This is a genomic window from Laspinema palackyanum D2c (genome assembly GCF_025370875.1).
In the GTDB taxonomy this organism is placed as follows: domain Bacteria; phylum Cyanobacteriota; class Cyanobacteriia; order Cyanobacteriales; family Laspinemataceae; genus Laspinema; species Laspinema palackyanum.
Genome location: NZ_JAMXFD010000013.1, coordinates 1 through 57,671 on the forward strand (window position 1 = coordinate 1; position 57,671 = coordinate 57,671).

38 protein-coding genes (1 of these 38 running past the window's edge) are annotated in these 57,671 nt (G+C 48.0%); 22 read left to right on the forward strand and 16 right to left on the reverse strand.

From position 1 onward, the window contains the following. Positions 1-65: 65 nt before the first annotated feature. Positions 66-422 (reverse strand): helix-turn-helix domain-containing protein, encoded by a 357-nt coding sequence (locus NG795_RS15815; protein ID WP_367289619.1) that lies wholly within the window; start codon positions 420-422, stop codon positions 66-68. Between the two features lie 735 nt (positions 423-1,157). Between NG795_RS15815 and NG795_RS15820 the strand changes: the two genes are divergently transcribed. Continuing rightward, positions 1,158-2,171 (forward strand): hypothetical protein, encoded by a 1,014-nt coding sequence (locus NG795_RS15820; RefSeq protein WP_367289620.1) that lies wholly within the window; start codon positions 1,158-1,160, stop codon positions 2,169-2,171. Between the two features lie 222 nt (positions 2,172-2,393). Beyond that, a complete protein-coding gene (locus tag NG795_RS15825; RefSeq protein WP_367289621.1) occupies positions 2,394-2,717 on the forward strand; it encodes a hypothetical protein in 324 nt (107 codons plus the stop codon). A 128-nt stretch (positions 2,718-2,845) separates the two neighbouring features. Here the strand turns inward: NG795_RS15825 and NG795_RS15830 are convergent, their stop codons facing one another. The 3 genes from NG795_RS15830 to NG795_RS15840 form a co-directional block, all read right to left on the reverse strand. Next, a complete protein-coding gene (locus NG795_RS15830; protein WP_367289622.1) occupies positions 2,846-3,031 on the reverse strand; it encodes a hypothetical protein in 186 nt (61 codons plus the stop codon). A gap of 56 nt (positions 3,032-3,087) precedes the next feature. Further along, positions 3,088-3,375, reverse strand: a complete 288-nt coding sequence (locus NG795_RS15835) for a hypothetical protein (RefSeq protein WP_367289623.1) — start codon at positions 3,373-3,375, stop codon at positions 3,088-3,090. A gap of 169 nt (positions 3,376-3,544) precedes the next feature. Next, positions 3,545-3,937, reverse strand: a complete 393-nt coding sequence (locus tag NG795_RS15840) for a DUF1622 domain-containing protein (protein ID WP_367289624.1) — start codon at positions 3,935-3,937, stop codon at positions 3,545-3,547. Between the two features lie 505 nt (positions 3,938-4,442). On the opposite strand from NG795_RS15840, the gene NG795_RS15845 reads away from it, so the two are divergent. The 6 genes from NG795_RS15845 (at position 4,443) to NG795_RS15870 (ending at position 22,201) form a co-directional block, all read left to right on the forward strand. Further along, complete coding sequence (locus NG795_RS15845) at positions 4,443-4,691, forward strand: peptidoglycan-binding domain-containing protein (RefSeq protein WP_367289625.1); 249 nt, start codon at positions 4,443-4,445, stop codon at positions 4,689-4,691. A 360-nt stretch (positions 4,692-5,051) separates the two neighbouring features. Beyond that, positions 5,052-6,338 carry an ABC transporter substrate-binding protein gene (locus NG795_RS15850; protein ID WP_367289626.1) on the forward strand — a complete coding sequence of 429 codons (1,287 nt, stop codon included), beginning with the start codon at positions 5,052-5,054 and terminating at the stop codon, positions 6,336-6,338. A gap of 101 nt (positions 6,339-6,439) precedes the next feature. Then, positions 6,440-7,348 carry a carbohydrate ABC transporter permease gene (locus tag NG795_RS15855; RefSeq protein ID WP_367289627.1) on the forward strand — a complete coding sequence of 303 codons (909 nt, stop codon included), beginning with the start codon at positions 6,440-6,442 and terminating at the stop codon, positions 7,346-7,348. Between the two features lie 88 nt (positions 7,349-7,436). Then, positions 7,437-8,360 carry a carbohydrate ABC transporter permease gene (locus NG795_RS15860; RefSeq protein ID WP_367289628.1) on the forward strand — a complete coding sequence of 308 codons (924 nt, stop codon included), beginning with the start codon at positions 7,437-7,439 and terminating at the stop codon, positions 8,358-8,360. Positions 8,361-8,533: 173 nt separating this feature from the next. Next, the gene (locus tag NG795_RS15865; protein ID WP_367289629.1) at positions 8,534-9,709 is read left to right on the forward strand and encodes an ABC transporter ATP-binding protein; all 1,176 of its coding nucleotides are present in this window, start codon (positions 8,534-8,536) and stop codon (positions 9,707-9,709) included. A 753-nt stretch (positions 9,710-10,462) separates the two neighbouring features. Further along, the gene (locus NG795_RS15870; RefSeq protein WP_367289630.1) at positions 10,463-22,201 is read left to right on the forward strand and encodes an Ig-like domain-containing protein; all 11,739 of its coding nucleotides are present in this window, start codon (positions 10,463-10,465) and stop codon (positions 22,199-22,201) included. A gap of 89 nt (positions 22,202-22,290) precedes the next feature. Here the strand turns inward: NG795_RS15870 and NG795_RS15875 are convergent, their stop codons facing one another. From NG795_RS15875 to NG795_RS15900, 6 genes are all read right to left on the reverse strand, one after another. Continuing rightward, positions 22,291-24,744: a GH116 family glycosyl hydrolase gene (locus tag NG795_RS15875; RefSeq protein ID WP_367289631.1), complete on the reverse strand. Its 2,454-nt coding sequence runs from the start codon at positions 24,742-24,744 to the stop codon at positions 22,291-22,293. 650 nt (positions 24,745-25,394) lie between these two features. After that, positions 25,395-25,721 (reverse strand): hypothetical protein, encoded by a 327-nt coding sequence (locus NG795_RS15880; RefSeq protein ID WP_367289632.1) that lies wholly within the window; start codon positions 25,719-25,721, stop codon positions 25,395-25,397. Beyond that, entirely contained in the window at positions 25,722-26,318 is a 597-nt protein-coding gene (locus NG795_RS15885) for an AAA family ATPase (protein WP_367289633.1), read from the reverse strand. It lies immediately after the preceding gene. A gap of 62 nt (positions 26,319-26,380) precedes the next feature. Next, entirely contained in the window at positions 26,381-26,785 is a 405-nt protein-coding gene (locus tag NG795_RS15890) for an AAA family ATPase (protein WP_367289634.1), read from the reverse strand. Positions 26,786-27,014: 229 nt separating this feature from the next. Continuing rightward, a complete protein-coding gene (locus NG795_RS15895; RefSeq protein WP_367289635.1) occupies positions 27,015-27,806 on the reverse strand; it encodes a hypothetical protein in 792 nt (263 codons plus the stop codon). A gap of 230 nt (positions 27,807-28,036) precedes the next feature. Beyond that, positions 28,037-29,257 (reverse strand): DUF3747 domain-containing protein, encoded by a 1,221-nt coding sequence (locus NG795_RS15900; RefSeq protein ID WP_367289636.1) that lies wholly within the window; start codon positions 29,255-29,257, stop codon positions 28,037-28,039. Positions 29,258-30,871: 1,614 nt separating this feature from the next. On the opposite strand from NG795_RS15900, the gene infC reads away from it, so the two are divergent. From infC to NG795_RS15920, 4 genes are all read left to right on the forward strand, one after another. Beyond that, on the forward strand, positions 30,872-31,405 hold the full coding sequence (gene infC, locus NG795_RS15905) for a translation initiation factor IF-3 (protein ID WP_261201822.1): 534 nt from the start codon (positions 30,872-30,874) through the stop codon (positions 31,403-31,405). Between the two features lie 859 nt (positions 31,406-32,264). Further along, entirely contained in the window at positions 32,265-35,309 is a 3,045-nt protein-coding gene (locus NG795_RS15910; protein WP_367289637.1) for an MFS transporter, read from the forward strand. A gap of 100 nt (positions 35,310-35,409) precedes the next feature. Continuing rightward, the gene (locus NG795_RS15915; protein WP_015146734.1) at positions 35,410-35,898 is read left to right on the forward strand and encodes a Crp/Fnr family transcriptional regulator; all 489 of its coding nucleotides are present in this window, start codon (positions 35,410-35,412) and stop codon (positions 35,896-35,898) included. Positions 35,899-36,050: 152 nt separating this feature from the next. Next, entirely contained in the window at positions 36,051-36,806 is a 756-nt protein-coding gene (locus tag NG795_RS15920; protein ID WP_367289638.1) for an SH3 domain-containing protein, read from the forward strand. Positions 36,807-36,808: 2 nt separating this feature from the next. On the opposite strand, the gene NG795_RS15925 is transcribed toward NG795_RS15920, so the two are convergent. After that, entirely contained in the window at positions 36,809-37,546 is a 738-nt protein-coding gene (locus NG795_RS15925; protein WP_367289639.1) for a M15 family metallopeptidase, read from the reverse strand. A gap of 212 nt (positions 37,547-37,758) precedes the next feature. Here NG795_RS15925 and NG795_RS15930 point away from each other — a divergent pair, with 212 nt between their 5' ends. Further along, positions 37,759-37,905 (forward strand): hypothetical protein, encoded by a 147-nt coding sequence (locus tag NG795_RS15930; RefSeq protein WP_367289640.1) that lies wholly within the window; start codon positions 37,759-37,761, stop codon positions 37,903-37,905. Between the two features lie 134 nt (positions 37,906-38,039). Then, positions 38,040-40,856 carry a WD40 repeat domain-containing protein gene (locus NG795_RS15935; RefSeq protein ID WP_367289641.1) on the forward strand — a complete coding sequence of 939 codons (2,817 nt, stop codon included), beginning with the start codon at positions 38,040-38,042 and terminating at the stop codon, positions 40,854-40,856. Between the two features lie 642 nt (positions 40,857-41,498). Here NG795_RS15935 and NG795_RS15940 read toward each other — a convergent pair. From NG795_RS15940 to NG795_RS15950, 3 genes are all read right to left on the reverse strand, one after another. After that, positions 41,499-42,569: an endo-1,4-beta-xylanase gene (locus NG795_RS15940; RefSeq protein ID WP_367289642.1), complete on the reverse strand. Its 1,071-nt coding sequence runs from the start codon at positions 42,567-42,569 to the stop codon at positions 41,499-41,501. A 126-nt stretch (positions 42,570-42,695) separates the two neighbouring features. Then, the gene (gene purB / locus NG795_RS15945) at positions 42,696-43,991 is read right to left on the reverse strand and encodes an adenylosuccinate lyase (RefSeq protein WP_367289643.1); all 1,296 of its coding nucleotides are present in this window, start codon (positions 43,989-43,991) and stop codon (positions 42,696-42,698) included. A 243-nt stretch (positions 43,992-44,234) separates the two neighbouring features. Next, complete coding sequence (locus NG795_RS15950) at positions 44,235-44,441, reverse strand: hypothetical protein (RefSeq protein ID WP_367289644.1); 207 nt, start codon at positions 44,439-44,441, stop codon at positions 44,235-44,237. A 179-nt stretch (positions 44,442-44,620) separates the two neighbouring features. Here NG795_RS15950 and NG795_RS15955 point away from each other — a divergent pair, with 179 nt between their 5' ends. After that, a complete protein-coding gene (locus tag NG795_RS15955; protein ID WP_367289645.1) occupies positions 44,621-44,812 on the forward strand; it encodes a hypothetical protein in 192 nt (63 codons plus the stop codon). Here the strand turns inward: NG795_RS15955 and NG795_RS15960 are convergent. Next, positions 44,809-45,219, reverse strand: coding sequence for a DUF3887 domain-containing protein (locus tag NG795_RS15960; RefSeq protein WP_367289646.1), 411 nt, complete (start codon positions 45,217-45,219; stop codon positions 44,809-44,811). The genes NG795_RS15955 and NG795_RS15960 overlap by 4 nt on opposite strands. A 38-nt stretch (positions 45,220-45,257) precedes the next feature. Further along, on the reverse strand, positions 45,258-46,787 hold the full coding sequence (locus tag NG795_RS15965; protein WP_367289647.1) for a YifB family Mg chelatase-like AAA ATPase: 1,530 nt from the start codon (positions 46,785-46,787) through the stop codon (positions 45,258-45,260). Positions 46,788-47,486: 699 nt separating this feature from the next. Between NG795_RS15965 and NG795_RS15970 the strand changes: the two genes are divergently transcribed. The 7 genes from NG795_RS15970 to NG795_RS16000 all read left to right on the forward strand — a co-directional run. After that, positions 47,487-49,040 carry an RNA polymerase sigma factor gene (locus NG795_RS15970; protein ID WP_367289648.1) on the forward strand — a complete coding sequence of 518 codons (1,554 nt, stop codon included), beginning with the start codon at positions 47,487-47,489 and terminating at the stop codon, positions 49,038-49,040. 432 nt (positions 49,041-49,472) lie between these two features. After that, positions 49,473-51,692, forward strand: coding sequence for a transporter substrate-binding domain-containing protein (locus NG795_RS15975; RefSeq protein WP_367289649.1), 2,220 nt, complete (start codon positions 49,473-49,475; stop codon positions 51,690-51,692). Positions 51,693-51,784: 92 nt separating this feature from the next. Beyond that, entirely contained in the window at positions 51,785-52,687 is a 903-nt protein-coding gene (locus NG795_RS15980; protein WP_367289650.1) for an RNA polymerase sigma factor, read from the forward strand. After that, positions 52,627-54,456, forward strand: a complete 1,830-nt coding sequence (locus NG795_RS15985) for a tetratricopeptide repeat protein (RefSeq protein ID WP_367289651.1) — start codon at positions 52,627-52,629, stop codon at positions 54,454-54,456. The genes NG795_RS15980 and NG795_RS15985 overlap by 61 nt, the downstream gene beginning before the upstream one ends. A gap of 528 nt (positions 54,457-54,984) precedes the next feature. Continuing rightward, entirely contained in the window at positions 54,985-55,275 is a 291-nt protein-coding gene (locus NG795_RS15990) for a beta/gamma crystallin-related protein (RefSeq protein ID WP_367289652.1), read from the forward strand. A gap of 348 nt (positions 55,276-55,623) precedes the next feature. Next, positions 55,624-57,291 (forward strand): ABC transporter ATP-binding protein, encoded by a 1,668-nt coding sequence (locus NG795_RS15995; protein WP_367289653.1) that lies wholly within the window; start codon positions 55,624-55,626, stop codon positions 57,289-57,291. Between the two features lie 43 nt (positions 57,292-57,334). After that, on the forward strand, positions 57,335-57,671 hold the beginning of the coding sequence (locus NG795_RS16000; RefSeq protein WP_367289654.1) for a class I SAM-dependent methyltransferase. It continues 524 nt past the right edge of the window; the window shows 337 of its 861 coding nt (coding positions 1-337); it begins with the start codon at positions 57,335-57,337; its stop codon lies off the right edge, out of view.

The window sequence follows — 57,671 nt, forward strand, 5'->3', positions numbered from 1 at the left end:
GCTCTGAATTTTCGCCGAGGTCTAAATGCTCTATCCCTTGTACAGCAAGTGGTTTAGCTATCTTGTCACCCTCTCAGGAGAAAAACTTGATGCAGCAGGGCGATCGCCAGATGAAATTTCTCCTCCGGGGTCAGAGACTGTAAATCACCCCCAGAGCCCGAGGGAGCCTCCACCACAGCGGGTAGAGTCCAGGACTGGTAAAACGAATCAATCGCCTGACCATAAACCGCCGCTAGTGCCGGTAATTCCCGTTCCGCATCAACCTTGCGCTTACCATTTTCAATACAGGAGAGCGCCTGTTGACTCATCGTGACACCATAGCAGTTTTTAAGCTGTTCGATAACCTGTTCCTGGGTTAAACCCAGCCGTTGCCGGGTGGCACGCAGTCGATGACCGAGGGAAAACTCCATGTAATTTATCAAAAATTCTTGTATCTACACGAATAATATATATTTTTCTCAGAGAAAATTCAAGGGTTTTCAAAAATATTAGAAAATCAAATTGACTTAGGATATTGTGATAAAACTGGAGGGGTTAATACAGCAAGCAGAGGACCACTATCCCACCCAGCCCCTAACAGAGGGTACAGTTTATGACAGACATCAGAAAAATGGGTGTTTACCAGAATAAATGATAAATTTTGTAACGAGACGTTGAAAACTCCGCTTAAATACTCAATAATTAGATTGACTTCTAATAATTAGGTAAAGTTGGGAGGCAAGACAGAGAATGGAGAGACTCCCAAAAGCGGGGTTTTTGAAAGCCGATCGGGATACCAGCGTTTTATAGCTGGGTTCACGGCTAACTGAGGCGATCGGCTGTTTATCATTCTTTCGGAGGCGGAAATCTAGGAAAAATCTGTACTGTGCGCCCATAAACCCCGGTATAGCCAGATTAAGCGTGTATTCTGACACGGAATTTTATACAAGGAAGAGAATTCAACCAAACCAACGGAATAATGCAAGTTATTCCCGTAGTCAAAGTAGCGGGATAGTGAGTATGGCAGGAATTTGACAATAAATCTAAGCCTTCTACCCAGGCTACAGTATAAAGCCTGCGTTTGCCCTTGGCGATCGGCTTTGCTATACCTATTGGCTTGAAATCTTGCTCCCTTTATCTATCGCCCATGCATTCAGTGACTCAATCAATCAACTATCATGAACAAAACCACTCGACGAATTGTAGCAGTCTTTACCCTGATTGTAGCATTTACGATTGAACTAGGAACATTTTTTACTCCGGCGGCATTAGCCCAGTCTGAAGCCTTTAAAATGCCGCAGTTATCAACGGAGGTAGCTCTTCAAGTACCTGTCCCTCAACCCGTTGATTTAATAGCGCTGTCAATGCTAGAGCGATTTCCCAATGAAGATGAAATTAAGCATTTTATTTCCGAAGGAGTCAACTCTAGCCGAAATGTATTGGATAGTTCGCGTAATTTTTTCAAGAAAAACTTGCCGACTCGGGAACAAATGCTTCAAGATTTGGATGAAATATTGGAAAAACAGCAAGTAGTCCAAGACTTTGTGTCTTCTCAAAAAAACAATCTAAAAAGCCATCTCAGCAAAGAACAATTAGCCGCCGATCTTCAAGGTTTGGTTGCTGACGCTTCCAAATATGGGGATGGCTTACAGAAGATTACCAAAAAGGCGCTGCAAAGTAAGTACGGCGAAAGCTATAAAGTAATGTCCCTAATTTTACAAAACTTTACTTCTACAGCCCTCAATTCTAAAGCTCGTAATCAGGCCAAAATTTTCTTGGATGCTACTCCTGAAAAAATCTGTAAAGCATATCAAGACATGAGCACAGGAATAGATGGATCAAGTTGGTCTGCAATCGAAGAAGGTGCTGGAACTACAGTGCTATTATTCCAGACTATTACATCCGCCTCGGCAGCAGGTGCAGGAAATTTAGCAGGCTATGCCGGTATAGCTTCTGCGGTTTCACAACTTGGTTTAGGTGGGTTAACAACAACTCTAGCCAGTGTGCTAGGCAGTAGCGCTACGGGTGCAGCCGCAACAGCCGTCGTTACATCTGCGGTAGGTGGACCATTAGTTATGGCGGGCTTGTTGGCAGGTGGCACAGCTGCCACCACCTATGGTACTTACAAAGTGGGTGTTTTTGTTGCTGAAAAACTGGGAGAATGGGCTGCAACAACTTGTGCTACAAATTAGGGGCATAAAAATCGTATAAGCTATCTCTGATGTTTGATGGAGTGAGTTTTCAGGGTTTTTATTCAGCTTTGTTTGAGCTTTTAACTTGGCTAATTTTGCCGAATGAAAGCATTCTTGGGCAAAGTTAGAAGTTCAAATTGAACAGCAACTTATCACTTAAAACCCTGAATAACTCTTTTCGGAATGACAATTCTTAATTATGAAAGAAAAGGAGCAATGAACATGGATTCAACGCAATTTTACCCTGTAATCGAGCAAATATTAAATTATGTTCACGAGAGGGGAGCAGAAAATATCAATTACCTAACAGACATATTAACTGTCGTTAAAGCATTTGTTATGTCAGTTTCCTCATTGGCAACCATCGTAGCTAACTGGTCTACTTTAATGGAACTTTGGACCCAGGTAATAGCGTTAGCGACTTCGGGGGCGGGACTCACTGAAATATCCACTGTAGTTGCACAGTTCGCTACCCTTACGGGAATATCAATTCAAGCGATTATTGACTTTCTTCAAGTAATAATCGTCTTTTTTGTGTTTATCTAATAAGCGGTTTGGCATTTTAATTGGGTGTTCTGAGCGAGCAAGATGGAATGCCTGGAACACCCTGTGTGTGGCCCGACATTCCTCACTCTGCCATCCGCAAGCCTTCTGAGTAAAGAGGCGATCGCCTCCTATATTTCTTGCGGGATACCACTCACTTCACCTTTCCTGGCTTCTCGAATTTCCCACATCCGATTTTGATATTTTAAGGCGATTTCTGTTGCCAGTTCGCTGGTTGTTCGGGCCTTTTGTTCGGCGAGTTTTGTCATTTCCAACAGTTCAAGCAGGGTTTTTTCATCATCGGGTAGCTCTTTCATCGTAGTCCCTCTAAGCGATTGAGAATTTGTTCAACTTCTATTTTAGTTTCTATAACTCAACCTAGCAAGCTTCCCAAATCTTCCCCCGCTTCCTCAATGATTTCTGGGGGGACATCGGCTGGAGAAATCGCCTCAACCGTAGTCTGGGTCTGACGTTGAGAGGTTTGTACGAACACTATGACGGCGTTGAGATACGCAAAATACTGAATCAGTATAGCATTATTGACAAACTGAGACAATAAAGCTCTGACTACAGTTAATCCCTGAGTTGCTGCTTGGTCAGTGTTCTCTAATTCTTGGGTTATTCGTTCAACAATTGATTCAATTTTCTCAGGAATTGCCATATAAACTGCATTTCAGAATTGTCTCGTATTTAGTCAGCATATCATAAGTGCTGAGTCCCATTGCGCCACTCGCTTAATTCTCCTGACGCCGATCAATCGCTGATCGCCTCCTGAAATTGCTGCCATCCGCAATCCTTCTGAGTGAAGAGGCGATCGCCTGGGACCCGGTTTAGGCTTGAACAGGACTGCTGACTTGTGAGACTTCTGGGGTAGCTTTGGCGATCGCCTGCAATAATAAATAGTTTAAAACCGTTCTCACTGCAATAATCGCGACTAACCGGGCGATATCATCCCACTGACTGGAAATCATGGTTTTTAAAATCGTTGCGCCAATCAGGAAACTTAACCCCAAAGAAAAGGAATATCCCATCACTAATCGGCTGCGTTGAAATGCCTCCATTGTATGAGGTTTAAACAGAGCATCTTTGACGAAAATTATTAAGGCTCGGGTGACCCCTAAGCCAATCACTAATATTGCTAAAAGTTGACATAAACTGGTTAAAATGATATTTCCCGATATAACTAAAGTTGTAATCCCTGTTTCAATTCCGTGCAAATTCATCGTTGTTTGTTAATAATTTTTGCTGATTATTTACCCTGGCTCGATGTTCATCGGACGCGGGATTTTCCAGGGCCTAACTCATTAAGAGAGAGGACCTGCTAAGTCTATGTTAATACATAACGGGAAGTCATTTCCCATCGATCCCCAGGAAATCCGACCGGCGATCGCCCCAGGGTCGAACATTGGAAGTCCGGTGGAAACCCCTGATTTCCCGTGGTTTCGGACATTCCGGTTTAGATAAAGACCCCAAGAAGCCCGATTAATGGCCCTAATTGGTGACGAATCAGTAAAAACTTTGGGTAAAAACCCCGTTGGTCTTGCCCTGACTGTAGCGACGTCCAAGGATTTCATCGCTAAAATATATCCTGGGATAGTGGGAGACCCGCCACAGACGGGGCTAAACTGGCTCTGAATCGGTAGAGTACCGAGTTTTGTACTCAATCATACCCAAAGGACAACCTGGGGGTATTTTATCAAATTTTTAGAAAAAGTTGGAGGCAGAATCATGTTAGATCAACGCATATTAGAACGGGGCAGTCAAGGGGAAGAGGTTAAAGAAATTCAACAAATTTTATTAAATATGGGATACGATTTAGGCGAGGGGGGAGTTGATGGAACATTTGGGCCTGAAACCGAAGCAGCAGTTAAAAATTTTCAAGGAGATATCAATCTGCAATATCCTGAAGCGACGGTAATTATGGATGGAAAGGTTGATAGCCAAACTTGGTTTTTCTTGAAAAAAAGCCGTTCCTAACTCTAAGACTGCTCACTCTCAAGCCCCGGTCAAAAATCGTTGAACCGGCATTTTTTCAGCGGGATAATAGAGGGGAAGGCGAAAGAGTCTGAACTTCGAGGAGATACCCAGGCAGTCAGCGATCGCCTCCAGTCAGACTCACTCTGTCCGTTCTCACGCCTGCTGAATTGAATCGGAAAGCGTCTCACCCCGAAGTGAGCCAAACCCTGCTTTAAAAAAATTCAAGTTTTGATGAAGTTTAGTTAAGAAACTTAAAATTATTTGTTTTTTCTTCCCTAAACCCACAAAAAGATCCACTTTGTAGTGAAGATAGAGGTAAAACGGGAACCAATGATGTTTGGGAATCACAATCAACCCGCCATGAAATTTAAACGTTTATATCGAATGCTTGCTTTTACCGTATTCCTCCTCAGCATCGCTGTTGGATGTGTCAGGAATGCCAGGGACCCCGGAACCCTGGAAGTCTGGGCGCACGCCGGTCAAGATGCAGAACGAATCACCCTGCAAGAACAAGTCACTCGGTTTAATGCCGCTCATGATGAGGTCACCGTCAGGCTCACATTTCTACCGGAAGGTTCCTATAATGCCCAAATCCAAGCGGCAGCCATCTCACGGGATTTGCCCGATGTTCTCGAATTTGATGGGCCATTTATCTATAATTATGTCTGGCAGCAAAACCTCCGACCCATTGATGATTTGATGTCTTCAGAAGTTCGCATGGATCTGTTGCCGTCGATTCTGATCCAGGGAACCTATAACGATCGCCTCTATTCCGTCGGTACTTTTGATTCCGGACTGGGAATTTACGGACGACGCAGTGTGCTAGAAGGCGCTGGAATTCGCATCCCGCAAGGGAACGCGGACGCTTGGACCGCAGAGGAATTTAATCGCGCATTAGCTACGTTAGCGGAAAATGACCCGGACGGACAAGTGCTGGACCTTAAGCTAAACTATTCCGGAGAGTGGTTTACTTATGCCTTTATGCCACTGTTATATTCTGCGGGCGGTGCAACCATTGATCGCACAAATTACCAAACTGCTTCCGGTGTCATGGATAGTCCTGAATCCGTAGCAGCAATGGAACAGGTGCAGTCTTGGATGCAAAATGGCTACGTTGATCCCAATGTGGATGACGCCGCTTTTACCACCGGACGGGTGGCGCTTTCTTGGGTGGGGCACTGGGTCTATCCGAGTTATACAGAAGCTTTTGGAGATGATTTAGTCGTGTTGCCTCTGCCGAATTTAGGCAATGGATCGAAAACCGCCCAGGGTTCATGGAATTGGGGAATCACAGAAAGAAGTCAAAACCCCCAAGCGGCAATGGCATTTTTAGAGTTTTTGTTACAGCCGGATGAAGTGCTGGCTATGTCTAATGCGAATGGGGCCGTCCCTGCCACCCAAAGTGCGATCGCCCAATCTCCCTTATACCGCGAAGGCGGTCCGTTGCGCTTATTTTCTTCACAATTGTTGAACAACAAAACCGTTCCCCGTCCCCAAACTCCCGGTTATCCGGTGATTACTTCAGCCTTTCAAGAAGCCTTTAATAACATTCGCAATGGTCTGGAAGTGCAACAAGCTTTAGAACGGGCTGCTACAGAAATTGACCTAGACATTCGGGATAATGAAGGGTATACTAACGTGAGTTAGCCCATCCAAAAACGTCCCACCGTTTCCAAAAACCTCTTTGAGAGGTGACCAGAAATTGCGGATATTTCAGTGATTTTCCAGATAAATTTCAATTTAAACTTATGGCAAATCAAACAACATTAACCGCTCCAAATGATACGCGCAGCGCCCTAGGAATGGCAGCCCCTGCGTTGATTGGATTATTCCTCTTTGTGGCCTTGCCTTTTACCTTAGCGGCAATTTTGTCTTTTACGAATTTAAGACTCGGTTCGCCGTTACCTACCCGGTTTATTGGGTTAGAACAATATGCGCGAATTTTTAGCGAACCCTCGTTTCGTCGCGCCTTACTCAATAATGCCATTTTTGCCCTGGTAGTCGTGCCATTGCAAACGGCGATCGCCCTCGGATTAGCCATTTTACTCAACCGTCCCCTGCGCGGCATGGCTATCTTTCGCACCTTGTTTTTCATGCCGGTAGTTTTTCCAATGGCGTTGGTTTCCGTGATATGGATTTTGATTTATGCCCCCGGTGCCAATGGCATGATGAATTCATTTCTGGATTTTATCACCTTTGGATTATGGGAACCGCGAGATTTTCTCCGTGACCCCTATCTAGCACTTCCGGCGATTATGCTGCTTTCCATGTGGCAGGGAGTGGGATTTCAAATGGTGATTCTCTTAGCCGGTTTACAGTCAGTTCCCAGTGATTTATATGAAGCTGCCGCCATTGATGGCAGTAATAAATGGAACCAGTTTCTGCACGTCACCTTACCCCAACTGCGAAATACCTTAATTTTCGTCATGTTGGTGACTTCAATTCTGTCATTTCGCCTTTATGACCAAATCGAAATCATGACCAATGGCGGACCTTTGGATGCCACCACGACGGTGATGTATGAAGCAGTAACCGCTGCATATCAACAGCAAAAAATGGCAAAAGGGGCGGCCATGACGGTGGTCTTTTTCCTAGTCGTCTTGATGATTACCCTCATCCAACGGACCTTGATTAAAGAAGAACGGGCAATGGATTAAATGGTTTAATTTAGCCACAATAAGGCTAAAAATGAGCCGTTTCAAGTAATTTTCAACCTTCTCAATAAACGTTACGGAATCTACATTCATGAAACAAGTTCAGGAAATTTCCCAGGAAGCATCAACCGGAGGAAGTCGCGGTTCTGCGATGACTCATGATGAATTAATGACCCACCGCAAAAACCAGCAGCGGGTTAGTATGATTGGCAGCTATGTAGTCTTGACAATTTTGGCCTTGCTATTTATTGCGCCAATTTTATTTATGATTGTCGGGAGTTTTAAGCCGGATAATCTGGTGTTAATCGAGGCGGGTTCATTAAAAGCGTTTGTCCCCGAAAATCCCTCTTTGCAAAACTATCAGGATGTATTTAACCGAGTTAATTTTACCCAGTTTTTCTGGAACTCAATTTTTATTACTGGGGCGATCGTCCTGTTCGGACTTCTGGTCAATTCAATGGCAGCTTATGCCTTTTCTCGATTGCAGTGGCGGGGACGAGATATTATTTTTCCGGTGATTATCGCCTTAATGATTATCCCCTTTGAAGCCATTGCTGTTCCCCTGTTCTTTCAAATGACTTGGTTGGGATTACGCAATACTTACACCGCCCAAATCATTCCGTTTATAGCCAATGCCTTTTCCATCTATTTATTTTACACCTTTTTTATCGTCTTGCCCAAGGAATTGGAAGAAGCAGCCAGAGTAGATGGGGCGGGTCCAATCCGGACTTTTTTTGAAATTATCGTTCCGGTTTCTAAACCCGTGTTTGCATCGGTCGCAATTCTCACCTTTTTAACCCAATGGGGTTCGTTTTTGTGGCCGACAATGATTGCAGTGGGGGAAAAAGTTCGTCCCTTGCCGGTTGCGATCGCTCAATTTCAAACCTTACCTCCAATCCAATGGGGAGATATTATGGCCTTTGGCGTGATGATGGTTGCACCGATGTTAGTGATTTTCTTAATCTTCCAAAAATGGTTTGTTCAGGGGGTTGCTTCTTCGGGTATTAAGGGGTAAAACAACGGCGGGGGTTTTAACCCCCGCCTAACAGATCAAGTCGGTTAAAACCGACTAAAAATACCACTAAAAATACCACAGCATCAGACTTGTAGTCGTCTTTAGACGACTTTAGCTATGAGGCGGGGGTTTTAACCCCCGCCGGTTGTTCAAACTATTCAAAAATTAAAACAATGGCAAGAGTAGAATTTGACCACATTTACAAAGTTTATGCCAATGGCTTCACCGCCATGAAAGACCTCTGTTTAACCATTGAAGATGGCGAATTCATGGTCTTTGTTGGACCTTCCGGTTGTGGCAAATCGACCGCCCTGCGGATGTTGGCGGGGTTGGAAGATATTAGTGCGGGTAAATTAATCATCGGTCAGGATGTGGTGAATAATAAAAGCCCCCAGGACCGGAATATTGCAATGGTCTTTCAAAATTATGCCCTGTATCCGCACATGACGGTGCGGCAGAATATGGAATTTCCCCTCCGCATGATGAAAGTTGCCAAAGGGGAACGACAACAGCGAGTCATGGAAGCGGCTGAAAAACTGGGATTGACTCATTTGCTAGATAATAAACCCAAACAAATGTCAGGGGGACAACGGCAACGAGTGGCAATGGGACGGGCAATTGTGCGCGACCCGGCAGTGTTTTTAATGGATGAACCGCTATCAAATTTGGATGCAAAAATGCGGGTACAAATTCGCACAGAAATTGCTGATTTGCAGCGCAAGATGGGAACGACGACAGTGTATGTGACCCATGACCAAGTGGAGGCGATGACAATGGGCGATCGCGTGGCAGTGATGCGCTTGGGGGAACTCCAGCAAGTGGCACCGCCTCAAGAGTTATACGATCGCCCCAAGAATGTATTTGTCGCCGGATTTATGGGGTCTCCGGCGATGAATATCTTTCATAGTGAGTTCCGCAAAACCGAAAGCGGTCAGTTTGCTATCACTTACGGAACTCAGCAATTGGCGATCGCCCCGGAAACCTGCGATCGCTACCGCGAAATTGACCGCTATCTCAACAAACCCATTTTTGCCGGATTGCGTCCCGAAGCCTTTTTACTCGCAGATAGCAATACTCCAGCTAATCACAAAATTGAAGTAGAAGTCACCACCATTGAATCCCTAGGTCATGAAACCATTATCTATTTCAATTCTCCCATTGCCAAAATTGAAATCCAAGATAAAGATGACCTAGCCAAAGTGCTAGAAAAACCAACAGGAGAGAGTCAATCCATTGCGATCGCCCGAGTCGGTTCCGCCCAAAAACTGCACCATGCTGACCGCCTCTCCCTCGCCGTCGATACCCGCCAACTCTACCTCTTCGATCGCCACGGCAACGCCATTCAATAGGTATATTTTCTATAACAAGGACAGGGTAGAGCCTTGTCCTTGTTCAATTGATGAACCTTCTAGTTTTAGCCACATTTCCCCAACGGCACTCCTCTGTTCTTTCCTCACTTTTAACCCTCTCTCCTAGCGCTATCCCCCCATTAGCCGATTTTTTCTCCGTTATTCTACTGAACTCTTGGGTTACCCTTCATTGAATCTTCACTCATTTTAACCCAATCTTAGTATTGACAAAAAGAGAGCAATGTGCAGTTAAGCCTCTCAACGGCACAAACCTCGTAAGCATTGAAAAACACCCCTTGAGGAGCAGGTCAGATTTATCAAAAATTTATATAGCTTGCTATTGACCGCCTCGCTCCAACAAGTTACAGTAAATTCAAGCCTATAAAAAATATATCAATCAGGAGTTGACATAAAGCAAATTATATGATAGGGATTTATGTCTACTGACAAATGCCAGCCCAATCGTTTTCAATCCGCCCCGACTTTTTACCTCCTTTTTAGGGAAGCGACTGGCTGCTCCCCCCGCAAAATCGCCTTTTCCAAAACTTAAATCCCCAAACGTTCCAAGGGATCAGGGACAAAAACTCAAGCTAAATCCCCCCCTAGAGCATCTATGCGATTCAGGTCGTATAAGTGACTTGCAGCGCATTCGCTAGATTGTGTGAACCATTCACCCGGCGATCGCCTTGATTGACCTTGGGTTGCATCTACACCGCCCGTCTAGTTCATTAGAAACATAAGGAAACAGTACCCATGAAACCCCTCGAAACAACTCAGCTTGTGGTAAATCCCTCCATCAGCACCACTATTTCCAATCGCAGTATTGCAATTTTTGATACAACAGTAGAAAACTGGGAAAGTTTAGCAGCAGGAGTGCTTCCCGGCACAGAGGTGGTGGTACTTCACCCGCATCAAGACGGAGTCGGCCAAATCGCCGAAATCTTGGCAACTCGTAGCAACATTCAGGCATTGCATATTGTTTCTCACGGCAGTCCGGGCAGCTTGCAACTGGGATCGGTTCTCCTCAATACCGATAACCTGGAAAGCTACAGCGAGACCCTGGGACAGTGGCACAACGCCCTGAGTGGGAAAGCAGATATTTTGCTCTATGGGTGCGACGTAGCAGCCGGAGAAATTGGCGAAAGCTTCGTACAGCGCCTCAGTGAAATAACTGAGGCAGATATTGCAGCGTCCATCAACAAGACAGGTCATGCAGCCCTGGGCGGTGACTGGGACCTGGAAAAAACCACAGGGCAAATTGCTGCGTCCCTGGCTTTTTCAGCAGCAGCAATGGCAAATTATGGCAGTGTTTTAAGTCTGCAACCCGAATACGCTTGGGCCAAAAAGATGGGAGGGGGCAGTGGCGATTTTAGCTACAACATCAAGGTTGACAGTAGCGGCAACAGTTACATCACGGGTTCGTTCCAAGGCACCGTTGACTTCGACCCTGGTGCTGGCACATTCAATCTGACTTCAACCGGAGGTTCTGATGCCTTCATCACAAAACTGGACGCCAACGGTAACTTCCTGTGGGCCAAGCAACTCGGAGGGAGCGGTAACGAGTATGGCGACACCCTCATCATTGACAGCAGCGGCAACGTTTACACCACAGGTTCCTTTCAAGGCACAGCGGACTTCAACCCCAGTGCTGCTACATTCAACCTGACTTCAGCAGGAGGTTCTGACGCCTTCATTAGCAAGCTGGACGCCAGCGGTAACTTCCTGTGGGCCAAGCAACTCGGAGGAGGCACTGACGACGCGGGTTACAGCATCACTGTTGACGGCAGCGGCAATGTTTACACAACAGGTCATTTTTGGGGGACAGCCGACCTCAACCCCGGTGCTGCTACATTCAACCTGACTTCAGCAGGCGAGTATGACACCTTTATCAGCAAACTGGATGCCAGCGGAAACTTTTTGTGGGCCAAGCAACTCGGAGGAGCTAATGACGACAAGAGCTATGAAATTACCCTAGATAGCAGTGGTAACATTTACACCACTGGACATTTCTGGGGCACAGCAGACTTCAACCCCGGTGCTGCTACATTCAACCTCACTTCAGTGGGAGCCTGGGATGGCTTCATCAGCAAACTGGATGCCAGCGGCAATTTTTTGTGGGCCAAGCAACTCGGCGGGGTCAATAATGACTATAACTACAGCATCAGTGTTGACAGCAGCGGCAACGTTTACACCACAGGTTCCTTTCAAGGCACAGCGGACTTCAACCCCGGTGCTGCTACATTCAACCTCACTTCAGCAGGAGGTTCTGACGCCTTCATCAGCAAGCTGGACGCCAGCGGCAACTTCCTGTGGGCTAAGCAACTCGGAGGGGGTAGTGACGACAACAGCTACAGCCTCAGCCTAGACAGCAGCGGCAACGTTTATACCACTGGCACCTTCCAAGGCACAGTTGACTTTGATCCTGGTGCTGGCACTGCCAACCTGACTTCAGCAGGAGGCGCTGATGGCTTCATCAGCAAGCTGGATGCCAGCGGCAACTTCCTGTGGGCCAAGCAACTCGGAGGGGGTAGTGACGACAACAGCTACAGCCTCAGCCTAGACAGCAGCGGCAACGTTTATACCAGTGGCGATTTCCAAGGCACAGCTGACTTTGACCCCAATACTGGTACTGCCAACCTGACATCTGCGGGAAGCACTGACATCTTCATCAGCAAGCTGAACCCTGGATCTGCTCCCACTGTCACTGCGATCTCTTCCGCGATCGCTGATGGCACCTACAAAGCCAGTCAACTGATCCCCATTACCGTCACCTTTTCCGAACCCGTCACCGTCACAGGCACTCCCACCCTCGCGTTAAACACGGCTGCCACCGCTACATACACCTCTGGTAGCGGCACGAATACCCTAAGCTTCAACTACACCGTAGCTGCTGGTCAAAATACCAACGACCTCGACTATGCCAATACCACTGCCCTCAGCCTCAATGGTGGCACTATCAAAGATAGTGCCACGAACAATGCTATCCTCACGCTGCCCAGTCCAGGAGCGGCCAACTCTCTGGGTGCCAACAAAAACCTGCTCGTAGACACCACCGCACCAACAGCAACCAGCTTCACTCCTGTCGATAATGCCACTAATATTGCAGTAGGGGCGAACTTAGTTGTCAACTTCAACGAAGCGATTCAAAAAGGCACCGGCAACATCGTTATCAAGAAAGTCTCGGATAACTCAGTGGTGGAAACCATCGCCGTTACCGATGCCAAGATTACCGTCAGCGGCAGTACCGTCACCATCAATCCCACGGCTGACCTAGCAGCAGACACCGATTACTATGTCGAGATTGCCAACGGTGCAATTAAAGACAGTGCCGGTAATAATTATGCGGGGATTACGGGTGCAACCGCTTGGAACTTTAAAACAGCGCTCCCTGCCGATACCACCGCACCAACGGCAACCAGTTTCACTCCTGTCGATAATGCCACTAATATTGCAGTAGGGGCGAACTTAGTTGTCAACTTCAACGAAGCGATTCAAAAAGGCACCGGCAACATCGTTATCAAGAAAGTCTCGGATAACTCAGTGGTGGAAACCATCGCCGTTACCGATGCCAAGATTACCGTCAGCGGCAGTACCGTCACCATCAATCCCACGGCTGACCTAGCAGCAGACACCGATTACTATGTCGAGATTGCCAACGGTGCAATTAAAGACAGTGCCGGTAATAATTATGCGGGGATTACGGGTGCAACCGCTTGGAACTTCACCACCGCCGATACCACAGCACCTACCGCGACTAGCTTCACTCCGGGTGATAATGCCACTAATATTGCAGTCGGTGTCAACTTGGTAGCCAACTTCAGTGAAACTGTCCAAAAAGGCATCGGCAACATCGTTATCAAGAAAGTCTCGGATAACTCAGTGGTGGAAACCATTGATGTGACCTCCGGTAGCGTCACCGCCAGCGGCAGTACCGTCACCATCAATCCCTCTCTCGATTTGGATGAAGCCACTGATTACTATGTAGAAATCGCGGCTGGGGCAATTAAAGACTTAGCAAATAACAATTACGCGGGAATTACAGGCGCAACCCCGTGGAACTTCACCACCGCCGACAACACGGCTCCTGCTGTCCCAGTCATTGCTACCATCAGCACTGACAGCGGCACTGCCAACGACGGCATTACCAACGACGCCACCCTAATTTTTTCTGGTACTGCCGAAGCGAATAGCACGGTGACCCTCTTCAAAGACGGCACCTCGATGGGCACCGCCACGGCTGACGCTTCTGGGAACTGGACATTTGACTACAGTGGCACGACTTTAACCAACGGCACTTATAACTTCACCGCCACTGCCACCGACGCTGCCAGCAACATCAGCACCCCTTCTGCACCCTTTACCGTCACCATTGACACCACTGCCCCCACGGTCACTATCAACCAAGATGCGGGACAGTCTGACCCCACTGCCGGGACAACCGTCAATTTTGAGGTAGTTTTCTCGGAATCCGTAACGGGTTTTGATGATACCGATATCACAGTGGGCGGCACCGCAGGAGCAACCACTGCCAACGTCACCGGCAGCGGCACCACCTATAACGTTGCCGTCACCGGAATGACCAGCCCTGGCACCATTACCGCTTCGGTGAATGCCGGTGCTGTCACCGATGTAGCGGGAAATACTTCTACCGCCAGCACCAGCAGTGATAACGAAGTCACTTATGACAACACGATCCCTACGGTTACCAGTATTACCCGTGCTGATGCCAACCCCAGCATGGCGGCTACGGTGAACTATACCGTCACCTTCAGTGAAAATGTCACAGGTGTCAATGCCAGTGACTTTAGTTTAGCTGCGGGCAGTATTGCCGATGCCTCGATTACCAGCGTCACCGGCTCCGGCAGTACCTACACCGTTGCTGTGGATACGGGCACCGCCGACGGCACGGTACAGATCAACCTTACCGATGACGATACGATCGTTAACAGCCTCAGCGTCCCCTTGGGCGGGTCGGGAACCGGCAACGGTGATAGCACGGGCCAAATTTATACGGTGGATAAAACCGAGGCAACCGTTACCACCATCACTTCCACCCTTACCGATGGTAGCTATCCTGTGGGTCAGGTTATCCCCATCTCCGTCACCTTTGATGAAGTGGTGACAGTCACCGGCACTCCGGAATTAACCCTAAATTCCGGCGGCTCGGCAACCTACAATACTGGCAGCGGCACTAATACCCTCACGTTTAACTACACAGTGGCAACGGGTGACACTGCCACCGACTTGGAGACAACAGCGATCACCTTAGCGGGCGGGACGATTACAGACGCGGCGGGGAATAATGCAACGCTGACAGTACCCACAGCGGGTTCGGCTTCCTCTCTGGGTGGAGCCAAGAATCTCGTCATTGATACCACAGTTCCCACCGTCACCTTAGCATCGACAGCGGCATCGACTGTGAACGCACCGTTTGAAGTGAGCGCCACGTTCAGCGAAACGGTGACTGGGTTTGCCGAGACTGATATCAGCGTCACGAATGGGACAGTGAGCAGCTTGACTGGCAGTGGCAGCAGCTATAGCTTTATGGTCACGCCTACAGGAAGCGGTACTGTTACGGTCAACGTTCCCACAGGTGGTGCGACTGATACGGCGGGAAATCCCAACACAGCGGCTACAGCGTTAACTCGCACTGCTGATACCACGGCACCCACTGTCGCCTTAGCATCGACAGCGGCATCCACAGTGAACGCCCCGTTTGAAGTGAGCGCCACGTTCAGCGAAACGGTGACTGGGTTTGCGGCTGACGATGTGACCGTCACCAACGGAACGGTGAGCAATTTGACTGGCAGTGGCAGCAACTATAGCTTTACCATAACGCCCACAGGGAGCGGGACTGTCACGGTCAACGTTCCTGCTGGTGGTGCGACTGATACAGTGGGAAATATCAATACTGCTGCTACATCTTTAACCCGTACTGCGGATCTGGCCGCACCCACGGTCACCCTAGCATCGACGGCGGCATCGACGGTGAATGCTCCATTTAGCGTGACTGCAACATTCAGTGAAACCGTGACTGGGTTTGCGGCTGACGATGTGAGTGCCACTAACGGAACGGTGAGCAACTTGACCGGCAGTGGCAGCAACTACAGCTTCACGGTGACCCCCACCGGAGAAGGCACTGTCACGGTGAATGTGCCTGCGGGTGGTGTTAGTGATGCCACTGGAAATACGAATAGTGCTGCTGCACCGTTAACCCGCACTGCCAATACTGGCGCACCCACCGCTACCAGTTTCACTCCGGCAGATAATGCCACCACTGTTGCCGTAGGTGCAAACTTAGTCGTCAACTTCAATGAAGCGGTCCAAAAAGGTACAGGCAACATTGTTATCAAGAAAGTCTCTGATAACTCAGTCTTTGAAACCATTGCCGCTACCGATGCCAAAATTACTGTCAGTGGCAGTACCGTTACCATTAATCCCACCAGTGACCTAGCACCGGGGACGGATTATTATGTCGAGATTGCTAATGGTGCAATTAAAGATAGTGCCGGTAACAATTATGCGGGGATTGTGGGTGCAACTCCTTGGAACTTCAAAACGGCAACGGCACCGGATACGACTGCACCCACCGCTACCAGCTTCACTCCGGCAGATAATGCCACCAGTGTTGCCGTAGGTGCCAACCTAGTTGTTAACTTCAATGAAGCAGTCCAAAAAGGCACAGGCAATATTGTTATCAAGAAAGTTGCTGATAACTCAGTCTTTGAAACCATTGCCGCTACCGATGCCAAAATTACTGTCAGTGGCAGCACCGTTACGATTAATCCCACCAATGACCTAGCACCAGGGACCGATTACTATGTCGAGATTGCTAATGGTGCAATTAAAGACAGTGCGGGGAACAATTATGCAGGGATTGTGGGTGCAACTCCTTGGAACTTCAAGACAGCGATCGTACCGGATACTGTTGCCGTTGGCGCAAAACCTCTCAGTTTTTATTCGTTGCAGGACCTGAATAGTTACCTGGATACCGTTTATAAAGGTACTAGCACCTTACTTCCCAACGTGAAGGCTCCCTTACTCTCTACTTTTGCGGCTTGGGAGAAGATTGAAAATAATCCCGCTAATACATTAACAGCAACCGGAGTTTTTGAAGGGGATAAAATTGAAATAACCCCTACCAATTCATTAAGTATGAAATTAGGGAATGTTTTGGAGGCAATGAAGGGGTATGGAGCTTCCTTTGACAGCCAAATTTCGACATTAATCAATTCCCTAAATTTCTCGGGAGTCTCTCTTGATATACCGATTCCGACTCTGACTATCACTGATCTGCGCTCTGCTCCTATTTATGAGTTTTCCGTCAAGATTCCCGTTCCCGAAAAATCCCTAGTTTTTGACTTCATCAAGAACACGTTAGGAATTAATTCACTCACTTTGAAAGTGGGACTGAACACCGCTCCCAAAGGAGGAGGACCCTATGCAGTAGCAAGTCTAGATGTAAACAAAAATTTAGTGGATATTTTAGGCTTTGAAGTAAATCTTTTGGGCGCAGATTTCTACGCAGGGATTAATGAAAAATTAGAAGGCACCATAAACCTTACACCTAAGCTTCAGCTCAAGAACTACGACCTGACCCAAACCAATGAACCGCCGTTAAATCTCTCTGGATTATTCACGTTTGAAAAGGAGTCGTTCACTGGGGGATTTAAAATAGAGGGAGGAACTCCTGATCAACCACAGGTATGGAACAATCCCTTTGGCTTATTTCCCAATTCTACATTGAGGGGGGGGTCCTTAGAATTTAAAAAAGACCTCAAAACTGCTTCGATAGGCGAGGTTCTCATATCAGGAGATTTCAACTATCAGAAGATGTTTGATATTACATTAACAGGATTAGCTGTTGATGTGCAGACTGGAGTTCCCAAGGCTCTCGTCTTAACCGCGAATAAACCCGTTAATTTATTTCAGGTTTGGGCGATGAATAATCTCAGCCAATTGCCCGGGTCTGTCTATCTCGCTCAACTTAAGCCGATTCAAGATGCAATGAGCTTCTTGACAAATATCATTGATGTCAATATTAAATCGGTCGATAGTGACAACGATGATGAGCTCGATCCATTGTTGAAGTTCGTGCCGCAATCAGTCACAATTGGTGGAAAGACTATTCAACCTGGATTTGCCATTAAGGGGGAAGTCACTGCTTGGGAGCAAACGGCAACTTTAATCCTAGAAGCCAATCCTTTTAATGATAATCCAAATGCTCAAGGGTCTTTAACATTACCCGCGATCAATTTAGGATTTTTGAAGCTAAAAGGATCTAGTAGCGATATAGATAAAGATGCTAACACATTAAATCTGGCTCTAAGTTTAGCTCCCAATAATGTTTCTATGGCTGCCAGTGCTAATTTAGAACTGTTTGGTCAATCCAGTGGCGGAGTCAATGCTATCATTGATAACACTAAAATTAACATAAAGAACTTCCATGTTGGTTTTGGTAACGTTATAGCACTCAATCTCAATAATTTAGATGTCAATTTAGAAAAACGGAGCGGATCTGCTTCCGGTGAATTGATATTCTTCGGGAAAAAGTTTGCTGGACTGCAAATAAACCTCGATAGCACTGAACTAACAGTCAAAGGGAATCTTGGTTTAGGCGGTCTATCCATTGAGGACGCGACCCTAACTATTAAAAATGCTAATGATATCAACATTAAGGGAACAATAAAGCTACTTGGAGAAAAGTTGTTCACGGCAGATGCTAATCTTTCCAATAACACTCTTACTCTAAGCGGATGGTTAGGATACAACATCTTAGGAAAAGATGTTGGTGTTGAAGTTGCTCTGTCTTTAGGAGCATCAAATCAAATTACACTAACACCCCAAATTCCTGGGTTGAATATTCCACCGTCTCGTTTTAATCTCGATTCAGTTCCATTCTCTAGTATCGGCGATTGGCTTGAAGACTTGGTGGTGGGTGATATAGGCAGACTTGCTAATGAGGCTATTCAGGCCATTGAAAACACATTTAATGACGTATCAAAAGCTACGGTAGCAGCGTGGGGTGAAGTTGAGGAGTTTTTCGAGAATGTGGGTACCTCTCTTGAAAACTTCGCTAGTGATGTGGACAACTTCTTTACACGGGGTGGAGGAGCGCTAAATGGTAATGACAACAACAACAAAATTGACGGAACAGAATGGGGTGAAAAAATATCTGGTCAGCGAGGGCATGACATACTTTTAGGTCATGGAGGTAATGACATTATTTATGGTGGATTCGATAATGATCGAATCCATGGTGGATACGGTAATGATGATCTCCGTGGCGAAGAAGGGGATGACCGAATCTCGGGTGAACAAGGTGGCGACGTTATTTATGGTGGAACGGGTAAAGATTTAATTTATGGTGATGACGGGAACGATCTACTTAAGGGAGAGGAGGGCGACGACCGTATTTATGGGGGACAGGGTAACGACTGGATTGTTGGTGGATCTGTAAGTTCTAGCTATTTCCCATTAACCCAGAGATTCATGGACGTAACCAGTAATGACTCTCTTTACGGCAATGAAGGCAACGATTTTCTCTCCGGGGAAGGAGGTGAAGACATGTTGGATGGGGGGTCGGGCGATGACACTCTATCTGGTGGTGGAGGAAATGACCGCCTTTTGGGTGAGACTGGTAACGATAGTTTGACTGGTGAGAGTGGCAATGACGAATTACATGGCTCTCATGGTCAAGATAGCCTTTACGGTGGCAGTGGTAACGATGTGCTCTACGGCCAGTTCGGTCACGATTTGCTTCGAGGGGAAGATGGGAATGATACTCTCTATGGCGATGATAAGGGAAACCAAGGACAATATAGTGAAATGTTCTGGAATAATGACACCCTATACGGTGATGGGGGCAATGACTATCTCTTTGGGGGCATAGGCCAAGATTATCTCTATGGCGGCTGGGACAACGATTTTCTGGATGGCGGGTCCGGCAACGATTTTCTAAGCGGTGAATCGGGGAACGATACCGTCCGGGGTGATGACGGCAACGATACTCTTAGTGGTGGGAATGGCAACAACGTTCTCAGTGGTGGGAATGACAACGATCGCCTATTCAGCTTACTCAACAGTAAGGATACGATTAGTGGAGGTGCTGGTGATGATACCTTAGTGTTGGTTGGAAAAGAAACAGATTATACATTCACCCAGACTAATAACGGGTGGAAAATTACTAACAAATCCGATCCAACTATTGTCAAAATAGTCACTGAGGTGGAACATTTTGAATATATCCAAAGGATGAGTATAAATGATGTTGTAAAGCAAGTCTCCAATGTTGATGTTGTAAAGCAAGTCTCCGATGTTGTAAAGCAAGTCTCCAATGTTGTTGTTCAATTTTCAAGCTTCTGGCACCGAGGTCGGGTCATTGATGGTTATATAGCCGATGGCCAAATCTTCTTTGACGCCAACTTAAACGGTGTATTGGATGATAACGAACCCTTTAGCAAGACAGAAGCCGATGGCACGTTCGACCTGGCTATAGATATTGAACAGTTTGATACCAATCAAGATACTGAACTGGATCACACTGAAGGCCAGTTAGTCTTGATGGGCGGGGTAGATATAGCCACAGGTTTACCCCTGGTCACTCCCCTGACTTCTACCCTGCGCTCTACAGTCGTCACCCCATTAACCACGATTATCGCTAATTTGGTGCAACAAGGCACTGACCCAGCCGCTGCAGAAACTCAAGTCAAATCCGCTCTAGGACTCTCTGCCGAAGTTGAGTTAGGGGGCTATGACCCCTTAGAGGCCATTACGAATGGGGAGACTGAGGGGGTCTCCGTATTTGGCTCAATGATTCAGGTGCAAAATACGATTGTCCAGATGGCGAAGTTTATGGAAGGGGTTGCGGAAACACCCCTGACGCAACTGGCTTATAGTGGGATTGGGGCGATCGCCAATCAACTCAAAGCGGGTACTTCAGTCGATTTGGGTAATCTCCAGACCATCCAATCGATTCTCCAAGATGCCATGACTCAGGCTGCAAAGTCTGACCCCAACATTAACCCCACCCAACTGGCTGCTACGGCGGCGGCGGCGGCTCAAATCATGGCCCTCGGCAATCAAATGATTGCGGACCTGCTCTCTAGCGGTGCTTCACCTACAGATATCATCACTGATATTACAAAATTGCAAGCGGTCTCAGTGGGTGAAATTGCTGTAGGACTGCCGGAACTCGCAGCAGCAACTATCTCCATAGAAGATTTTTTGGCTAAAAATACCAAAGAAGCGATCCTGGCTCGGATGGAGGCGGTGCAGGTTAACGACCCCACGAGTCGTACCCTTGAGGAGAATAACCCTCTTGATGACGAGGATACCCCTGACTCATCGCAGCCTCAGCCTTTTCCCCAGGGGTTACCTTCTAACGGCAACAGCGAATCGAGCGACAGTGGAGAGGATTCCGACAGCGAAACCAACAGCCGCAATCCCTGGATGTTGTTCTTCGATGCAGACTACTATCTCGCACAAAACTCCGATGTTGCTGCTGCGGTGGAAACTGGCGCGTTCCGCAGTGCTGCCGAACACTTCGGTTTCTTCGGGTTCACGGAAGGCCGCTCTCCCAGTGAGATGTTTGCCAAGGATTATCTCGCACAAAACACCGACGTAGCCGATGCCGTGACTAATGGCTCGTTCCGCAGCGGTTTTGAACATTTCCTCAAGTTCGGCTTTGCAGAAGGTCGCTTCCCCAGCGAGGTGTTGAAAGATTTCGAGATGTTCTATGTCTCGCAACACGCTGATGCAGCAGAAGCGGTGCGTCAAGCCATTTCTACGAACGGTTTGGAACATTTAGTGCGCGTCGGTTTCACCGAGGGTCGCAATCCGTTCCCGCAGTTTGAGGTAGTAGCACGAACCTTTGATGCTGAATACTATCTAGCACAAAATGCTGATGTGGCTGAAGCGGTGCAAGCTGGTGGGTTCCGCAGTGCGATGGAACACTTTGTTCACTTCGGAATGTACGAAAATCGCGACCCGAGTCAGGCATTCAGCACTAGCTACTATTTGGCGAATAACGCGGATGTGGCTGAATCCGTTAGCGCTGGCGGTTTCCGTAGTGGCTATCAACATTATATGATGCACGGGATGTCCGAAGGTCGCCTCGGGAGTACCACACCGATCGCCAATCTAGGCAATTTCGATGGCATCTTTGTGACTGAGGCCGGTAAAGATATCCTCACTGGCATGGATGAGAATACAGCCACAAATCCTGAATCTGACTGGCTGATGAGCGATGTCGGGGCTGATTTCTTCTCTCTCGACAATGCCAACTCTGATTCTACTCTCACCAATACTGAAGGTGAGTTAAACTCTGACCCGATCGCGAACTTCAATGCCGATGCCGATTGGGTCCAGTTAAAAGAGGCGGGATTGCTCCCGGGACAGAATCCACAAGAGGGCGATCGCACTGACTGGATAGGTGAGGTGGAAGAGGTTTCCGTTCTAGCTCAAGAGGAAAATGCCTTTAGCTTCGTCTAACCCCAATTCATGAATCGGTAGAGGCCGATCGCCCTCTACCTCCTACTCCGAAAGGACAAGGCACTCCCTTGTCCTTTCCCATTGTTAACCTATTTAAACCCAGTCAAAACCCCATAAACGGCCCAAATTGCCATCGCCCGTAAATAATGAGAGGCCCGAAAGGTTCCCACTGCTGTAATTGCTTCCGGAGTCCGGAACTGCAACCCATTTTCATAGACTTGCTTAATGACGGTTTCGGTTAATTTAAACCCTTCATCTCCCATCCCCATTTGTAACATAAATGCCGCCAATCCGAAATTAATTCCGGTCCATACTTCTAACGGATGAGTCGCATTCGGATTCACCGGGGAACCATCAATTAATACGCCATTGGCTGCCCCAAATTCACCGTTATGAAACTTCAAAAAACAAGATTCATAGACTGTTTTTAAGGCCGATTCAGCGCATTCACTCGGGACAATATCCGCTAACCCTAATAACCGTGCATAAAATTGACCACAAAGCTGATCCGCCATCACCACCTCTGAACCGCTTTCACTGTCGAGGCGATAATAAGTGCCATTCCAGAGTTTTTTTTGATACAAGGTGCGTGCTTGTTCCAACCAATCTTGATAGGTAGTCAGGATTGCTTGAATGGTTGCCGGTTCCAGTAATTGCGATCGCTTCTGTTCATAAATCGTATCGGTGAACACGCCGGAATGGGGGGGATTCTTTAAAATAACCTCACCGACTGCGATCGCCGCTTGTAATGCCGCCATCCACAACCCGCCACAATAGGCACTCACCCCACGCATTGGCCAATCATCGAACGTCTGATCAGGTGCACCGCCATTTTCGGGAATCCCATCCCCATCTTTATCAAAGGTTTTTAAATAGGCGATCGCCTGCACCATTGAGGGCCAACAATCCCACAAAAACTCATAATCATCTCCCCCGGTCAACAGAAAATCCCGATACACCAGCAAGGCAAAATCACAGGGTAAATCCTTCCACAAATTACAATCCTGATAACTGGTATAATTCGTTTTCACCCAAGGATGTTCATTCGGTGCACCCAAATCATGAGGCGTCGCATCGGTCACTTTGCGAACTGCTGCTGCTTGATTATACCCAATCACCCGAGGAGTATCATCTCCCGTAGGAATCGCCCGGGCAAACCCGCGCATCACCGATTTTTCCAATTCCGGCCACAACATCAACAGGGCAAAAGACCCGTACAACCGCACATCCAAGCTTTCATACCAACGATAATCGATACATTCGAGAACCGCAAATTTACCCCGAGGTTCTTCTGCATCCTGGGCGGTCCATAATGTTCCCCCATCGGTGAGAATATACAATTCATTAAATAGCGCCATTTTCACCGAGTCGGACAAATCCTCCCGGTCTAATATCGATTGTTGCCAGGTGATGATATTCTCACGCCACATATCCGAATGCTTGAGTGCCGTGCGAATCATGGACCAGGAATTTTTGCCATGACGCCCGAAAAAGTCGGTGTAACGGCGATATTCCCAGACTCCGGCAGCGAATTCAGTAACGGGAAAATCCCAAGCGAGAATAAAGGGAATTTTGCGGGTTTTTCCGGGTCGAATGGTGAAGCGAACTGCTAAGGCGACTCCAATCCGTTCTCCCTTAGTGGCGGGGGTTTCATCGGTGGAATCGAGTAAGGAACCATCCTGAGAAAACTGTTGCCAGACTTCTTTGCCACTGCCGGTGGGATTCCAGCGTGTATGCTTGAAGGTGTCGAGAAAGGGATTGGTAGCGGTGGCGATCGCCATTTCTCCCTCCCCTTCTTCGGGAACCTCTGCCAAATGACCTCCTGCCATCACACAACCAATCCGATGGAAGTCTTCAATATAACGGTTAGAATTGCCCTGACTTTTCCCCCATTTGGATTGATATTCATACTCTGGAGACCCATCATCTCGCACTTTTACTGTAGGAGATTTGATGGCATTGGTAAACCAACCCACCACATTTTCCCAAGTCAGCAGAATACTCAGGGTAATCGGTTCATCGGTGGGATTATAGGCAGTCCATTCAAAAATTGCCAGGGGATAGCTACATTCTTGGTATTTTCCCGGCAGAATCGGGGAAAATTGCTCACAAGTGAGTTGTGCTTTAAACACATTTTGATAGACAAACCAACTCCGAGGATACAACGCATGGTAAGTTCCGGTAGGATTTTCCTCAGTCGCTGCGGGATACCATTGCCAGGAATTTAGACTGCCATCAGAGGGAGGTTGGGTACAAAGTGCGTAAGTTTGGCGCTGGCCTTGGGTTTCTTCAAAAATGCTGAATTGACAGGCGGGAAGGGATTGGAAGGTATGTTCACCCCCGTCGAGATGCCAGAGATTGAAGTCACCACGGGGCGATCGGCCTATACAACCGGCCCCAAACCCCCCGAGGGGCATTCCATGCCAGGGACCATCATCGAGATTACTGCCATAGCGAACGGTATAGGGTTTGTCCCAATCTAAACCAATGGGACGCTGCCAAGTCTGGGAAGGAATTGCAGGGGGAGTGGATGGAGTCGTCATAGTTCTGCTTGAATCAACACTCTCGATTAAAGCAGAAGTATGATGATGCTACCAGGCAGAATCTCTGTTGTTTCTCCGGTTGATGGCAGAGGGTCCCACGATTGGCGATCGGGTGACCTCTTGACTGAGTTGCCGCTTCATCTTTAAAAACCTAATTTTTTAAATACAATCCTTTTCATACGGTCGAGTCCCATAGTCAAAATTACCCTGATATTTTCTTAACAATTCTCTGAGTCGGCGCACCCTAGTAGTAGTCTCGATATTCTTAACTGGAGGAGATTTACTCAACACGACTCGCCCAAAGACTTGAACCTGATTAATTGGTGGTTTAAAATGTTCGATAGTCTCAGTTAGCTGTTCGACGGCATGGATGAAGTCCTTCCCTTTTAATTCAATAAAGTAAAGTTACTCAGAAGACTGGCAACTTTTATCTTCCACTTGCTCTCGACTGCAAACGATGAATAAGTAGTCACATTTACATTGGTCTTGGCTAGTAATTACACAGTCATCTACTGTAACTTTGCAGACCCGTTGTTTGGATGGATTGTTGAGAATATATTTTCGCTTATTCTCTTGTGCTGTAATTATCTTACCGTCAGAGCAAGTTGTACAGTGGGGATAATGGGTCTCAAACTCTTGGCAAGTACAGTTCATGCTTCATCCTCAAGCTCAAAGAGTTGATTAAAAGTATTGACAATAATCTCTGAAGCCTTATCTATTTCGGCTGATTCAATCGATCCCATCTCTGCATCAAAGATAGAACGAGCTTTGCCCTCTTCTAAGATGTAAGCATCTAGCCGATTCGGATCGAGCCACAAATGGCGATTAACAACTCGCTCGACTTGTTCCGGTTGGCGTGAACCTACGTTATAAGCATAAAGCAGATTATTGAAAGATGAGAGAATATAGGGACTATGGGTAGTTAACAGAACTTGATTGTGGGTTTGATTGGCCAAGAGTGCGATTAAATCAATCATTTACTTTTGAGCCACGGGAAACAAATGCGCTTCAGGTTCTTCTATGACTAGAAAGACTGGACGTTGATTTAAAATCAAAAGCTGGATCAGTAATAAAATCCAAACCACTTCTTGTTGTCCCGAGGAAGCAAAGTTAATCAAAGTGCTGTTTTGAGTTCCAACATCAATCCATTCATTCCCATTTTGATAGCGGTAAGAGCCTTTTAGGATGGAATTGACTAAATCTTGAGCCAAGGAAATCACCGACGAAAGTTCAGGATTTTTACTTTCTGAACTTTTTTCTTGAATTAATTGCGATAGAGAAGTTTGGCTGAGACTTTTTTGGGTTCCATCAATAACATTTAGAAATGTTTCCATCAAATAGTCTAGTTTAATTAAACCCTTCCCCTCAGAGAATTCATTACCTAGGTCAAGTCTATCAATTCGGTCAAGTCTATCAATTCGGTCACCTCTATTAATTCGGTCAAGTTGCTGAGATAATATAGGAATCAAACTTCGACCAGCAGGCAAAAACAGAAAATAACTTTCCTCATTGAAAAGTTTATTAATTTCATCATTAATATTTTGAAACAGAGCAGATTCTTTAGCTTTAATCATACTCATTTCTAAACCGAATAAATCCAGTGAGTTATGTTGTAGTTCAGTTTTATTTCTTTTAATTAAATCAACAAGTTGAGCAAATTTTTCTGGAAATAGTTATTAAAACTAATCGTGGTAAACTTATGATCTGAAGATAGTTTAACAGTAACCTCCATGCCATTCCCGTATTGGTAATTAAGTTCCATATCAGGAAATTGCAAAACAGAACCATAGGTTTTGATAAATAGATTTTTTGCCTGTTTACCAAAAGGAGTGACGACAGGGGTAAAATAATCCTGAGTGTAAGCTTGAGAAAAATACTGGATTAATTCATCTCGTAAGGATTTAAAGAAAAATATGGCTTTACTAATTGTACTTTTGCCGCTTGCTTGTGAGCCAATAAAAATCAAAATATTTTTAACTTCAATCTTCACCTCGGCAATTGGTCCAAAGTTCTTAATAATTAACTGCTGGTGTTGAGACATGATTTTTAAATAATACTAGGGATGATCAAAGAATTTGATAGTCTGTTATCTAGGTTTGGTTAATAGGGCACGCAAGACTAGCCATAGATTAGCAGAATAGATTCGGTTTAACGGCATAGGAGGGGACTCAGTAACAAAAATTAACCTTTGTCCCTTTTGAATTTATGGGGGATGGGTTGGGTGCAAATAGTGAGCCAACCCATTGCAGATTTAGAGACCCCCCTTAAGGCTACTCTTCGGCTTCTAACTTTTGAATGGCGCGGTTGAGATGTTTGAGATAAGGTTTGACTACTTCGCGATTTTGCTGTTGCAGTTTGACAATTTGGCTTTGCAGTTCATCAAGCTGGGTTTGAATGGCAGTATCGTCGGGGGTCACTGGACTTGTTAACGCTTGGAACTGAGTTTGAATGTCGGCTAAACTTTGCGCGAGGGTGAGTAATTCGGCTTTAATGTTGGTCAGTTCAGGGGAGGGAACGGAAGGGGGAGATGCTAACTCTTGGCGGAGGGTTTGGACTTCGCTGTTTAGGGTTTCTTGGAGTTCGGTGAAGCGGGTTTCGGTGACATCTCTCAGGCGCATGACGCCGCGACGGACGATCGCAAATTCGTGCTGGATTTCTTCATCATTGGGGTTACCGGAATGGGTCCGATCGCCCGGTTGCTGCAAAGTGGCGATCGCCTCAGAAAGACGCATCAACGTATTTTCCACATCCTGAATACGTTCCGATTTAGGCAACGCTTGGACACTACTGTGAACCGCTGTGACGACTTGATGCATATCAGCGATCGCCCCTTGGTGTTCAGTCCGCATTTGCTCCCCAAACCGACTGCGATTCAGGTGATTCAACCACAATGCCAGAGTAATCGGAGTGGCGGCAAATAAAACCTGTCCAGACAATCCCGCCACAACGGATCCCACAGCCGAACCAATCAGGGATGCCGACTCAGCGAGTTCGAGGCGATCGCGTTCTCGAATTCGAGACAGAAAGCTTGGAAAAGCCCGGTGGCGGTTAATGTGCTGCATGGCTTTAGTAACAACAGTTTTAAAATGTTTCCTGCCACTGATTGTAAGCGATTTTCGAGAAGTCAGTGGCTAAAGCCCCTCTCTATCCCCTCCCAATGGCCTGTTTGTACATGATCCCTATCTGAATAGATACAAAAAAACTGACAATTCTTGTTGTCAGTTTTTATGAAGTTTATTCCGGAAAACATCCAGTCAACTCAACAGCATACTCGGAAGTTTTACCCCTTACCTTACTGTCTGACACAATTAACCATCCGGACCGTTGCTGCTGCGGCATAATTTCGCAACGTCGGAGAGTTGGGGAAAAACTGAGTTCCGGACTCATTTAACGGAGAAGCAACCTGACAATAACTCGACATATCGGAAATCAGAGAAGCGGCCCAGTGATTTTGGGTATCTGAGAAATTCGTAGGTGTTCGGGTAGCGTTGAGGGTAGTCCCGCGACCCCGCAGAGTATTCCCATATTCAGCAGCGCGACGTAACACCGCCATCATTTCAGCCCGGGTCACGGTTTGAGCTGGACGGAAACTCTGATCTTGATAACCACTAATAATGTTATTATCTCGGGCCCATTGAATTTTAGGAGCGCTCCATCGCGACGCCTCTACGTCAAAATAGGGGCGAGAGGAAGTCGTGGTGGGAATATTGATATTGGCACCCGGAACGTTTTTCAACGACTCGATGACCATTGAGACCAACTGTTCGCGAGTCAGGGCCACTTGGGGGCGGAACGTATTATCTTCCCGGAAACCGGACACGAAACCGAGGGCCACCGCTTGCTCGATTTCTTGAGCATAGATATCCGATCGCGTATCTGCAAAGGAGACATTAACTGGGGGGGGAGTCGTCACCACTGGAGGAGGAGAAGTAGTGCCCGATGAACCCATCGGTTTAGCCAGGGCCGTTAAAGATTGGGTGTTGGCCAGATAGACGTGACCCAAAGTCTGTCCATTGTAGGTGCGCTTGGCAAACTGCCATCCGGGATTGAGAACAATTTTATTAAACCCATTGGCGATCCCGTTCGTGCGTCCAATTTCCATTTCCCGACGTTCAAACGTATTGACCCCGATCAGTACCAGGTCTCCATTGCGCTGTACAATCCGCAAGCTGTACTGCATCCCGATATCTTCACCGCCCACTCGGATAGAATAGCCATTGCTATCCGTACTGCGACCGCAAATCCCGGTAAAGTCAAAATTGACTAACAGGGGATCGACGCGAACGGGGTTGCTGCCACTTTCGCTCCAACATTCACGAGAATTGGAGACTTGCTCAATGATTAAGAGGGGGGGAGCGACACCTCCGCTAAAAGATTGGGCAACCGCAATGAAGCGGCTTTGATCAACGCTTTGTTGTCCGAACACCGAGGCGATCGCTTGAGTGCCAAGAGTCAAAGCCGAGAGAGTTGCCGTGGCGATCGCAGCCGTTTTGAGTAGGAGTGAAGTCTTCATAATGCGCTATTTTAACCGTCGGGTGAGTGGTAAATGCCTCTGGGCATAGTTGTATTGTGAAGCAAGGGAGGCGGATCAAAACCGAGTTGATGTTGTGGTTCGTTAACTGTCCCCTGGGCGATCGCCACCCTTGTTCGAGTCTAGTTTTGAGGGGAACTTCACCCCGGGGATCTATATCCTCCCGTACCGAACCAACGCCCACTGTCAACACAAGCCAGGGAGCGTTTCTACTCCGGTAGCCAGGGAGCCGTTGTGCCCTGCCTTGTTACAATACCCGAAGTGTCCCCTAGGGCAATAGGTTCCCTCCACCCCGGAAAATTCTCCCTCGGAGGATAGAATCACCGGATCCACTTCAATCCCTGACTAACCGGGAAGTTTCACCACAGCCAAATCCCTGGAGACCCGCCCCTTTGTTCGCGATCGGGGCCGTGGGATTTATCCGGTCAAAGCAATCTATGATACCGTCGAATGGCAGATTTCCTGTTATGCTTGAAGGGATAGAGACTCGCTTTTACCCGTTTTCTCTCAAAATCCAAACGGGCGAAGCCCCAAGTTATATCTTAAGTTAGATGAAGATTCCTCAAAAATTCATTAAGACTGAGTAAAATGACAAGTAGGAACTCATCTTTAGTGAATTAGCCACCCTTAGCATCATCCTTAAAATGGGATATAACTTGTGGTTGGAGCAAGCAACAACGGACTGGAGGTTTGGGTAACGACATCAATCTGGGTAGCCTGTAAGGAGTTGACTTCCACCCCGAGGGGCTTATTCTCGATGCCCGATCCAGGACCATCAAGCCGATCGCCGCTCTCCATCCATTCACCTGAAAATACGGTATGCCTAGAAGCCGAAGTTCTTTAAAGAACCCGGACCCCAGGCGATGCTATTCCATTTATTCCCCGTCAAAATGCAGTTATAATCAAGAAAGCCGGAAGAATAACTATTTGCGCGTTGAAACAATCCAATCCGAGTGAAACTCCTGCTTTAACTCGTCTACTGTATGATTGCAGTAGGCGGTTAAACAAGCACTCCGTAAATTGTTGAGCGTACCCAACTGACAACAGTGATAGATTCTGAAAGCTGATTTCCCTCTCAAAAAGTAAGCTCAATTGCAAGACCTTTCGTACAGGTTGTTGTTTTGAGCCTGTAAAGGTACTTTGACAATGCCTTTTAAGTTAGTCTTAAAGAATCTCATAGTCTTCAGCCGACCCCCGTCAGAGCAAGGATTTAATCCTATATTTGCTGGGCATCTGTGGATAATCGGGTATAATATCCGACAAGAGTTGAAAATGGATCCGCCAAGGAGCGCCCTCTATCAAGATTTTTCCGCCCTACCTTTGAGACTTCCTCGCTTGGTTGCCGAGGTTCGTGTGGATTCTTGAGTCTAAGAGGGTCCCAGTCTAATAATGCTCATCGACCTTAAACCATCAAGCGCTTTTAGAATCTTTCTAAAAGCTTTGCGGGATACCGCCTCTGTCACCTTAAAGGGTGATAGTGCCATCGCGGCAAGGTCCAGCAATAGCCGGACTTTTGTCGCGTAAATGTATCAGTGTCAACTAAACTTTTAGAAAACTTACTCTGTGAACGACTTGCTTCCATCATCTTCTTCCAGAATGCCTGTGACTGAAAAAAGAAGAAATCGGGATTTACCTCAAATTAATGAAAGAATCCGATTTCCTCAAATTCGAGCCATTGACACAGACGGCAGCCAGCTTGGGATTCTAACGCCTCAAGAGGCGATGCGAATCGCTGAAGAAAAAGACCTCGACTTGGTGTTAGTCAGCGATAAAGCCGATCCCCCAGTTTGCCGAATCATGGACTACGGCAAATATAAGTTTGAGCAAGAGAAAAAAGCGCGGGAAGCTAAGAAAAAGCAGCATACCGCTGAAGTCAAAGAAGTCAAGATGCGCTACAAGATTGAAGAACACGACTATAACGTGCGTCTCAATCAAGCCCAGCGCTTTCTGAAAGTGGGAGATAAGGTAAAAGCGACGATTACCTTCCGAGGGCGGGAAATTCAACATACGGACCTGGCTGAGGAATTACTCAAGCGCATGGCAACGGACCTCGAAGAAGTCGCCGAAGTGCAGCAAGCCCCTAAAAAAGAAGGGCGTAGTATGATGATGTTGCTCTCTCCCAAAAAGTAGGGAAAAGTAGTCCAACAAATCATGAGGGTGCAGGGACTTAAAGTCAAAGTCCACAGCGCCCTCATGATTTGCCTGGGGATAGAAAACAGAGGCGATCGCCTCTGGGGTCTTATGAGTGGGTGAAAAGCCAGACTGAACGAGAGAAGGCAGTACAGGCTTTTCGCCCACAGGGACTGAACACAACCCACTGAAGATTTCCCCCCAAAAAATCGTGCCGAGAAAAATCAGCGGGGGAAATCAGGCGATCGGGGGTGACGACCCCCATAAAGCGATAAGATAACCATCAGCCCTGGCTGTTAGGATTTGAACCCTCAAATCAAGCGCTCTTAAACCCTGGAAAGGGAATTAGATTGCCCTTCCCCTTGAGGGGTGAACTGGGACTGACAAGAACTGAGGTATCCTCATCCAGCGCCGATCGCCTCGATCGGCGCAAGACTTGTTTGCCACCCTCAAACCAAGCTCTGATCCTAAGCCGACTCATCCTTCTGAACCCTTCTCAACCCGCGCCAAAACCCTGTTACCTTCCTTCAGGCATCACCGAGCCAGAGCAATTGAAAAATACTACAGATTATGGTAATCAGAAGGAAGAAAAACTCAAATGAATCCTGCCAGCGATTGAGTGGGCGAGGTAACGGTACAGAAGCTAGGCATAAGCGAATTAACCCGTGGAAGCCAAAGCAAGCCCCAGTCCTCAACGATTAACGAGAACCCGTTGAGGACCAGGGCAAAGGATAATCAGCGATCGACTGGGCTTTTCATGCCAGAACAATCAGGGTAGGGCATTCTAAATACCAGAAGAATAGTAGATGAAGAGAACCGGCATTCAGGGAAACTCTACAACACGGGAAATCAACGCTGCATGGAACTAAAAGAACAGCGGTTTGCCGCTAAGGGTAGGTTAGCAACCGCATTGCTACAGTGGTTAAATCTCCGTCCCGAGGAAGGAGAGCGCACCTGGCTGATGTTTGCATTCTATACCGTCACCTCAGTCGGGATGTTGTGGTTAGAAGCAAGTACGGTGGGTCTGTTCTTGAACGAATATGGGGCGGAATCTTTGCCCTGGATTTATGTCGCCGGGGCGGGTTTAGGGTCCTTCCTAGGAATCATGTACTCCTGGATGCAACGGTTCCTCCCCCTGCGCCAGGTGATTGTATCCGTGGCGATCCTGATGGCGATCCCCTTACTCTTTTTTCGGGTTGCCTTAAATATTGCGATCGCCGCTGCCGTCACAATTTTCCTGATGCGCCTGTGGTTGGAAGCCATTTTTGCCCTGAATGACCTCAACACCTCCATCGCCGCCAACCAACTCTTTAACATCCGCGAGATTAAACGCACCTATCCCCTCATCAGTAGCGGTATTTTACTCGCCGATGTGATTAGTGGGTTTTCCCTCCCCGCACTGCTGAGGGTCGTGGGACTGAATAACGTCCTCGTAGCCTCCTGCGTGATGATGCTGTTAGGGGCATTTTTGCTATTTTACCTAAGTCGAACCTACAAACAAGCCTTTCCCGATGCTCCCCGGACCAGCACCCTCGAAAATGAACCGGATTTCACCAATCGCCGACTGGGCGGCCCTCTAAAAGGCTATGTGATTCCCCTGTTTGGATTTTTTATCCTCGCCGAAGCCTTACATCTCGTCGTTGACTTCCTATTTTTAAGTGAATTAGAACAGCAAAACCCCGCAGGACAAGATTTGGCGATCGGGATTGCCAGCTTCCTCGGCGTCTTTAACGGCATCCTGGGACTCTTTGAACTGGTGATGCAGTGGTTTGCCTCCAGCCGGATTGTGGAACGATTCGGGGTCTTTGCTGCTGCCACCCTCTTACCCGCTGCGGTGGTGTTACTCAGCGCCTTTTCCCTGACCCCGATCCTGCCCTTCTTTTGGGGGCTGGTTTCCCTAAAATTTATTGAAGAACTCCTCAAATACACCCTAATCGAAGGCACCGGTCCCGTCTTTTTCCAACCCCTCCCCGATAGCATTCGCAGTAACATTCAATCGATGGTGAATGGCATCGCCGAACCCCTGGCAGTCGGGGTAACCGGCGTGGCAATTTTAGCCGCGATTTGGGTGTGCCGGATGATCTTTCCGGAGGCGACCCCCCAAGAGATTTTGGGATATCAAGGCACGGTTTTCTTGGTGTCCGTAGTCCTGATGGGGTTAGGCTGGTTTTTCATCGTCTGGATCCTGCGATCGCGCTATCTCGGCTTATTAGTCTCCAGTGCCGAACGCGGACGCCTGGGGGTTTCCGATGTGGATATGCGAGCGTTAAAGCGCACCGTGGTAGAAACCCTCGAACAGAAAGGCAACGAAGACGATAAACGCTCCTGTATCGAATTGCTCACCCAAATTGACCCCGAGCACGTTGGCGAAGCCCTTGCCCCCCTCCTGCCCAATCTTCCCCCCAATTTGCAACGTCAAAGTCTGGAGGTGATGCTCAACCATCCGAATCCGACTTACACCCCCCATCTGCGAACCCTGCTCAACCAATCTGTTACCCCCGAAGTCTTAGCTTTGGCGTTGCGCTATATCTGGCTAACGGAACCGGAATTGGATATCGAGCAATTGCGCCCCTATCTGCGTGCCGATGTAGACCCGGTGGTTCGCGGGACTGCCGCCTCCTCCATCATGCGTCGAGGCAACCGCGAACAAAAAGCCGAAGCGACCAACGCCCTGCGCCATATGTTGACCCACAAACAGGAACGGGAACGGGTGATGGGTTGTCGAGCTTTGGGAGAAGCGGATTATTTGCAAGGGTTACGACTGTTTATCCCCAATCTGCTCCAGGATGAGTCTTTGCGAGTCCGTTGCGCCCTGTTGGAGGTGATTGCATCGACTCATTTAGAAGAGTATTATCCCTCGCTGTTGCGGGGACTTTACTATAAATCAACCCGGGAGTCAGCGATGCGGGCTTTGGTGCGCTTGGAGAATGAAATTCTCGATCGCCTCGTGGCCCTGGCTGAAGATATTCATAAGCCCGATTTAGTCCGGATGCACGCTTGGACGGCGATCGGTCAGATTGGCACCCTGGAATCCCTGAATGTGTTGGTGAATCATCTGGTCACCAGTTGGGGGACCACCCGACGCAACATCCTCCGCATTCTGTTAAAAATTCCCAAGGAAGGCGGAATTGAAGGGGTTTTAGATCGGATTGGTCGCAGTGGGGTGGAAATGTTAATCGACCAAGAATTGATGTTGATGGGTCAAATTTATCAGGCCCTCATCGGACTCAATCCGGAAGAAACCGGGGGACGGGAAGCGAATCTGCTGCGCCGTGCTTTGCGGGATGTGATTTCCGATTCCGTGGACCGCTTGTTTTTACTGATGAAGTTTCTCTATCCCCTCGGGTCGATTCAAGCTGCGGCTTTTAATTTAAAGTCCGGTGTACGCACAAATATGGCGCGAGGGTTGGAAATTTTGGATAATACTTTGGATATTCCGAGTAAGCGGATTTTGCTGAGTATTCTCGATCGCCGTGCGGATGAGGAAAAACTCCAGAGTCTCGCGGAATTAATTGCGATCGAATCCCTCTCTCCGAGCGATCGCCTCCGGCGCTTGGTGGACCTACGCCACTTTATTTCCGAGTGGCCCCTGGCTTGTTGTTTTCACCTAGCGCGGGCTTCTCGCTGGAGTTTGACAGGGGAACAAACCCTGGCCTGTTTGAACCATCCGAAAAGTTTTGTGCGCGAAGCTGTGTTAGCCTACCTGAAAGTGGCCTCTCCTCGCGCCCTCGTCGAACTGTTGCCCCGGATGAAAAACGATCGCGATCGCCTCGTTGCCTCTCAAGTCGAGGAAATGATGGCGGAATTGGGCATTGCGGATTCACCGAGTGCCGCCTCATCCACTGCCGGAGGCCCCCAGGGTTTTCCCAATTATCCAGGTATCCCCGGGTTGGAAGCGACCTAAAGTACGGTAAAAGTAAAAAGATAAAAGGAAAATTTTTGTTTTTGCCTTTTTACTCCTGATTACTTTTTAGGCTTTATTTTTTACGGTTTACTGCCTTAAGATGCTCACCAGTGTTGACCGATTATTGTTTGTCAGGGCCGTTCCGATTTTTAAGGAACTTCGGGATGACTTTCTCGTGCGTCTGGCTTCCGTGATGGATGAGCTATCTTTCCCGGCAAAGCATACCATCTTCACAGAAGGACAGGAGGGGCGATCGCTCTATATCGTCGTTTCTGGTAAGGTCCGCGTTCACATTGGCAATCGAGACCTCGCTAAATTAGAACAGGGGACCTGTTTTGGCGAAATGTCATTGTTCGATGCTGAACCCCGTTCAGCTTCTGTCACCACGCTGGAATCGTGCGAGTGTCTAGTCTTGACTCAGCAGCAACTCTACGATGCCATTGATGAAACCCCCGGAATTGCCATCAATATCATCCGTTTGCTCTCTCGTCGGATCCGCGAACTGAATCGGGTCAACGCTCAAACAGCGGCACAATCACAGCCCTCGGGAAGCGACTTACGCAGTGCGGGAACGAATGTGCCCGGATAGCAGGGTCTAGGGGTCAGCCCTCCGGATGCACTCGTTCCTGATGGAAGAATGGGCCATTCTCCCGGGTTCATATCAATCTACAAAAGGCCCTACCCCTTTTCCCGTTTAGACTGGGTGCGTAGTTCTATTTTTGCTAAGATGCCATAAACGTTATGCAAGGGAACACACCGTTTATCATTGTCTTGGCTGTAGGCGCGATCGGCGCAGCACTCGCCGGAGCCTATTTCGCGTCCCAATCCCCTCAATCACGCCCTCAAGTCACTCAAGTCCCCAACCCATCTCCCCCATCTCCCCCATCCCCCCAATCCCCCCAATCCCCCCAATCCCCCCAATCCCCCCAATCCCCTACTCCAAAACCCATTATGATTACTCCCTCCCAAAACAATTGCAAAATTACGACGGCCATTGTCTCCGATCCCAACCCCCCAGCTAACGTGCGTTCCAGTCCAGAAGTGACCGCCACGAATCTTTTAGGGACCCTGAGTAATGGAACTTATATCACCGTTACGGAAGAACAAAATGGCTGGTTTAAAATTAACAATCCAGTGGAGGGTTGGATTTCTAAAAGTATCACCGAAAGTTCTTGTTCTGAAATCACAGAACGGATTAATTTCTCCCCCAAGGGCACCTCTGCCCGGGTCAAAGGGCGGATTATTGGCGGAGGAAGTCATGAATATCTGCTCAAGGCATCTGCCGGTCAAACCTTAACCCTCTCCGTTTCAGAAGGCCCGTTGCCATTTGTTTTTATCCCCAATGACCCCTATCAGCGAACTGACCTCACCGGGGGGGGTCACTATACGGGCCTGGAAAAATGGAGTGGCACTCTCCCCACAACCGGGGATTATCTCATCGTTTTAGACTCCAATTTTCGAGGGTTTACCTATGATTTTGTCGTCGAAGTCAAGTAAACCTAACCCCCATTGATTTCCTCTAAAGAAATATCCAAAAGGGGATAGTCTTGCCAGTTTTCTGCATCAAAATGCCACCATTCGGTAATCAGAGGAATAAAACCCTGTTGAGTCATCACTCTTTCTAGTAACTGACTATTTTGGCGGGCTTGAGGGCTGACATCGGTGCCTGGGTAATCTCGGGCCGCGCGATCGCTAAAATCATCAAAATCTGTGGGCATTTCTAATTCATTGCCCATTGCATCAATTAGGGTTAAATCTACCGCTGCACCGCGATTATGGCGCGACCCCCTGGCGGGATTGGCAACATAGCGCGGATCCGGCAAAACTTCCCACATTTTCCGGGTGACTGAGAGGGGTCTATAGCAATCAAATACTTTTAACCCCAGTCCCATTGGTTGCAATTGCTCTTGAACCCTAGATAACTTTTGGGCGACGCTAGTTCGCAGAAGACATCGAGGGACAGAGTAGAGTTTGACATTCAAGAAATTATTGGCAGTGGCATAGCGAATATCAAGGGTAATGTTTGGATTAATCTCTTGGATATCTACTAAGTTCTCTCCCTCAATCTGAGGGTTTTCTGAAATTTTCTGCACGACAAGGGATGGATTTTGCAGTTCCCCTTCTTTGGACTTCAATTCAGCGAAAATCCTTACGGATTCTGCTCGTTGCCCGGGTCCGAGGGTGATGATTAACCCTAATGCAACTGAGAATAAAAAAAGGATGTAATTAATTTTCATGCGGTTTTTCCTGGGTTGGTGTTCCAAATTGAATAATGAATATTGCGATAAATTCTGAGTTAAATCAGAAAAAAATTATAAAGAGTAAGGGTAAGGTTGCTTTTAAAATAGGCAAATCGGGGAACTTTATAGACCCTAATCAGGTTTGATACCTTTATTAAATCTAGTTTTTGTTAAAGAGTGTCTAATTTTTTTTTGATAAAAAAAGTCCAGTGAACGGTGCGGTAAGGGATGAAAATGATAGAGCCAGTCTAAATCATGCGCCCCATAAAATTAATCTGGGGGAGCATCTGGCGATGATTTGCAGCAGTCGGGAAGAAGTGGCTCCCACTCCCGTGAGGAATTGTCCCATTCCTTAGAGACTGGCTATAGTTGCTTCATAAAATTTAACCAAACCCCGATCCCGAGGATCAGCGGAAAAGGAATACTGTGAACAGACCGATAAAGCACTTGACAGTTTCTGCGTAAAACTGACCCCTACGGTAAAATCATCATGCCCATCTTCCCACTGGATCGAGGGGAACGACCCGATTCTCTCAATCCTTTAAATCCCTATCATTATGGTCTGCTGGCCTACTGGGTGTTTTTTCGTCCCAGTGTACTGCGAAGCTATTTGTACAAAGCTGCGCCTGATTTGTATCGACAAAGCGGATGGAGTAAATTCCGGGGGAGTTTTAAGGTCCCGGGATATCGAAACCTATATCTGATGGCGATCGCCTCGGTGGTGAAATGTTTGTTCCTACTGGCCTTCACCTTTTTCCTCTATACCATTGCGGTGAATCAAGGTCATACCGGATCCATTAATTCTGTCCTGGCCCTTTCCAATACCCAAGGGATTTCCGCCTCCGGGAGAGACTTTACTGAGAACAGTAGATTAAAAGTATGGGATCTGGATAGAGGTGCATTGTTGCAAACCGTACCGGGTAATCGCAACGGAATTAACGCCGTGGCATTACTCTCAGGAGACCGGGTTATTTCAGGCGGGGGAGACCGCGCGGTTAATATTTGGGACATCAAAAGCGGCGATCGCCTCCAGAGTCTCCAAAACCACCGTCGCTGGATTGAAGATCTCGCGGTCACCCCAGACCAAACATTAGCAATTTCCGCCTCAGCGGACAATACCTTGGTCGTCTGGAATATCGAGTCCGGAAAAAAACTGCATATTTTGGAGGGTCACACCGGACCTGTAAATAGTCTAACCCTCACCCCAGACGGAACCCAGGCCATCTCTGGATCGGGAGATGGAACGGTGAAAATTTGGAACCTGGAACAGGGAACTCTCCTGCAAACCTTAAGCGGTCATACCACCGGGGTTAAAGCGGTCGCCCTCACCCCTAATGGAGAACAGGTGATTTCTGCTAGTCTGGATGGTTCGGTCAAGGTGTGGGCCCGGTCATCCGGAACAGAAGTGCATAACTTGACGGCACATTCTGGAGGAGTCACTACCATTGCCGTCACCCCAGATGGACAACAGGTGATTTCCGGGGGTGCCGATGGAACTGTCAAGGTCTGGACCCTAAATAACGGAACCCTCCGGTATGACTTAACGGGACATCAGGGGTGGATTAATGGATTAGCGATTACCCCGGACGGACAGGAAGTGATTTCGGCTTCTTCTGACCATACCCTCAAAGTCTGGAACCTCCAAGAAGGTACTCTGGTACATACCCTGGTTGGACATCAAGAGTGGGTGAGATCCGTGGCGGTGACCCCCGATGGACAACGGGTGATCTCCGGTGCAGGCGATCGCCTCCCGAAAGTCTGGGATCTCACTTCGGGGGAAGAAATTCCTCTCAAAGCAGTCCAACGCACTCTCTTTTGGACCACTCTCGGGTTTGTAATCGGGGGCGTTTTCCTGTGGATCTGGATTGTACTCGCCTCGGCCTTAGTTCTCACCTGTAGTTTTATGGTCTTTGGACTGGCCGGTAGTGTGTTGGCGGCCTTGGGACTGGCGCTATTTGGGGGTTTCGCGTTCACGGGTCTGTTTATTTTGAATGATTTGATGAGAATCAATCCCCCCTATCAACAGACCTTCGGGGCGATCGCCATTGATACCCCCTTCCTCACCGTGGGGTTTGCCATTTTTCTAGGGACGCTTTGGTTTATGGCCTTTGCTCTAGCCGGTCGCACAGCCGTGGGTCTGTTTGCCGGTGTGGGGTTGATTCTAGTCCTGGCAATGGCGATCGGTGCCTTTGATGCCAATGTCCTCAAAGAGGCTCAAATTGCCTCCCGAGGTCGGTTTGTGGCGTTAGTTGCCCGAGGGATTGAAATCGGAGTTTTCTTCAACCTGTTGGTGGCGATCGGGTCCTTGCGCCTCTTGTTTTATCCGATTGAGTTGATTGCTGCACTCAAACCTAACCGACGCGGCGATGGACATCCCGTTTTCTGGGATGAGTTGCTAGTATTGCCACTGCCGAACAGTCATAACGCTTTGATACAGCAGTTGCAACGGGATGAAAAGACAGGGTTACACCGGATTGCGGAAGTCTGCCGCAATCCCTTTCAGCGTTCCGTTGCCTTGAGTGCTTTATCTCGCTATTTACATTCCACCCCGAACCCCCTACATCTGCTGTATGCGATCGCCCGCGACCCGGATTTAAGGGCCTATCTCTGGTCTCCCGTCAGTCCCGAAGATTGGCGAGGAGTCCCGGAACGCCGACAAGTGTTATTGGGAGAACTGGGGTTGCAATCGGTCAACGGTGGCAGTGATTGGTTGAATCAGGTCTCGGAAAGTTGGGTGCGGGTTCTAACTTGGGTAAGGCGATCGCATCGTCAAACCCCCTTAACTCGGTTCTCGGCTTTGCTGTACCACTTGCTCAATTCCGAGTCCGTCAATCAGTCGGGGTGGGATTGGACCGCGTATAAACAGAACCTCCTGAGTCTCCGAGAGTATCCGGGGGGTGTAGAAATTCTGGAATCCTTGACAACCTTGGCGGCATTGTCATCGGTGGATAACCTTTCTGACTTCCCGATTGCCTTACAGACTCTCCAAGAATCGGAACTGGCTGCTTTCTATGAGGGGGAAGTCGACTCGCGGATGCCGGTAGCTGGGGTGATTCGACCGGAGGTCCTGAATGCGATCGCCCGTCTGGGAGAAATAGGGGCTTTAATCTCTAGCAATTCTGAACAGCCGGACCCGATAAAACGATTGGCTACCTTAGCTAGAGCAACGGTGGCCCTGGATACTCTGGAGTCCGAGGCGATCGCCACCTGGGTCACTCCGGAACAGGGGCTCTTACAGCAAATTATCCGCCAGTGGCGGCAGTTGTTACTTACAGAAACAGCAGAGGCCGCAAAACTATCGGTGTAAACCGCCGATTCAGCAAGTTTAGCTTTAGCTTGCGCCCGATGTCAGTGCAATCCGCACAGGCTGCGCTTCCCTCACTCGAAGACATGGGATTGATGTTCTTCTCACACTCTACAGCGCAAATAGCTTATTCGTATAAAACCCACACCTTCAAGGATGTGGGTTTTATCTTTGGAAGATTTATACCCAAATCCGGTTGTAAAAAACCTATTTTACTCTTGTAGTTAAAAGTAGGCCCTTCGACAAGCTCAGGAGGCACTGCCCACCTTTCCTTATCTTTCTGTGCAGGTGGGCAATGCCTCCTGAACTCTGAGCTGGGCGAAGCCTGTCCTGAGCCAGTCGAAGCCTGTCCCGCAGCTCCGTCGAAGGGGGAGTCGAAGGGCCTACTCGTTTTTAAAGACCTATCACAACCGAATTCCGTATTACACCCAACTAAGGGAACTCCAAAAAATCAAATCTTCTAGGAGATATCCCCTCAATCCCCCTTATTAAGGTTGGCTTTTCCAATTCGGCAAAACTTCTAAGGCAGAACTTTTTTTATGGAAATACCTAAACAAAATCGTCAATAGTTTCTCAAAAATTCGCACTTCCTCAAGATAAGGCTTTACCGCTCATAATTGGCTTACTTTAAGAGCCGAAGGTGCATTATTTCCCTTTCAATTCTTCCCACATAGCAGAATAGGCGGGTTTAGGACGATAGGACTCGTCGAAAATTAATGGGGCTTTCCCTCCCGTAAACCCGGTCAACCAAGTATAGCGATCGGTAAATCCCCATGTCAGCATCGCTTTACAGTTCGATGCCTCTAGGCAAATATTTAGAAAATCCCGGTACATTTCACCTTGTGCGGCTAATTGCTCCTCTTCAGTGCCGCTAAACTGATTAATCGGCACATCCATCTCCGTAAACATTACATCTAAACCCAATTCGGCATAGCGCTTCATATTCTCAGCCACTTCTTGGGAGTCTTTTGCAGATAAAAAGCCGATGTGGGTTTGGAAACCGATCGCATCGAGGGGTGCGCCGCGTTCCTGGAGTGATTTTGCTAACAGATAAAAGGAATCCGATTTAGAGTTGAGTCCTTCCCCATAGTCATTAATATAGAGGAGCGCATCGGGATCGGCTTCATGAGCCCAACGCAAGGCTATGTCAATATATTCCGGTCCAATGGTTTTATACCAGATGGTTTCTCTGAAGGTTCCATCGGCTTCTACAGGTTCATTAACCACATCCCAAGCATAAATCTGACCCCGATAGTGACCTACTACCGTCTGAATGTGATCATGGAGAATGGACAGGAGTTCTTCCCGGGAAAAATTCCCCTCCACAACCCAACTGGGGAGGGCGTGAAACCAGACCAGTGCATGACCAATGACCTTGATATCGTGTTCTTTAGCGAAATTAACAATCTCATCGGCTACGCTAAAATCATAGCGATCGCGCTCTGGATGCACTGGAGCAAATTTCAGATGATGCTCGGGCATGATGATATTATATTCACGCGCCAGGACCTCTCGATAGATCGGCTCGTTTTTTAATGGGAGGGGTCTGACGGCAGTTCCAATTAAAAAGTCCCGCTTTGCTGCGAGCGATCGCAGGGATTCTGTTGCGGACTCCCTGGGGGGGAGTTCTGGGTTGGTGGCGGTACTTGTGGTGGCGATCGCGAAGACGATCGCCACCATCACCAGAATATATGCGAGGAAGGAACGGACTTTCATGATGCGACCTCTATAAAGGGGACATGATGAAGGATGAGGGATGAGGGATGAGGGATGAAGGATGAGGGATGACCAATAACCAATGACCCTTCCATCCTTCATCCCTTCGCTTCCTTGAGGCGGGTTTTAAATGTTTAAGCGTTGGTAAACTGTATCTAGGTGTCTTAGCTGGTATTTCGGGTCGAAACAGTCTTCGATTTCCTGTGGTGACAGTTTCTCGGTGACGGCAGCATCTTTGACGATCGCCCCATGAAAGTCCCCATCGGGTTGATTCCACGCTTGATGCGCGCAGGATTGTACGACTTTATACGCCGCTTCCCGATTCATGCCTTTTTCCACTAAGGCCAGCATCACACGCTGACTGAAAATTACCCCGCCGTAAACGTTCATATTCCGCTTCATGTTCTCGGGATAGACTTGGAGATTTTTCACCAATTCTGAAATTTCCCTTAACATAAAGTGAGTTAAAATGCAAGCATCGGGCAGAATCACTCGTTCGACGGAACTATGGGAAATATCCCGTTCATGCCACAGTGCCACATTTTCCAACGCGGTTCCGGCATGACCCCGGACGATTCTCGCCATCCCAGTTAAGCGTTCGGACCGAATCGGGTTACGCTTATGGGGCATGGCTGAGGAGCCTTTTTGCCCTTTGGAGAAGTATTCCTCCACTTCCAGGACATCGGTGCGCTGGAGGTTGCGAATTTCCACGGCAAAGCGTTCGATAGATGCTGCCAAAAGAGCCAGATGCTGCAAATAGTCGGCATGGCGATCGCGGGATATCACCTGAGTGGAGGCGGTATCCGGTTCGAGTCCGAGTTTCTGACAGGCAATCTCCTCAATCCGGGGTTCGATGTTGGCGTAGGTTCCCACAGCACCAGAGATTTTACCCACGGCAATATCCGATCGCACCCGCACGAGGCGATCGCGATGGCGCAACATTTCCGCTAACCATCCGGCCAGTTTAAACCCAAAGGTAATCGGTTCGGCATGAATTCCATGCGATCGCCCGATCTGCACCGTATCCCGGTGTTGCTGCGCTTGATAGCGAATCGCTGCGATCGCCGTTTCCAATTCCGACAGCAACAGATCCAGACTCGCCACCATCTGCAATGCTAAAGCCGTGTCCAACACATCGGAACTGGTTAATCCCAAATGAATGTACCGTCCGGCTTCCCCGACATACTCATTCACATTGGTCAAAAAGGCAATCACGTCATGGCGAACTTCAGCCTCAATTTCGAGGATGCGCTTGGGGTCAAAATTAGCCTTGGCTTTAATCTCTTCCACTGCCGAAGCGGGAATATAACCCAGTTCGGCTTGAGCGTCACAAACCGCCAGCTCGACTTCGAGCCAGGTTTTAAATTTATAGGTCTCAGTCCACAGTTCGCCCATTTCGGGCAAGGTATAGCGCTCGATCAACGTCCGGCACAGAATACAACTGTCTCATTTTACCCCCTCTGTCTGCATATTCTTTCCGTAGTTCACTCAATCTTTATTCCGGGGTCTTTACGCCCTTAATTTTGGCCCCTGGAGTCCTGAAGATTAATGAGGATTCGGGGGTCTGGAACCCATTTTATCCCGGGCTGCGATCGCCTGCTAGTTAATTGTGCAGGGGGTCAGGGACTCTCCTTACCCTTGACCCCCATCTTTCGATTCAAGATGTTAGACTCCCTCGGTTGGGGCCTGGTGATTTCCGTGGGGGGAGGGGACGCGATCGCCGAGCAGAATCATCCGCGCCATATAAAAGTCCCGAGACACATTGACGAAAGCCAGCCATCCGTTCGCCACGAAGCGGAATAGTTTGATTTTCATCAACCTGGCCTCTAGGCGATGGAAGTCAGAACCTAAACCCGTTTTTACTCGACTCATAGCCGTTGGCTTTACTCTAAAAGCCACTGAATTCTTCTGTTTTTATTTTATCACTAATTTTTCATGAATTTCACATGATGTTTTATGAAGCCTCTCGAAAAAAGCATCAATTTCCTCCGTAGTTGTACTGGAGTTCTCCTCAGTCCATTCCCCAGGGTTTTTGGTTTAAGGAGAAATGAGTGCCTGATTCCAAAAACTGCTCATCAGGAACCCCTCAGTCCGCCTCTTTTACTACCTCAAAACCTCATGGTGATGGATGCACCCTAATCTACCGATCGCTCCCTCAACCGAGGGAGCAGTTGCAACGGGACTTCTGCAATCCCGGCAACTCTAACTCCAGAAATGAGTTAGGCGATCGCCCGGTTTATTAATAGGTGAAACTGTTGATTTGTTGCTCTCCATCAAAAATAACGAATAACACCACCGTATCCTGTTCAAACCGAGTCGTTAACAAAACCACGTCTTGCTCCTCACCCGGAACCATCTCCGTAGAAACAATTTCTTGAAAATCCCCTGATTTATCCACTAAATCTTGCCAAGTTGTTTCCAAAGTTGCGGTGTTAATATTTTCCCGAGCCACAGTATCGTATTTCTGCAAAGCTTGGTTAAACTCTCCATCAGCGAGTAAAGAGACAAATTCTTCCGCTTGGGAGACCATTGGAGTGGCTTGAGCAATCGCTTCAACCCCCTGGAGGGGTTGGAAACTTTGAGCTTGAGCCGGTAAAGTATCAATGACCGCAACGGTGGCTAGTAAAACCAGAGAAAGAATCTTTTTCATGAGAGTTAGCTCCTTAAATAGCCAATAAAAAATGCTATTTACTGCATTCTATCAATGGTTCTATATTGAATGGCTTCTGCCACATGGGAGATATTAATGGGGTCATCCCCAGCGAGGTCCGCAATGGTACGGGCTACCTTTAAAATGCGATCGGTTGCCCTTGCCGAGAGTCCCAGCTTGCGAATCGCCCCTTCCAGGAGATTGCGGGTGGCGTCATCCAGGGGACACCATTGGCGCAGTTGGGCGGTTTGCATTTCGGCATTGCAGCGAATATTGGGTTCGGCTTTAAATCGTTCTCGGGCCCGATCGCGCGCTGCCTGAACCCGCTTTCGGACGGGTTCTGAACCCTCGCCAGTGGTTTGACGAGTAATTTCTTCGGGTTTTAAGCGATTCACCGCCACTTGCAAATCAATCCGATCCATCAGAGGTCCTGAAAGTTTGGCCCAATATTGTTCTCGGTGACGGGGTGAACAGGTACAGGGTTGGATCGGGTCACCAAAGTAGCCACAGGGACAAGGATTGGTACTGGCAACTAAGGTAAATTGGGCGGGGAACTCCACACTTTGTTTCGTGCGAGAAATGGTGACACGACCATCTTCTAAGGGTTGGCGCAGGAACTCTAGCACATCGCGTTTAAACTCTGTGAGTTCATCAAGGAATAAGATGCCTCGGTGAGCGAGGGAAATTTCTCCGGGTTTGGGATAGCTGCCACCGCCGACGAGAGAGGGACCGGAGGCGGAGTGATGGGGACTGCGAAAGGGGCGATCGCCAATTAACGCGCCGCGATTTTTCAGTAACCCCACTACGGAATAAATTTGGGTAACTTCTAAAGCTTCTTCAAAACTCAGGGGGGGTAAAATACCGGGTAACCGTTTAGCCAGCATGGTTTTCCCGCTACCTGGAGGACCGACAAAGATTAAATTATGTCCTCCTGCTGCGGCAATTTCTAAGGCGCGGCGTCCATGTGCTTGACCCTTGACATCTTGCAAGTCTAAACCCCCGAAGGGATGGGGTGCAAAGGGGACATCTCCATCGAGGGTGACGGGTTTGAATTGACTGGGGTTGTTCAACAAGGCGATCGCATCGCACAGATGCCCACATCCATAAACCTGTAACCCTTTCACCACCGCCGCTTCCCCGACATTGCCTTCGGGAACAACTAAGGCAGTAATTCCCATTTCCTGGGCGGCAGCAGCAATGGGAAGAACACCGGCAACGGGACGTAATGTGCCATCGAGGGAGAGTTCACCGAGGAAGAGAAAATCTCCTAGGAGTTGGGGACTGACTTGTTCTGAGGCGGCGAGAATCCCGATGGCGATCGGTAAATCAAAACAGGGACCCTCCTTGCGTAAATCGGCGGGGGTCAAGTTAATCACGATGCGACGCATGGGGAAAGCATAGCTGGAATTTTTCAGGGCAGCTTTCACCCGTTCCTTGGACTCTTGCACGGCGGTATCGGGCAATCCCACCACAACAATTCCCGGCATTCCCCCCGAGACATCGATTTCGACTCCGACCTTGACCGCATTAATCCCAACTAACGATGCACTCCAAACTGTAGCAAGCACGGCTGATGTCCTGATGACTGCTGGAAGCATTATAAGAAAGGCGCGGTAAAAAAGGAATAGGGGGGGGAATACTCAGAGTGCGTTGAATCCCAAATCCGGTTGTCTCAAGCAACACCCGGCGGGAGGCAACAACCGGCGGGGGATTAATCCCCCGCCTAACAGAATCAAGTCGGTTGAAACCGACTGAAATGCTTTTAATATAAGGTTTCTAGTCGGTTTTTAACCGACTTTAGCTATGAGGCGGGGGATTGATCCCCCGCCGGATCGCGGGGTCTACTAGAGCTTAACAGCTAAAGCACCAGGGGCAACAACCGGCGGGGGATAAATCCCCCGCCTAACAGCTAAAGTCGGTTGAAACCGACTGAAATGCTTTGAATATAAGGTTTCCAGTCGGTTTTTAACCGACTTTAGCTATGAGGCGGGGGATTTATCCCCCGCCGGATCGCGGGGTCTACTAGAGCCTTGGCATTTGACATTCCTCTCGCTCAAAAGTTAGGATAAATCTATCTCCAGATAGAGGACAATTCCATCATATTTTGTTCCAAAGGCCAAACCCCCTCGGGATAGAAATATGAGTTTTAAGCAACTCTCGTTGCTGACCCCCAGAGATTACAGACCTCATTGAGTGTAACCACCACTCCAGGGTTCGCCTGCATCATCTCAGATTCATAACTACCACTAGAGTACCTCCTAGAATCTATGACTTCAGCCGTTGAGAGACTTACCCCCTCAAGCTGCCTGCATCCTGATAGACAGAAGGATTCAGAATTTTGGCAACAATGGATTTGTTATCAAGACGAGCTTTATCGTGACTGCCTCCATTGGATGAAGAACCCCACGGAAGCAGAAGATGTCCTTTCTCAGGCAATGCTCAAAGCGCGGCAGCAGGTCAAAACCAGCGCCAATGCGATCGATAATTTCAAAGGGTGGGTGAAACGACTCACCAAAAACCTCTGCATGGATATCTATCGCCAACGCGACAGAGAGAAAACAGCCATTCAGGATATCCAGGCGATCGCCCCACAAGGGGAATGGGCCAACCAAGGAGAAAACCCAGTTCACTATGCTATGCATAGTGAACTGGAAAAATTTTTTGAGAATTCCATAAATGGCTTATCCCCGAAGTTACGGGAAACCTGGATTCTCTACCATGAGAATGACGAATCCTATCAAGCCATCCTAGAACCCCTACAGATTTCCTACTCAACCGCCCGCAAACGGATTTCTGATGCCCGTTCAATTTTGCGTCAGCAGTGGGTTCAGTATGTCTCAGCAGAAGAAAACCCCCGTCCTGCCCGTCTAAACCCAACCCAAACCCAGCAAAAGACCCCACCCACCCCTCTTAAACCCGCAACGACAATCCTGCCCGTTACCCAGGAGACCCCTGAACCCGCAGAAGAACCTCCTGAGCAAAATCAGCCCCTTTTAGAAGAAAGTACCGGACAGGACAATCCCCCCAGTCCACCATTCCCTGTCGCAGTACAAACCATAGTCACACCAAATCCAGTATTTAAAGGTCTAGAAAAACGGATTGTAGGGGCGCAATGCAATAGGCCTCCGGAGGCCTATTGCATTGCGCCCCTACAAATACCGCTTGACCCGGCTCGTTTTTATAGACTTATCCGTACCGGATTCCGTATCACACCAAATCCGGTTGTCTCAAGTCGTTTTTCGCTCTTAGCCCGCGAAGGCGGGCCCTTCGACGGAGCTCAGGACAGGCTTCGTCCGTATAGCCCCACCCTTCAGGGTGCGGGTTTTACAGACTTACCCATTCCCTCTGCTATATCTGTAGGGGCGATTCGGGAATCGCCCCCACAGATAGGGCAACCCCCGACAAGATGCGGAAGTCCTGCCCTAATTTCACCCCGCTTGATTGGCCCTCATCCCAGCAAGGTCAAGCTACCAGAAAATAGATTAGCGAAGGGGGTTGACAAAAACAAAGTTTTACCCATTCAATTTAGCCTCCCCATCGGGAAAGCAGTTTTTCCTCCAATTTCCATCAGTTCAGGGTCCTCGGTCATCCCCATAAAAATAGGAATCCCCAAAATTTTGAGGGGTCCATTATTACCGCCTCTTCCCACCCCAGCAGGAATCCCCAACAAATTCAGGGTCTTGATGGGACAATGTATAAAATTTCCTATCTTAACGACCACTCTACTGCCACCCCTCGAAAAACGGGTGGAACAGTTTTGGCGGGTATGCATGGATACTGGGGGCCTTTGCCGCCTTAAGCAGTACAAAATCAGGGATTAAACCTGAGAAATATTTTCCCATATTTTCTATCAAGCAATAAAAAGACCTGAAGGAGGAATTGACACCAAATCCGGTTGTCTCAAGTCCATTTTCTGTAGGGGCGATTCGTGAATCGCCCTTAGCCTAGAGCACAGGCGTAAATCTTGCTAAAAATGCGATTTTTCAAGAAGAAAAAATCGCAGGATTTGCCTTACCAAAAATTAAGAAATGACATCAAAGGTCTCATGGAGAGGTCTCTGATTCTCTAGCAATTTTACCCATTTATTTATCCCACCAAAAAACTCACAAATTGCTCGTCTCAAACGTCTATATAGATGGAAGCGTACAGCAGATGAACGGTTAAGTTCCGAACCTAGAATAGGCTGTAACTCCAAACCGCGTTGGTCTGAACGCCAGCAAATTGAGCAGATAAATTCTATTACGACCTCAACTATGGCCCTGTCTAACTTTAACGAAAACACCTACCTCCAACAAAACGCTGACGTGGCCCGCGCCGTGGCGAATGGCTCATTTAACAGTGGGTTACATCATTGGACAACATTTGGATTTAAAGAAGGCAGAACGCCGCAAATTGCCTTTTCAGAGAACTTTTATCGGGACTATTACCCGGATGTAGCCACTGCCATTACTAACGGCGGATTTTCTAGCGGATTGGAGCATTATGCCCGGTTTGGTGCTGCGGAAGGTCGAGCCTCTGTTGCCAGTGATACTCGCCCTGGTTCTCAGTTGCAAGAGATTATCGATCGCGGATTTGTAAGGGTGGCGGTTAACGAAGATGCGATCGGATTTAGCCAACGGGAAGCCGATGGTTCTTTTAGCGGGATGGGGGTGGATTTTAGTCGGGCGATCGCCACTGCCTTATTCGGGGACCCAGAGGCGGTTCAGTATGTGGTGGTAGCCCCTGGACAAGAATTTACTCGGGTTGCCAATGGTGCAGTGGATATCGCTGCCACCTTGCCGACTCATAGCCTCCTGCGTGATGCCACCTTGGGAGTGGACTATTCCCCCACAGTTTTCTTCGATACTCAAGGGGTAATGGTGCGCGGGAACAGTGGGATTAATTCCATTGAGAAGTTGCAAGGAATCACCATCGGGGTATTAGAAGGAACGCGGTCCCGGCAAAACTTACAAGATGCCGCCCGTCGTGCTGGAATTACCCTCAATTTTCAAATTTTCCCCTCTCAAGATGCCCTATTTGCCGCCTATGATGCAGGGCGATTGGGTGCGGTTTCCATCAATCGCGGAGTCCTCAGCAATCGAATTTCGACCCTATCCAATCCCGGGAATCATGTCATCCTGGAGGACAATCTGGGTAAAGAACCGTTAGGACTCATCGTGCCAGAAAACGAGTCGGAATGGGCCGATGTAGTGCGCTGGGCGGTCAACGCTCCCATTCAAGCCGAATTTTTTGGGATTAACTCTCAGAATGTCAATGAATTTCTGGATGGCAATAGCGACATCAAACGCTTTTTGGGAGGGGAAGGAAATTTAGGAGAATCCTTGGGAGTCTCCAATGATTTTGCCCTAAAAATCATCCAACAAATCGGCAACTACGAAGAGATTTACAATCGCAACTTCGATGAAACTGCGTTACCGCGCAATCTCAACGAACTGATGTTTGTGGAGCCAGGGGGACTGGTTTATTATCCCCCGTTTAGTGGTAGCGACAGAGTGAATGTTCCCTTAATTGATAACGATGACCGCAACGTTTTGCAGGAAGTCTTAGACCGAGGTTTCGTGCGCGTCGGGGTGAGAAATGACGCCCAAGGACTGGGTTTTGCCGATGAAAACGGCAACTTAAGCGGCTTTGATGTGGATTACGGTCGGGCCTTGGCAGCTTCCCTATTTGGCGACCCCAACGCTGTAGAGTTCGTGATTCAGACATCCGGTGCCCAGCGCTTTAGCGATGTCGCCAATGGCATTGTGGATGTCACCAGTCGGAATGCCACCCACAACCTGAGACGGGATGCGCTTTTGGGCGTAGATTTTGCCCCGATTAATAATTACGATGCTCAATTTGTAGTTACTCCAACTGCCAGCGGGATTACCACTTTGGAACAACTTGCTGGAGGCCGAATTGGCGTCAGTGCCGGGACGACTTCTGAAACTCGATTGCGAGAAAAGTTAAGTGCGGCAGGCATTAATGCCGAAGTCGTGGCTTTGGATAATTTCCAGACCATCTTCCAGCAGTATATCAACGGCGAACTGGATGCCATTACCGGAGATGGGGGGCTAATTATCTCCAGTATTCTAACCTTACCTGTAGAGCAGCGAGACCAGCATCAGCCCTTTCCAGAAGTTCTGGGAGAGGAACCTTTAGCAATGGTGGTGGATGAGAATCAATCCCAGTGGAAAGATGTAGTTTCTGGGGTGACTTATGCGATTTATGAGGCGTTAGAACTGGGTCTAACTTCAGAAAATGTGGCTGAATCCGTCAATAGTTCAGATCCAGTCATCCGCAGCTTTTTGGGAGGGGAAGGTAATATCGGAGAAAGTTTGGGTTTGACCAATGATTTTGCGCTGAATGCTATTTCGGCTGTTGGAAACTGGAGTGAATTGGTAGACCGCAACTTTCCGGGTATTCCTGTTGCTGAAGCTACTGTGGCTCCTTATACCGAAGGCGGTAGTATTTTCTCTATTCCTTTTGCTTGATTTTACTGAGTCGGGGTCAGTCAGGAATGGCCCCAAGAGTTATAAACCCTACAGATTTATTTTCAATAAATTGACGAGGTAAAATGATGGACATGAAAGCCCCTACTAATCAAATCCCACCCTTAACCCAAGAACAAGAACTCTTACACCACCTTGCTGCTGGGGAAACTCAAGCGTTCTGGCAACTCACCCAACAGTACCGAATCTATCTGTTTCGGTGCTGTCTCAAGTGGACAAACGGCAACTCAACCGAAGCGGAAGACCTGCTGAGTCAGGCTATGCTCAAAGCGTTGGATAAATTACCCGACCATGCCGAAAAAATCACTAACCTCAGAGCTTGGCTTACTCGTTTGACCCGTAATCTATATACAGATATCTACCGAGAACGTCGCCGACAAGTAATGCAAATGGAGGATATTGAAGAAGTGGCTGCCCGAGGAACTTCAGCAGTTATTTCGGGGTTTGACTCTCCTGAAGAGGCACTTCTACATGATGAGTTGGGACAGTACCTTCGCCACGCTATTAATTCTCTTCCTTCTCGACTACGAGATCCATTTATCTTGCGTTACTGGCATCAGATTCCCTATCAAGATATTGCCCAACAACTTGCTCTTTCGCTCAATAACATTTACAAGCGCATCCAACAGGCCCGAGATATTCTACAAAAGCGTTTGAGCAGGTATTTTTCAGGGTTGGATGATGCCCGGTTAGATTCCTCCGAGTCCTCTAAAAAGGGGGATGTTGCCTTGAGCCGGGATGATTTTGCCGCAGGGGTAGCGCCCCAGTGCCTACCACCTCAAGATTGTGGAGCAACCAGGGAAGGGGCGATCGCAGGGGGATTGCCCCTACAATCCGATAAACTGATCGCATCAGACTCGATCGCCCCCCTCCCTCAAAACATTGGCGAGACAATTAATTATCAGGTAACAGCAATATGTCTAGAAACACTACACTCCGGGTGGTATCCCTCACTCAGTCCTCTGGGGTGGAGTTGAATGCTTACCTGGTTTTAGACGAAAAGCCAGCCAGAATTGACCAGAAGCTGAAAACCTTAAGTGAGTACGTGCAGCAGTATCCCTCTGGATGGAAGAAACGGTTGGAATTGGCGAATCTGCTCTATGCACTGGGTCGTATTGACCAGGCGGTTGAGGAGTATCGCCAAGTAATCGATCGGCAGCAACCATTGATTGGCGTGCGGTTGCAATTGGGGAAACTCTTGCAGCTTATGGGACAAGAGGCTGAGGCAGTAGCGGTTTATGAAAGTGCCTTGGCCCATGCACGCAATGAGGCGACTCGGCAGCATATCTGTGGATCCATCGCACTCTGTAGAGGTGACACTCCGGCAGCGATACTGGCTTTTGAGTCGGCGGCTTCCCTAGAACCAGATAATGCGGCTCACTGGCTGGCGTTGGGGCAGGTACAAATGGGGAGAGGGGATGCGGTTGCAGCTTTGCGAGCCTTTGATACGGTTTTGTCACTGAACCCGGATGATGTTGTAGCGCTGATTGACAGCTACGACGCGAGTCAGGCGGTGGGGAATGTGCGCCAAGCGCAGCTGCGGTTGAGCAAAGTGCTAGAGGTGGCTCCGGGTGATTTCCGAGCGCTCAAACGACTGGCGGATACTCGTTGCCGGATGAGATTAGTATCCGGCGAGGAGGGCAAGCAGACTAAACAGATAATTGGTTCTTTGCTGCAACTGGCTCCTGATGCGGCGGATGCCCGCGAGTTGCTGGCCTATTATCACGTTTTCCGGGGGGAGTCGGCTAACGGGATTGGGGTGTTGAAACGATTTACTGAGGAACACCCCAATCATCCTAGGGGTTGGTATTCCTATGGGCGTTACTTGTTCCATACCGGGGAATATCAGAAAGCGGCTGAGGCGATGCTGAAGGCTTATCGTCTCTATCCCCAGGATACTGAAATTTATCGGGCGTTGTGCGAAATTTTACCTGCTGCGGAGATGATTTCTTCCCCAGCCCCTCTCGATCCCCCCCAGCCCCCCTTAACAAGGGGGGAGCCAGAGGAGGCAAAGTCTTCTAATTGCAAAGGAGAAACTCATCTCAAAGTCCCCCTTGCTAAGGGGGATTTAGGGGGATCCAACCCTCATCTCAAAGTCAAAGGGGATTTAGGGGGATCCAACCCTCATCTCAAAGTCCCCCTTGTTAAGGGGGATTTAGGGGGATCCAACCGTCAAGTAAGCCTTACCTCAATAGTAGAAGAGATGCTCGATCGTTTTCCTGAACGCTGGAGTGTTTGGACGACGGCGGGGCGGGTGTTGGTGGAAAGTTTTCAGGAAATCGATCGGGGGTGTGCTGTCTCTGCGAAGGGGACGCAACTTGAACCGCAGTTACCTGAAGCTTGGTTTTGTCACGGGCGGGTGTTGGCGCTGGCGAGGAAACACCGGGAAGCGGTGGAGGCTTTGGCGCAGGGATGGCATTTGTTACCGGAAGAGGGGGGTTATCTGCAATCTGTATCTGCTGCGGTGTGGCTGGGGGAGAGTTATCGGCTGCTGGGGGATGAGGTGGCGAGTCGGAAATGGTTGGAAAAGGCTTGTCAGTCCCAGGAATTGATGGAGTTTGACCCGGCGATGGCTGGTTACTGGCAAGGGAGGGCGTTGTTGGGGTTGGGAGATGTGACGGCGGCAGTAGAGGTGTATCGAAGTGCGCTGAGTCTGCGGTTGCTCTACCCTTTTCGCGGGGAGCTTGAGGAGGCTGTGAAACGGTTGAATGGTAAGAGGCGTAAGGGCGATCGGGCTAAAGCGTAGAGCCTTGACTTCTTAGGGAAGTCGGGGCTCTGAACCTCTCAGAGTGCATTTAGTTAGGAAAAAACAGCCTCTAACTCGAAAAATTCAGAAAATGACCTCTGGATTCGTCTTATAGGTGTAGAGACAAAAATCCAATTTCGTCTCGACTAATCTCGAACAAGATTAAGGTTTTATCCTCAATCAAAAACAACAAGTAAAACTAGCAAAAAGGAGATTAATCATTATGTGGCGTCCTATCAGATTCTTCTAGAAAGAAAAATCAATTGCGGTCTCAAATTGATCAGTAATTGAAAAAAGATGTAGGGTGGGCACTGCCGTCAGCGCCTATCCTACATTTTTTGTTGGTGACCTTAAGTTAATGACAAAATCTGGTGCAATGGGTGGAAATTAGAGTTCTCGTGTTTAAGGCTGGTTTCATCGGGTGCATTGAGTCAGGGAAAACTGTAGCTAACTCGAAAAATTCAGAAAGTGACTTGGGAAATCGTCTTAAGGGTGTAAACACTTCAAGAACCAGGAGAAAGCGAAAAAATGGCAAAAGCAAAACTCTATACCGACATCAATTATCAAGGAAGAACAGTTGATATCACTTCCGACATAACCGACTTAACAACTATTGAATTTAATGACAAAGTGTCATCTGTCATAGTTGAAAGTGGCACATTTACGCTTTACAGTGACGTTCTTTTTCAGGGATATTCAGTCACTCTCAGTTCTAAGGGAGGACCATCAAACGATGGGAAATACCCCTCTTACGTATTCTTAGGAGGGTTGAACGACTATTTTTCATCTATTAGAGTCAACTCTGTTGAGCCTAAATAAAATGCCCATCAACTGGAAATAAAAATCGCTATAGGGGGGAATCCCCCCTATTTATACCAAATTCGGTTGGTAAAAGTCGGTTTTCGGTTTTAGCCCGCGCAGGCGGGCTTTGTCCGTATAGCCCCACCCTTGAGGGTGTGGGTTTTTATAGACCTATCACAACCGGATTCCGTATTAGTAGGTATATAGCAACCCTAAATCATTTTGGCAATGGATCCGACGCCCGATTCCCTTGGAATGCGAGCATTTTGCTCGCTATCTCTATGTCAAACTGATTTAGACGCGCTATATATCAAGATGATAATTTTGAAATCCTAAATCATGCCTGTAGACCAACTCCCCTAACTCATGGAACTGATTTGGTTCTTTAAAACCCTAAACAAATACATTGCCTCCTACAAAGGGCAATTCATTTTACTGTTTATCTGTCTAATATTCGATGCCGCCTTTGATTCAGTCTTCCGAGCCAGCTTAAAATTTATCATCGATGCCGCCATCGTTCCCCAAAACTATAGTCTTCTGGTTCTAATCCTATCCTTGCTAGTCGTCGGAGCAATTCTATATGCCTGCATCGGTTTGCTAGGAATTTTCCTAGGAGCGCGTTTGGGCATTTTAATCACCAACAATATCCGATACTCTCTATTCGAGCATCTCCAAAGCCTTTCAATGGAGTTTTTTGGGCGACGTTCAGCCGGGGATATTGTCAATTGTCTCATCGCCGATGTCCAAAAGGTGGAAAATGGTGTAATTACAATGGGACTGACAGTTGTTGTTTTAGAACTGTCTAACTTCCTATTTTCTCTGGTTTTCCTCTTATTACTCAACTGGCAATTAGCCCTGCTCAGTTTAATCGGTTTAACCCTCTGCACCATTGCCCCAGCAAAAATTGCCAGTCTTGCCACCGAAGTTGGCTATAAGTTGCTGCAAAAAGAAGGACAGATTGCCAGCGTCGTCGAAGAGAATATCCTCTCGCAAACCGTTGTCAAGATATTCGGGCTGGAAAACCAACTGAGTAAAGATTTTTCCAACGCATTGAATGACTTAAAACAGGTTTATGTCCGCGCAACCTTTCTATCCTACTTAGTGCAGAAAGTTCCCATGATTGGTTTTGTCCTGACGCAGCTTATCGTTTTAAGTATCGGTGCGGTCATGACATACCAGGATATCATTTCCGTAGGCACCCTTGCCTCCTTTCAAGTTTTAATGCTAGGATTGAATCTCAATATCCTTGGTTTAACTTCGTCACTGCCTGCATTTATCGATGGAGTAGCAGGGCTGCAACGCATCAGCGATATTTTATCAGAAACTCCGGCGGTTCAGGATGCAGCCGATGCGATTGATTTACCTCACTTTTACCGGGAGATTAACTTTGACAATGTTAGCTTTAGCTACTCCCAAGATAGAGGAGGAGTTAAAAATCTATCCCTGAAAATTCGCCAAGGAGAGTTCGCTGTATTTGTAGGTCAAAGTGGAGCAGGCAAAAGTACAATTGTCAACTTGCTGACGCGATTTTACGATCCAGATAAAGGACGCATTCTGTTTGATGGAGTTGATTTACGTCAGGCAACAATACGCTCCCTCCGTTCTCAAATCGGACTGGTTTCTCAGGATGTTATTCTCTTTAATTGCTCAGTGCGAGAAAACATCCGCATGGGCTATCTAGAAGCCACTGACGAACAAGTGGAAGCCGCAGCTAAAGACGCCGAGATTCACCAATTTATTTTGTCCTTACCCCAAGGCTACGATACACTGGTTGGTGACAGGGGCGGACAGTTATCAGGAGGACAACGGCAAAGAATCGCTTTAGCTAGGGCCTTGGTGAGAAATCCAGCCATTCTGATTCTCGATGAAGCCACATCCGCCCTCGACCCTGCCACCGAAGCCAAAATCCTCACCACTATCGAGCGCATTAGTAAAGAACGCACCGTGATTTTCATCACCCACCGCATAGCTAATGCATTGCGTGCGGATGTCAGTTACGTGATGGAAAACGGCAGCTTGGTCGTGAGTGATTGACCCGCCAATTTGACCTATAATGAACATTTTGGAGTTAAAAATTATGACCGACACAAATGATTACAAATGGCTAATTCCCTCTTCTCATAACCTAGGCTCGAAATCTATTGAAGAAGAGAAAGCTCTCTGGGATAAAAGTCACGAAGATTATACCAACACCGCTTTCAGCCTCACCCAAGACCCCAAAATCTGCAAAACTTTAATCCGTCCAGAGCATTGTCCCGGCTATGATATTCCCAACTCGCCTGATATCAAAGTCCTAATTCCCGGTTGTGGCTCGGAAATTTATCTTCAGAAGACATTATTAGAACTTTGCCCTAAAATTGGACAAGTCTACTGTACCGATTTTTCCAAAACAGCCCTTGAAAAATCACAAGCCG

Excerpts from the sequence above, each read along its gene's own strand:
- NG795_RS15850 (WP_367289626.1), top strand. The coding sequence starts at position 5,052 with ATGAAATTTAAACGTTTATATCGAATGCTTGCTTTTACCGTATTCCTC.
- NG795_RS15825 (WP_367289621.1), top strand. The coding sequence starts at position 2,394 with ATGGATTCAACGCAATTTTACCCTGTAATCGAGCAAATATTAAATTAT.
- NG795_RS15835 (WP_367289623.1), bottom strand. The coding sequence starts at position 3,375 with ATGGCAATTCCTGAGAAAATTGAATCAATTGTTGAACGAATAACCCAA.
- NG795_RS15980 (WP_367289650.1), top strand. The coding sequence starts at position 51,785 with ATGAAAGCCCCTACTAATCAAATCCCACCCTTAACCCAAGAACAAGAA.
- NG795_RS15830 (WP_367289622.1), bottom strand. The coding sequence starts at position 3,031 with ATGAAAGAGCTACCCGATGATGAAAAAACCCTGCTTGAACTGTTGGAA.
- NG795_RS15890 (WP_367289634.1), bottom strand. The coding sequence starts at position 26,785 with ATGTCTCAACACCAGCAGTTAATTATTAAGAACTTTGGACCAATTGCC.
- NG795_RS15865 (WP_367289629.1), top strand. The coding sequence starts at position 8,534 with ATGGCAAGAGTAGAATTTGACCACATTTACAAAGTTTATGCCAATGGC.
- NG795_RS15920 (WP_367289638.1), top strand. The coding sequence starts at position 36,051 with ATGCAAGGGAACACACCGTTTATCATTGTCTTGGCTGTAGGCGCGATC.
- NG795_RS15895 (WP_367289635.1), bottom strand. The coding sequence starts at position 27,806 with ATGCAGCACATTAACCGCCACCGGGCTTTTCCAAGCTTTCTGTCTCGA.
- NG795_RS15935 (WP_367289641.1), top strand. The coding sequence starts at position 38,040 with ATGCCCATCTTCCCACTGGATCGAGGGGAACGACCCGATTCTCTCAAT.
- NG795_RS15875 (WP_367289631.1), bottom strand. The coding sequence starts at position 24,744 with ATGACGACTCCATCCACTCCCCCTGCAATTCCTTCCCAGACTTGGCAG.
- NG795_RS15870 (WP_367289630.1), top strand. The coding sequence starts at position 10,463 with ATGAAACCCCTCGAAACAACTCAGCTTGTGGTAAATCCCTCCATCAGC.
- NG795_RS15900 (WP_367289636.1), bottom strand. The coding sequence starts at position 29,257 with ATGAAGACTTCACTCCTACTCAAAACGGCTGCGATCGCCACGGCAACT.
- NG795_RS15925 (WP_367289639.1), bottom strand. The coding sequence starts at position 37,546 with ATGAAAATTAATTACATCCTTTTTTTATTCTCAGTTGCATTAGGGTTA.
- NG795_RS15970 (WP_367289648.1), top strand. The coding sequence starts at position 47,487 with ATGACTTCAGCCGTTGAGAGACTTACCCCCTCAAGCTGCCTGCATCCT.
- NG795_RS15950 (WP_367289644.1), bottom strand. The coding sequence starts at position 44,441 with ATGAGTCGAGTAAAAACGGGTTTAGGTTCTGACTTCCATCGCCTAGAG.
- NG795_RS15990 (WP_367289652.1), top strand. The coding sequence starts at position 54,985 with ATGGCAAAAGCAAAACTCTATACCGACATCAATTATCAAGGAAGAACA.
- NG795_RS15910 (WP_367289637.1), top strand. The coding sequence starts at position 32,265 with ATGGAACTAAAAGAACAGCGGTTTGCCGCTAAGGGTAGGTTAGCAACC.
- NG795_RS15885 (WP_367289633.1), bottom strand. The coding sequence starts at position 26,318 with ATGATTAAAGCTAAAGAATCTGCTCTGTTTCAAAATATTAATGATGAA.
- NG795_RS15915 (WP_015146734.1), top strand. The coding sequence starts at position 35,410 with ATGCTCACCAGTGTTGACCGATTATTGTTTGTCAGGGCCGTTCCGATT.
- NG795_RS15860 (WP_367289628.1), top strand. The coding sequence starts at position 7,437 with ATGAAACAAGTTCAGGAAATTTCCCAGGAAGCATCAACCGGAGGAAGT.
- NG795_RS15855 (WP_367289627.1), top strand. The coding sequence starts at position 6,440 with ATGGCAAATCAAACAACATTAACCGCTCCAAATGATACGCGCAGCGCC.
- NG795_RS15995 (WP_367289653.1), top strand. The coding sequence starts at position 55,624 with ATGGAACTGATTTGGTTCTTTAAAACCCTAAACAAATACATTGCCTCC.
- NG795_RS15840 (WP_367289624.1), bottom strand. The coding sequence starts at position 3,937 with ATGAATTTGCACGGAATTGAAACAGGGATTACAACTTTAGTTATATCG.
- NG795_RS15985 (WP_367289651.1), top strand. The coding sequence starts at position 52,627 with ATGTCTAGAAACACTACACTCCGGGTGGTATCCCTCACTCAGTCCTCT.
- NG795_RS15845 (WP_367289625.1), top strand. The coding sequence starts at position 4,443 with ATGTTAGATCAACGCATATTAGAACGGGGCAGTCAAGGGGAAGAGGTT.
- NG795_RS15880 (WP_367289632.1), bottom strand. The coding sequence starts at position 25,721 with ATGATTGATTTAATCGCACTCTTGGCCAATCAAACCCACAATCAAGTT.
- NG795_RS15940 (WP_367289642.1), bottom strand. The coding sequence starts at position 42,569 with ATGAAAGTCCGTTCCTTCCTCGCATATATTCTGGTGATGGTGGCGATC.
- NG795_RS15820 (WP_367289620.1), top strand. The coding sequence starts at position 1,158 with ATGAACAAAACCACTCGACGAATTGTAGCAGTCTTTACCCTGATTGTA.
- NG795_RS15975 (WP_367289649.1), top strand. The coding sequence starts at position 49,473 with ATGGCCCTGTCTAACTTTAACGAAAACACCTACCTCCAACAAAACGCT.
- infC (WP_261201822.1), top strand. The coding sequence starts at position 30,872 with ATGCCTGTGACTGAAAAAAGAAGAAATCGGGATTTACCTCAAATTAAT.
- NG795_RS15960 (WP_367289646.1), bottom strand. The coding sequence starts at position 45,219 with ATGAAAAAGATTCTTTCTCTGGTTTTACTAGCCACCGTTGCGGTCATT.